The following is a 40,614-nucleotide window of genomic DNA, read 5'->3' as shown; positions in this document are numbered from 1 at the left end:
TCGGGGAGGTTTGGGTTAAATTGGTAGACGGGCATGGCATCCACAAAAAAAGCGGAACCGCTAAAGTTGGTAGGCATGCCCTGCTGGCCCCATGACTGGGAGCGCAGGCTGTTTGGGTTTAGGCTTCCATTGGTGCCAATAAACTGGTTGCCCATGGTTGCCCTCAGGTCCCATTTGTCGGCAATGTCCCTGCTGTAATCAAAGGTAAATACCGGCAGGAGTCGAAAGTCTAGGTTCCGGTATCCCATTTCGTTATCCATATATACAAACGATGGCCCCACGCCAAACGCTACATGGTCACGGATGTGCTGGGCTTGCAGGGAAAGGCTTAAAAATAAGCCGAGGAGGAACACTAAAAGTGATTTTTTCATAAAAGTGATGATTAATCAATCTATAAAGTAATGTCCTTTTAGTTTAAGAAGCAAATCGGTTTAGGAGGTTATGTCCCGACGCTGCGCGAATCGGGACGGTTTAGGGGTTTAGTTATTGAAGGCCTGCCGGGGGGGATCTTTATGTTTTCTCTTGCGCTCATACCTTAACGCTTCAGGCAGTTGTAGCGGGCATTGCAGCGCGCTGAGCCCTGTGCACTGAGCACTGAGAGGGGATTCCGCAGTTGATGAGGTGTATACTTCAAAGGTGCAATCCTGCCATCTTCCCGTTAGCTACCTTCATCCCGCTCAGCGCTCCGTGCCCAGTGCTCAGCGCTCCGTGCCCCGCGCTCGCCATCAATACCTACCGATATACCTTCTGACCACCACCTGAAACTGCAGTAACATATCTGGTCGGATTCTTTTATTTTTAACATTGTTTCCATCTATATTGGTATTGGTGGTGACCATGGTGGTGCCTTCGAAGGCTACGTCCCATTCTTGTTCGAGGTTGGTGCTGATGCCAAATCTAAGCGGGACATATAATGAAGTAGCGTTGTTATTTTCCTCGACCAACATACCTTCCCCTTCATTTGAGGGGCTATCAACCAAAAATTCATCCTGTCTTGCAGTATGGATTATCCCCAGGCCGGCACCCATGTAATAGTTTACCACATTGCCCACTCGTCCCCGGACGTTGGGATTGAGCTGGAACACGGGCATAAGGTCGGCATAAATAGCTGTGCCGTTGAAGTTAATTGCCTGGTCATTTTCTGCCCAGGCTCTTACTCTTCTACTGGTCAGTGGATCAAATTCCCCGCTGGAAATCCATTGGTTACCCACCGTGGCTCTCAGGTCCCATCGGTTTGAGAGTTCGTAATTATATCCAAAGGAAATATTGGGCAGCACTTTAAACTTGAAATCACTATATATGCCCGCATTATCGGCGTACATCATTGCTGGTCCGGCGCCGATGAAGAAATGGTCGCGGATGGTGCTTTGGGCTAAACTTGTAAAAGAAAACAATAATAAAAACGCAAAGCTGAAATAGTACTTTTTAATCATGTTAACATTATAAAATTCACCGGTTTAGGTGATGGTTTAGAACTAAAAGAATTGATGGGATGAATTAATGAAAACTTGGATGGATTTCCTAATAATTTCTGGAAATATGGTATTGGTGAGTTTAATGGTTTAACGGATGAAGGGATTAACGACTGTTGCAGGGTTTAAGGATTAAAGTTTAAAGGTTAAGAATGGGTGGCTCTGGCTCTACCTTCATCCCATGGGCAGCCATCAGCTGTCAATCCACGGGCCACGGGCGAAGCTCCTTAATCCGTTAATCCTATACCATTAAACTCCATCTTGTTTAAAAGTTGAACGGATGAAGGGATTAACAACAGCTACAAACCCCTGGCGTAGCTCCTTAATCCATTAATCCTTTCAACCCTGTCTGCCGCGAGGCAGGCCCTAAACCAACCATAGTAAAGGCGGGTAGAAACTAAGAAGAACGCTGAGTATGCAGTAGCGTAAAGAACCCCAAACCCCGACTCTTCACGTCACCAACTTCGTACTTCCCTTTATATTCTTTTTCTGATAAAAAACTGCCTTTTCTATACATTTATATGATATATACACGAAAATAAATGAAAAAATACCGTGATCGCGGTATATGAATTGCCAAAAGTAAGCCTCATCTTTGTGGTCGCTTAGTTAAAACCACTCACTCAAAGTACAATAATTACTTCTTCTGGGATTGCAGGAGTAACGCTAGGGGCCTTCAAAGGTCCTGACGGGAAATGTTTATTTCTCAGCATTTCTGTACTCCCCAATCCATCTGCCTGCTAAGTTCATTGGGACTGACCGGGCGAAGCTGTGGAAGGCGCGTAGCGCCGGTTAAGGTTTATGGTTTAAAGGTTATGGGTAACACCTACTACGTAAATTAAAACACCTACTACGTAAATTAAACTGTCATCCTTAAACTTTAAACTTCTCAAAAACTTATGAAATCGTTAAAAGACACTAAAATCGCCATCATCGGCCTCGGCTACGTAGGACTTCCATTAGCAGTGGAATTCGGAAAGAAATTCCGCACGGTAGGATTTGACATAGATCCCAAGCGGGTCAAGGAACTCAATGAGGGGCATGACCGGACAAGGGAAGTGGAGGATGAGGAGCTGAGGAGTGTTTTGGTGGACGGGTGCATGGCGCTGGACAGGGAAAACCTGGGGCTTTGTGTGACTGATGCGGTGACGGCGATACAGAGCTGCAATGTGTATATCGTGACGGTGCCGACACCGACGGACAAACACAACCGCCCGGTGCTGACGCCGATGCTGAAGGCTTCGGAGATGATTGCCAAGGTGATGAAGAAGGGTGATACCGTGATCTATGAATCCACTGTGTATCCGGGTGTGACGGAAGAGGAGTGTGTGCCGGTGCTGGAGAAGGTGTCGGGCATGAAGTTCAACGAGGATTTCTTTGTGGGCTACTCCCCAGAGCGGATCAATCCGGGGGACAAGGAGCATACGGTGACCAAGATCCTGAAGGTGACTTCGGGTTCTACTACGGAGACTGCCGATTTTGTGGACGAACTATATAAAACCATCATCGTGGCCGGAACCCATAAGGCTTCCAGCATCAAGGTGGCCGAAGCCGCCAAGGTTATCGAAAATTCCCAGCGGGACATCAACATCGCCTTTGTCAACGAACTTTCCAAGATCTTCAACCTACTGGATATAGATACCCAGGAAGTACTGGAAGCTGCGGGCACCAAATGGAACTTCCTTCCCTTCAAACCGGGACTTGTGGGCGGACACTGCATCAGTGTGGATCCCTTCTACCTGGCCCAAAAAGCCCAGGAAGTAGGCTACCATCCGGAGATCATCCTGGCAGGAAGAAGAGTTAATGACAGCATGGGCAAGCATGTAGCTACCCAGACCATCAAGAAGATGATGCAGAAAAACCTGCCTGTCCTTCATGCCAAGGTTTTGATCCTGGGCTTTACCTTTAAGGAGGACTGTCCTGATGTGAGAAATACCAGGGTGATTGATATCTATAACGAACTACGTGCCTTTGATATGAACGTGGATGTATACGATCCTTGGGCAGATCCTGCAGAGGTGAAGCATGAATATGGAATTACCATCAATAAATCAAAGAGCGAAAATGTGCTGGTGGGAGCTGATGGGGAGATGTCCTTTGAAGATAATACCGAAGAAACCCAAACCCCTGATTTGAGCCAATATGCTGCTATTATTTTGGCGGTGGGGCATAAGGAGTTTAGAACGTTGGATTTGGTGAAGTCGGATGCGCAGGTGATTTATGATGTAAAGGGAATTTTAGATAAAGATACAGTAGATGCAAGACTTTAAAGCTAACGATCAATTTCGAACACTGGAATCCAAAAAAGTATTGGTAACCGGTGGCGCCGGATTTATCGGGTCCAATTTATGTGAAGCCCTTTTGGGATTAGGTGCTGAGGTGATTTGCTTGGATAATTTTGCAACTGGGCATAAGCATAATATTGAGCCATTTTTTGAAAATCAAAACTTCACATTTATAGAAGGTGATATTAGAAATCTTGAAACCTGTAACGCAGCTTGCGAAGGGGTGGATTTCGTATTACACCAAGCAGCATTGGGTTCTGTACCAAGATCTATTAATGATCCTATAACCTCAAATGAGGTTAATGTATCTGGATTCCTAAATATGCTGGTTGCGGCAAGAGACAATGGCGTGAAGAGGTTCATCTATGCAGCCAGCTCTTCCACCTATGGCGATTCTGAGAAACTCCCAAAAGTAGAGCATGAAATCGGAAAACCCTTATCTCCATATGCCATCACCAAGTATGTGAATGAATTATATGCCGATATTTTCCATAAATCATATGGTTTAGACACTATAGGTTTAAGGTATTTTAATGTATTTGGTAGGAGACAGGATCCTAATGGGGCTTATGCAGCAGTTATCCCTCTATTTGTGAAGAAATTCATGAACCACGAAAGTCCGGTCATTAATGGGAATGGTAACTACTCCCGCGACTTTACTTATATAGATAATGTTATCCAAATGAATTTGCTAGCCTTAGTGACCGAAAATAAGGAAGCCGTAAACCAGGTTTATAACACTGCGGTTGGGGACAGGACAAATTTGTTGGAATTAACTACTTTGTTAAAACAATACATGACCGAGTACGATGTATCAATAGGGGAAGTGGAGATAAAGCACGGTCCAAATCGGGCGGGAGATATCCCGCATTCTTTGGCATCTATTCAAAAAGCGAAAGAAAAATTAAATTATCAGCCAAAATTTAAAATTAACGCTGGCTTAAAAGAAGCTGTGGTGTGGTATTGGAGGAATTTGAAGTGATTGTAATTTTTATAAAATAAAATTATATAAGTTTTATAGAATTAATTAAAAAAAAACTATTTACACGTTAGTTTGTCCGATAAGACAAACTTTTGCTATTCCCAAACTTTTACTATATAATATCCTCTATTGAGTTTTGATTTAGCAAACAAGTTTATACAGTTTCCCATATTTTGATGGTAAATTACTAAATAACCTTGTATAACCTCTAGCAACTCATATCTGTTTCAGCTTAATTGTTTTTTGCCCAAGTGATTTCTCAGCTACCTAGACTACTACGTAATTTTCAAATAGTAAGCCAGCTATTACACTTCTTAAAACAAAAGCTTTTTAATCCATGAAATCTTTGATTAAAGATTTTATCCCCTGTGTTAAGTTTTCGTTTTCTATTAAAAAGCTTAATATTGTTATTTATAAAATTCTTTATTAATGTCAGTAACCAAAAGGATAACATTAAATACTGTTGCGATATACAGTCGATCAATATTATCGGCGGGGCTTACCTTGTTTAGTAGTAGATGGGTTTTAGAAGCATTAGGAGTATCTGATTTTGGACTTTTTTCTCTAGTTGGATCAATAATTATGGCTATAATATTTTTTAATGCTATTATGTCAACTAGTGCAAGCAGGCATTTTTCTTTTTCTATTGGTAAGGAGATCGAAAATGAAACTAATAAATGGTTTAATACGGCTCTAAGTATTCATATAATTATCCCTCTTATTCTAATTATACTTGGCTATCCAATTGGAATATATTTAATTGAGAATATATTCAAAGTTCCCTTGGAAAAAGTTGGTAATTCTATTTTAATTTTTCAAATATCTTTGATTGCTGCTTACATAAGTATGATATCTGTTCCTTTTGTAGCAATGTATATCGCCAAACAAAGATTTGTCGAACTTGCAGTAATTGGTTTTATACAATCGGTACTTATTTTTTTTGCTGCATATTCTTTGCTAATTCTCCCAGGGGATAAGCTTATTTTACATGCTACATTAACCGCTAGCATTCAAATTACAATTTTCAGTATTCAAATTTGGAGAGCGAAAGTTTCGTTTCCTGAATGTAGAATACAGTTTTCAGAATGGTTTAATAAACAAAGGTCATTTGAGTTAATTTCTTTTGCTTTTTGGAATCTTATTGGGAATTTCGGGCACTTAGTTCGTTCTCAAGGGCTTGTGTTTGTAACTAACATGTTTTTTGGAACAAAAGGGAATGCCGCTTTTGGTATATCACATCAATTATCAAATCAGACTAGTTCCCTTACAAACTCTCTGTCCTCCTCAATAACACCAGAAATTATTAGAAATGAGGGAATGGGAAATAGGGTAAATGCTATAAAATTAGCCTTTCAGGCTACAAAATTAGGTATATATCTAATATTAATTCTTACAATTCCCTTACTCATAGAAACCTCTTATGTACTTAATTTATGGCTTACATCTGTTCCGGAACATTCAGTAATACTATGTCAGCTTATGATAGTTGTTTTTTTATTAGAAAAAACAACTATGTCCCATATGGCTTTATTACAAGCTGCTAATAAAATAGCTAAACCTCAATTATCATTAGGGATTATTTTTTCTTTAACAATTGTTGTTGCCATTATTATGATAAAAATGAATATTGGCATTGAGAGTATTGGATGGTCGGTTGTTATCTCAATGGGGATAAGTCGGGTTTTTTTAGTATATTGGACAAAAATTTTTTTAGATGTTTCAGTCCTTATATGGCTAAAAGAAATTTTACTACCCTATGTTATTATTGTATTTGTATTACTGGGGATTTCCTTTTCATTGTCTATAATAACACATCCCAGTTTCGGTAGATTTGTTAGTAATATTTTCATTAATTTTATTATAACAACAATATTATGCTGGGTAATGATGTTTTCGAAAGCGGAAAAATCTTTTATAAAGAAATGGATACAAAAATAAAATGAATAGCATAAGTACAATTTTAAGGTTTTCGGTTTTTACATCGACATATAATAGAGCTTCTTTTTTAACAAAGGTATATGAGAGTTTATTAAGGCAAACTTACCAAAATTTCGAATGGGTTATTATTGATGACGGATCTACAGATAATACAGATTCACTTATTCAAAATTTTATTGATAAAGGAAAGTTAAAAATTAGGTATATAAAAAAAGAAAATGGTGGTAAACATACGGCGTGGCGAATAGCAACAGAAATGTTTAGGGGAAAGTATGTGCTTTCAATTGATAGCGATGATTCATTAACTCCACAAGCCCTAGAAATTTTCAATAAACATTGGAATGAATTAGAAAACTCGAATGTGTATGATGAATTTTGGGAAGTAAAAGCGAGGAATATGTATGAAAATGGTAGAATCGTTGGTAACGCATTACCAAAGGATATCTTTGATACTTATGCTCATATACTAACCTATAAATTCAAAGTTACTGGAGATTTACACGGTTGTAGGAAAACAAGTGTTCTGCGTAATGAAGCAAAAGTACCAGATAATTTTATGTTTGAAGATAAATGTAGCAACTTTCAAGAAAGTATTAGATGGTTTAGAGCTGGGAAAAAATACAAAACCAGGTATGTTGAAGAAGTAACTTCAATTGTGTCATTAGCTGCTGAAGATCGATTATCATCGTCGGATAATAAAAAAATAAAGAAAAATTTTTATAATTCATTAGTTAATGTTATTTATAAACTTCACGAAAGTCGAGAAGACATTCTAAGATGGGATAAAAGAACCTATTTTGAATTGATTGCCAAAACATTATATGTTTCTTTTCGTCTCAGAAAAAATCCGTTTAAACTACCTTTTGAAAAATTCTATATTCTTGATCATTTTTTTTTAATTTTAGGTTTTTTTCCTATATATATCCTTTATAAAATTAGAGGTTAAACAAACTATGAAAATTGCAATACATAATAGAGAAGAAAGTTTTTCTGATCGGTGGATTGAATATTGTAAATCAATCAACATTGATTATAAAACAGTTAATGCTTATGATACAGACATTATTGACCAGATAAAAGATTGCGATGCTTTCCTGTGGCATCATCACCACGCAAACATTAAGGATGTATTAGCCGCTAAACCACTCTTATTTGCTTTAGAACACGCTGGGATAAAAGTTTTTCCCAATTTTAAAACCGCTTGGCATTTTGATGATAAAGTTGCCCAAAAATATTTGTTAGAGGCTATTGGTGTTCCGCTTGTACCAAGTTTTGTTTTTTATGATAAACATATAGCATTGGACTGGGCAAATAAGACGACATACCCTAAGGTTTTTAAACTGAAAGGAGGTGCTGGTGCTGCCAATGTTAGGCTTGTTCATAATAAAATGGAATGTACAAATCTTATTAATACTGCTTTTGGGAAAGGGTTTCAACAATTTGATGGTAGAAGATATTTTTTAGATACTTTTAAAAAATTTAAAACTAATACAAAGTCCTTCCCAGAAGTAGTAAAAGCATTTGGCAGAATGCTGATCTCAACCCAGTATTCAAAACAAGTTGCGACTGAAAGAGGATATATTTATTTCCAGGAATTCATCCCCAATAATGATTCAGATATTCGCATAATTATAATTAAAGATAAAGCATTCGGAATTAAAAGAATGGTACGAAAAAATGATTTTAGAGCATCCGGAAGTGGAAAAATAAAGTATGATAGTGCTTATATTAATAAAAGCACACTCGTACTTGCATTTGAAACCGCTCGGAAATTAAATGCCCAAGCATGTGCAATTGACTTTATTTATAAAAATTCGCAACCTTACATAATTGAGGTAAGTTATGGTTTTACCCAAAATGTTTATGAAGATTGCGAAGGTTATTGGGATGAGGATTTGACATTTCATGAAGGAAAATTTAATTCCCAGTATTGGATGATTGAAAATCTTATTAATATCTTGAAAAATCAATGAATATTTTAAGTATCATAAGAAATTTATTATTATCTCTATTTTTAGTATATTATTCTCAAGGATCTTTTTATCCTAGCGGATCAATAATTTCTCAAGGGGCATTAGTATTAATATTATGCATTTCTGGAATTTTTTTTTTTAAGACATTGTTATTAAACCATCCTAAGTCTTTATTTTTTAAAACTTGGACTTTTCTCTTGATTTTAAATGTTATTGGGTTCGTATTTACTGGAGATCACTCTAATCCGCATCATTTTAGTATGTTTAAAGGTATATTAGTATGTTCATTAACTTTTTACCCTTTTTATCATCTCAGCAAAAAAGGAATTTTTAGAACTGAGCATTTAAAATGGTTTTTCATTATACTATTACCTATTACTATTATTCAATATTTCTTTACTTCTACCCAAATTCTTTCCGAACAGTTAAATGATAATACTGATGTGGTTAATAATTTGTCCTACTCATTCGTTTCGCTTATTCCTTTTGTTTTTCTTTTCAACAGAAATAAAATTATTTCATCATTATTGATGCTTATTTTAATCTTTTTTATAATTCAAGGAGCGAAGAGAGGAGCTTTTATTGCTGGTATTATAGGATTACTTTTATTTATTTATTATCAACTAAGAACTGTAGCGTATAAAAATAAATTAAATGGATATATAATTTTAATCATTAGTATTTCAGGGCTCACTTATTTTGGTTATGAGTTTATAATAAGTAATGAGTTCTTAACTTATCGGATTCTCAAATTATTTAATAGCGATGGATCTAGTGGCCGGAATATAATATATGCCAATATTTTTGAAAGTTGGTACGACAGTCATAATTTCTATAATATCCTATTTGGGTTTGGATTTGCTGCATCCCTAAGACTTAGTGGCACTGGAAATTTTGCTCATAATGATTGGTTGGAATTACTTTCAAATTTTGGTTTATTAGGAGTCTTCGTTTACTCAGTATTAATATTTTCAGTTTTAAGATATCTGTTTAAAAATTATTTGTATGTTGATAGTAAATTATTATTGATAACAATACTATTGATTTGGTTGTTGACTTCAGCTGTTTCAATGTTTTATACCTCAATGAGTGGATATTTAACCTCTATTTTTTTAGCTTATCTATTTGGAGCCAAAGAAAAATTATTGGGTTTTAAGCTTTAATTATTATTGATTAAATGAAAATTCTCTGTGTTATTGATAGTCTTGGTTCTGGTGGGGCACAAAGACAAATGGTAGAATTGGCCATAGGTTTTAAAAAGAAAGGTAATGAAGTTTCTTTCCTGATTTATCATGCAATTAACTTTTTCGAATCAGATCTATGCAAATATAATATTCCTGTTCAAATAGTTAATGAAAGTAAATATATTGTTCGCTTTTCTAAGCTTAGAAGAGCAATAAGACAGGAAAAACCTGATGCAGTATTGTCTTTTCTTGAAGGTCCTAACCTCATATGTGAGATGGCGGGATTACCTTCAAAGAATTGGAAATTAGTTGTTGGTGAGAGGAGTGCTAATCCGCGTATATTAAATTCTTTGAAAGGAAGGATTTTTCGATGGTTTCATTTTTTTGCTGATAAAATTGTTTCAAATTCTCATGAAAATCTCAGAATGGTTAAAAAGGCAAATCCCTTGCTTGCTACAAAAAATATTCATGTAATTTATAATATTATTGATCGGACTAAGTGGAATCCGTTTAGTAATGTCAATAGAAATGCTTTAGAAGAAGACAGGTTTCACTTAATCGTTGTTGGAAGTTTACGGGAGGTAAAAAACCCTTTAAAAATGATTGAAGCGATTTATCTTTTAAGTGAACAAGAAAAAAGAAGGCTTACTGTTGATTGGTATGGATCAGTTCATTCACAGGATTATAGGGATTCTGTTAAAGAATTAATCTCTAAATATGACCTAGAAGAAATTATTAATTTTCACCCTCCTGTGAAAGATATTCATATTAAAATAGCTGCAAGTGATGCCCTGGGACTGTTCAGTATATTGGAAGGACTTCCAAATACTATATGTGAAGCAATGATGATGGGGAAGCCCGTAATAGCATCGTCTGTTTCTGATATCCCCATTCTCCTAAATAATCAAAGAGAGTTTCTTTTTAACCCCAATGATGTAGTTGACATAAAAGAAAAAATTTCTTATTTGCTTTCTTTATCCTCTGAAGAAATTTTTTCGATAGGCAATGGTAATTATAATCATGCTCAAACTCTATTAGATGAAAATTTCGCAGTTGAGTCTTATTTAAATCTTTTTTCTGGAAAAATGTAAACTTAAATTTATCAAAATCCTTACAATGAAAATTTTTTAGTTTAATTTTTTATACACTTTTAAATAAATTTATTTTAAGTATGAAAAGGAAAAGAGTTCTATTTGTAGGATCATTTAAAGATACCTCTAAAAAAGGAGGTGTTGGGGGACAAATGTTTGCTAGTAAAACAATAGTTAAAGCATTGTCCACTGAAGTTGAATGGACACTTATAGACACTACAGCTGAAAGTAATTTAAAACGAAGATTTATTGCACGATTATTTAATGCAATGAAACGTCTACTAACTTTCTCATATTATTTGATATTTTATAAGTTTGATAATATTTTGATTTTTGTGGCAGATGGTTGGAGTTTTTGGGAAAAGGGCTTGATGAGCCTAATGGCTAAAATTTTTACAAAATCAAAGGTGATTTTAGCACCCCGTTCTGGCTTTATAATTAACGACATAAAGAAAATAGGCTTCCTTTCTAGATTCATACGCTATACCTTAACAAAAGTTGATAATGTAGTATGCCAAAGTCAGGTATGGAAAAATCTTTTCCTCGGGATTTCAAATGGTGACCCTAAAAGATTTGTTATTATCGAAAATTTTCTTGATTTCGATGAATATTCCTTGATTAGCTCTTTTAAAAAGAATCAAAATGAACCAGTAAATATTTTATTCCTGGCCTGGGTTACTCGGTCCAAGGGAATATTTGAACTTTTAGAAGCGTCACGTTTACTGGCACAAGGAAATTTGGAATTCAAAGTTACTATAGCGGGGAATGGTGATGATTTTGAGGAAGCAAAACAATACATCGAAAAGTTCGATATTAAAAAATATATTAAAATGGAAGGTTGGGTCCTAGGGGACCAAAAAATGAACCTGTTAGCAGAATCAGATATTTTTGTTTTACCGACTCATTTTGAAGGTTATCCCAACTCTCTTGTTGAGGCTATGGCGACAGGTAAAGCTTGTATAGCAACAAACGTAGGTTCAATCCCTGATATTATTCAAGATAATGAAAACGGGTTTCTAGTAGAAGCCAAAGACTCTCATCAGTTATACGAAAAATTAAATATCTTGATTTCAAATCCGTTAATAAGAAAGAAATTTTCTGAGAATGCTATGGTTCAAATTGAAAAAAATAATTCCATAAACGCAGGGTTAGGGAAATTTAAACATTTATTAAATATAAAATAATTAAAATGTTAAAAAACAAAACTCTCCTAATCACCGGTGGCACAGGTTCCTTCGGAAATGCAGTTCTAAACCGTTTTCTCCATACTGATCATTTTAATGAGATTCGAATCTTTTCTCGTGATGAAAAGAAACAGGATGATATGCGTAACCAACTTAAGAATGCAAAACTTAGGTTCTATATTGGAGATGTAAGAGACTATAGTAGTGTAGAAACAGCCATGCGTGGTGTCGATTATGTTTTTCATGCTGCTGCTCTAAAACAAGTTCCGTCCTGTGAATTTTTTCCTATGCAAGCAGTTCAAACCAATGTTCATGGAACCCAGAACGTCATTGATGCGGCAGCTCATAATGAGGTGCAAAAAGTAATTTGCTTAAGCACTGATAAAGCGGCTTATCCTATTAACGCCATGGGTATTTCCAAAGCCATGATGGAAAAGGTTGCAATCGCTGCGTCAAGGGACTTAAGGAAAACTACCGTTTGTCTGACCAGGTATGGAAATGTAATGGCATCCAGAGGTTCTGTCATTCCATTATTTCTAAACCAGATGAAAAACAATCAACCCATATCAGTCACCGATCCTAAAATGACCCGGTTTCTAATGTCTCTAGAAGATGCGGTGGAACTTGTGCTATTTGCCTTTGAAAATGGAAACCCTGGTGATTTATTTGTAAATAAAGCTCCGGCAGCTACAATTGGTGATCTTGCAAAAGCGATTAAAGAAATGTCCAATGCTGAGAATGAAGTCAAAATTATTGGGACAAGACATGGAGAAAAACTGTACGAGACCCTTTGTACAAGAGAAGAAATGCTGAAAGCGGAAGATATGGGAGAATTTTTCCGAATCCCTGCAGATAATAGGGATCTAAATTACAGCAAATATTTTTCTGAAGGAGAGGGGCATATTTCCGAGATTGAAGATTATAACTCGCATAACACGGAACAGCTTGATGTTGAAGGAGTAAAAAAATTACTCCTGCAGTTGCCATTAGTACAGGAACATATTAAAAATTATTCTTCAAATCTTGAAACCACAACTCATTAAAGGAGACTGCTTTAAAGATGATCGAGGGACGTTAACTTATAACAATGCCTTTGATATTTCTGAAGGAAAAAGAATTTATACTATAACCAACAAAGAGTTAGGATATAAAAGAGGCTGGCAGGGACATCAAATTGAACATCGTTGGTTTTCTGCCATGACAGGTTCGTTTCTAATTCAAACGGTCACGCCGAATAATTGGGAGCAGCCCTCCAAAGATTTGGAAATATTAGACTTTATAGTTTGTTCTGAGAAATTGGATGTCTTACATGTGCCTGCTGGAAATATTACCCTTATAACAGCACTGGAAACCAATTCGAAACTCTTGGTCATGGCTGATCATCTTCTTGGAGAAGTGAAGGACGAATACCGCTATAATAGTGACTACTTCTCCTCATAATTAAAAATAATCAATCTATTTATGAAAAAAATAGGAATTACAGGCCAATCCGGGTTTGTAGGTACCCATCTTTTTAACAGCTTAAGTTTACTTGATAATGAATTTCAATTAGTTCCGTTTGAAAAGGAATATTTTCAGGATCAGGAAAAATTGGTACATTTTGTAAGCAGCTGTGATGTTATTGTTCATCTGGCTGCTTTAAACAGACATAATGATCCTGAAATAATCTATCAAACCAATGTTGGTCTGGTGAAAAAATTAATTGCCGCATTGGAGCAGAGAGGAAGCACAGCACATATTATCATGTCTTCTTCGTCCCAAGAAGAAAGGGATAATTTGTATGGGAAGTCAAAGAAAGAAGGGAGAGAGTTATTCTCAGAGTGGGCAATTAACTCTGGAGGAACCTTTTCCGGACTTATAATTCCGAATGTTTACGGGCCTTTTGGTCATCCTTATTATAATTCAGTTGTTGCGACTTTCTCACATCAAATTGCCAATGGAGAAACCCCTGTTATAAAAGAGGACGGTACTCTTAAACTCATATATGTGGGGGAGTTAGTTGAGGAAATTATTGATAAAATCAGAACCAAGGCTAACGAACATTATTTTAATGTTCCTCATACCGCAGAGGCTAAAGTCTCTGAAATCCTGAAACTACTTCAAGACTATCGAAAATTATATCAGGACGCCGGGGAAATTCCTGTATTAAATAATTCCTTTGAAACGAACCTATTTAACACATATAGGTGCTATATAGACGTAAGGAATTATTTTCCAGTAAAGTTTCAAAAACACACTGATGCACGCGGCTCCTTTGTAGAGGTAATAAGACTGGGAATAGGAGGGCAGGTGTCTTTTTCTACTACGGTGCCGGGTATTACAAGAGGGAATCATTTTCATACCAGAAAAATAGAGCGTTTTGCAGTGATTAAAGGAAAGGCTTTAATTCAATTGCGTAGGATGGGAACTGATGAAGTTTTGGATTTTTACCTGGACGGCGATGAACCTGCTTATGTGGATATGCCCATTTGGTACACGCATAATATCAAAAATATAGGTGATGAAGTTCTATATACCAACTTTTGGATCAATGAGCCATACAACCAGGAGGACCCAGATACCTATTTCGTTGAAGTTTAGATTTTAAATAATGAAAAAATTAAAAGTATTGACCGTAGTCGGAACCCGGCCGGAAATCATCAGGCTTTCTAGAGTTATATTAAAACTAGATGCAACTGAAAGTATTGAACACATTCTTGTGCATACTGGGCAAAATTACGATTACGAGTTAAATGAAGTCTTTTTCGAGGATCTGGGACTAAGAAAGCCTGATTATTTTTTGAATGCTGCCGGAGGAAATGCTACAACAACTGCAGGACAAATATTAATAAATATAGATCCTATTTTGGAATCTGTTAATCCTGATGCTTTTTTGGTTTTAGGCGATACCAATTCTTGTCTATGTGCTATTGCTGCTAAGAAAAGGAAGATTCCAATTTTTCATATGGAAGCCGGAAACCGTTGTTTTGATCAACGTGTTCCAGAAGAAACCAATAGGAAAATTGTGGATCATATAAGTGATATAAACCTCACCTATAGTGATATCGCAAGGGAATATTTGTTGCGGGAAGGGCTGCCAGCTGACAGAGTTATAAAAACAGGTTCTCCTATTTATGAGGTGGTGAATGCAAATAGAATACAGATAGATTCTTCTGATGTTTTATCAAATTTAAAATTGCAAAAGGAAAGGTATTTTGTGGTCTCAGCACATCGGGAAGAAAATATCAATTCTGATAACTTTTTAAAATTGGTTGAAAGTCTGAACGCTATTGCAGAAACTTACGGACTGCCAATCATTGTCTCAACCCATCCCCGAACAAGGAATAAAATTGATCAAACTGGGGTGACGTTCAATAAACTCATTCAAATAATGAAGCCAATGGGGTTTCATGATTACAACCATTTACAAAAGAATGCAAAAGCAGTTTTGTCTGATAGTGGTACCATTTCAGAAGAATCCTCCATTATGAATTTTCCGGCCTTAAATATTCGGGAAGCACATGAGCGTCCGGAAGCAATGGAAGAGGCATCCGTCATGATGGTAGGATTGAATCCTGAACGTATTATGCAGGCTTTGGAAATATTAAATACCCAGAATAGATATGAAGATAGAACTTTGCGCCAGGTGGCAGATTATTCAATGCCAAATGTTAGTGATAAGGTTGTGAGGATTATTTTGAGTTATACTGATTATATCAATAGGGTTGTTTGGAGTAAATTTTAAATTCTTTATACTTTGAATTGGATCGTTACGGAATTGTTTTATCCGGATGAAGTATCTACAGCTCAAATCTTGACTGATATAGCTTTAAAAAAAGTTGTTGATAATCAGGTGAGTATTATATGTGGGCCTTCAGGATATGAAAAATCATATTACCACCAAAATAAATCCTTAGACAGCAGGTTATGCATTTATCGGATTGGAATGCCGAATCTGAACAAAAATAAAATTTTTCAAAGAATTCTTAGACTAATGCTTTTGACTCTTAAAATGAGTTGGGCAATCTGCTTCAAGGTAAAGAAGGGTGAAAATGTTTTTATTACTACAAATCCTACCTTCCTGATTATTACGATTTCTTTGCTAAAAAGAATCAGAAAATTTAATTTAGAAATTTTGGTTCATGATGTCTTTCCTGAAAATTTAGTACCTGCTGGATTGATTAAACAAAATAGTTTTAAGTATAATGCTTTTAGTAAAATATATAATTATTCTTATCAAAATGCAGATCGGTTAATAGTTTTAGGGGAGGATATGAAGAAGCTAATGATAAAGAAGATATCCCCCAAAAATGTTCAAATAGATATTATACCAAATTGGGCCGATAAGGAAATATATCCTCTAGATGATTTTAATATCTCGGATTATTTAGGTATTGATGTAAAGGATAAAATTGTATTTGGCTTTGCTGGAAATTTAGGTCGTGTCCAAGGTGTTTTAGAGTTTATTGAATTATTTAATCAATCTCAGAACCAAGAAATTGTATTGATTATCATTGGTGATGGGGCTTTAAGGCCGGATATCGAGAAAAAAATTAAAAATGAAAATATTCAAAATATTTACTATTTGGGTTCAAGATCCAGAAGTGAGCAGAATTTGTTTTTAAATGCATGCCACATTGGGTTAATAACTTTAATAAATGGCATGAAAGGATTAGGTGTTCCTTCAAAATCCTACAATCTAATGGCTGCGGGTAAACCTCTTTTTTATATTGGTGATTATAATTCTGAAATTGATGTTTATGTGAAAAAATATAACTGCGGATGGTCATTTTCTTGGGTAAATGAAGCTGAAATTCTAACTTTTTTAAAGAATGCTTCTTCCCAACTTTTACCTGAAATTATGGAAAAAGGCTCTAATTCCAAATGTGCTGCAGAATCGAATTACAGTAAAGAAAGTGTACTTAAGCTCTTTTAGCCGCATGTGAGTTGTTTATCATGTGCAATGAAGTTTTTAGGTAAATCTATAGCCCATGAAATGACTAAAGGTAAAACACTTCAACTAGATCCATTCTATAAAAGAAATGGGAAGTACTTCCTAGATAGCTCCGAAAAAATTATTTGTCTCAGAAAATGCTTAAAATTTTAAACCAGTCCATGAAAAAGGATAATTGCTTGATTACAGGTGCGAACGGGTTTTTTGGAAAAATTATTTCTAATTCTCTTGAAGTACAAAACTCTTATAATATTACAGGTCTAAGTAGAACTGAAACTTTAGGGGTAAAGGCGGACTTGGCAAAACCCTTTACTTTCCCAACCACTACGCAAGTAGACATACTCATTCATGCAGCAGGAAAAGCCCACGTAGTACCAAAAACTCCGAAGGAGGTTAAAGAATTTTTGGATATAAATTTAATGGGAACCCAGAATCTCTGTAACTCTCTTGAAAGTTTATCTGAGTTACCCAAATCAATGGTTTTCATCAGTACTGTAGCGGTTTACGGTGTAACTGATGGGGAGTTGATTCCAGAGTCTCATCCGCTAAATGGAGATAACCCTTATGCTGTATCAAAAATTTTGGCTGAGGAATGGTTAAAAGATTGGGCAAAAAAGAATAATGTTACTTTGGGTATCCTTAGAATGCCATTAATAGCAGGTCCTTCTGCCCCTGGAAATTTGGGTGCCATGATAAATGGCATTCAAAAGGGGAGGTATTTCGGAATAGGTGATTCTTCGGCGAGGAAAAGCGTTGTATGGGCGGCAGATGTCGCTGATATAATTCCTAAGCTTTCAGACATTGGTGGGGTTTATAACCTTACTGACAATTACCATCCTAGCTTCTATGAATTACAGGAGGTTATAGCAGAAGCATTGATGAAAAAATCACCCAAAAACCTACCATTACCCATTGCAAAAACTATTGCAAAAATAGGCGATTATTTGGGAAATAGAGCCCCAGTTAATACCTCTAAGCTTGATAAAATGCTTGCAACTTTAACTTTCGATGATTCTAAAGCTTTTACAGAATTAAACTGGAGGCCTTCTCGTGTCTTGGATAAGTTACCTACTGTATTATGATTTATCTTTTTCTTATCATTTTATTTTTCTTGTTCTCATACTTTTACTTAAATCTTGCGGAACGTTTAAATATAATTGACAAACCCAATGAAAGAAGCTCCCATAAAACCGTAACCCTTCGGGGTGGAGGGATCTTGTTTCCGCTGGCTATGTTGTGTTATGCTGTCATTTTCAGTCCCTCCTCATATTTTCTTGTAGGGGCTTTATTATTGATTGGGATGATCAGTTTTTGGGATGATGTACAGAACCTTCCAAACAGGGTGAGGTTGTTGGTTCATTTGCTTTCGGTTACTATGTTGCTCTATGCATTTGAAGCATTTCATATTTGGCCTGTTTGGTTGATCCCAATCGGCTATTTTTTCATCATCGGAACCATCAATGGCTATAATTTCATGGATGGGATAAATGGGATGACGGGGTTATATAGTCTGATAGGGCTTTGTTCTTTGTTATTTGTAAATGTTTATATAGAACCTTTTACTGACAATGCCTTTATCATCTGCCCTATCTTGGCAAGTATGGTTTTTCTCTTTTTTAACTTTAGGAAGAAGGCTAAATGTTTTGCAGGTGATGTGGGAAGTGTGAGTATGGGGTTTTGGATGATAGCATTGATCCTGATGGCCATTATCGAAACGGGTTCTATTAAGTATATACTTTTCTTGTCTGTCTATGGTGTTGATACTGCATTGACGGTGGGGCATAGGTTATTGCTCAAGCAAAATATCTTTGAAGCACACAGGCTTCACTTTTATCAGATTCTTGCAAATGATAAGAAGGTAAATCATTTGGTAGTGGCTTCTATTTATGGGGGATTGCAGTTGGGGATTAATTGGTTTTTGATTTCTGTGGAGATGGGAATTGTTCCTTTGGTAGGGTTGAGTACGCTACCGTTGGTAGTGGTATATGTGGGGTTGAAACCGAAGCTGATGAAGAAGGAAAAAAAGGTTTATGCGTAAAGGTTTCAAGCTAAAAGGTTTCACGCAAAGCAATATAAGAATCGCAGAGAACGCAAAGGCTCCTTCGCGGTAGAATAAAACCTCAGCGCCACTTACGTGAAATCTGCACGGTTTTTCACGCAAAGCAATATGAGGACCGCAGAGGACGCAAAGAAAAATTTTTTTCTGCGGACTTTGCGCAACCTTTGCGGTCTTTGCGTGAAATCTCCAAGTCTTTCACGCAAAGCAATATAAGGATCGCAGAGTACGCAAAGAAAAAAAATCACTTTGCGCTCTTTGCGCAACCTTAGCGTCCTTTGCGTGAAACCTCACTTATAGCTGATTAACCACTCTATGGATCCCCTCTTTCATCAACTTCGTATTGAAGTTCATTAAGAGCCCCAATTTTATTTGAGATAGCCGGAGATATGTAAGCAACTGGGCATAATGTACGGGAGCTAAATTCTCAATGGACTTTACTTCTATAATTATTTTATTTTCAACCAATAAGTCCATTCTATACCCACACTCGAGCTTTATTTCCTTGTAAATGAAGGGCATGGGTACTTGTTGTCTCACTTCATAACCTGCTTTTATTAACTCATAAGCCAATGCATTTTCATAGGCAGATTCCAGTAATCCTGGTCCGACATTCCGATGAATATCCACAGCTAGGCCTATGATTTTGTAGGATAGATCATTTTCTGTCATAAAAAATATTATTAAAAGGTGTGAAAAAATCATACCTAAAATACGATAAAAGTTCAGGCAAAACAAAAGTTTCACGCAAAGCAAAGTTTCACGCAAAGCAATATAAGAACCGCGAAGGACGCTAAGACCTCTGCGCGGCAGCAAAAAAACTCTGCGCTCTTTGCGAAACCTTAGCGGCCTTTGCGTGAAACAAAAGGATTTCACGCAAAGCAATATAAGGACCGCAGAGGACGCGAAGAAAAAAATCTCTGTGGTCTTTGCGAAACCTTAGCGCTCTTTGCGTGAAACAAATCCGCTCCCTCTTTTTTTTCTTCTTTCCTAAATTCTTATTTATGAAATTTTCCCTTATTAAATCGAATCTTTTTGATTTTGTGCAGAAGTGCAGTATTAAGTTTCAGTTTGCCCGGGTGGGATATCTGCCTAGGTGGATTGTGGTATTGTTGGATGGGTTTCTTTTGCTGACGGCTATGTTTGTCACCAGTCTAACCCTAGATTCAATAGGCATTGACCTGTTCCCGGAGGTAAAACGGTTTTATTATGTGGGGATAGTGTTGACTGTCAATTTATGGTTTTTTCTGGTGTTTAAGACTTACACGGGGGTAATCAGACACTCCTCCTTTAAAGATATTATTAAGCTAGGATTTTCCTCCACAGGTACGATCATCTGTCTGGCAATCCTCCATTTTATTTATTTCCAGTTTACCGGCAGGAAACTGCTTTTAATGCCGGCAATAGTTCTTTATACCGGCCTATCCTTTACTTTTCTCCTTATTTTCAGAGTTGCGGTTAAGCAGTTTTATGCCAGTTATAAACAGAACCAGGGGAAAAACAAAAAGCGGGTGGTGATCTGGGGTGTCGATGAGCAGGCCATATCCTTAGCTAGAGCCATTACCTCACAAAGCAGCATACCATTTCATTTGGAAGGATTTCTATCTGATAAAAAATCGAATACTCATATTGAATTGGAGGGTAAGCCAACCTATACTATACAAGGATCTTTATCATCAACTTTATCGGGGCTAATGGTTGATGGGCTTTTGATAACGGGGCAGGAACTTAGCGTGGCTGCTAAAAATGAAATCGTAAATGAATGCCTAAAGGCTAAAGTACAGGTTTATAATGCTCCGCTGGTAGAAGAATGGAGACCTGATAAGGAAGTGGTGCAACACATCAAAGCCGTAGAAATCGAGGATCTTTTGGAGAGGGAACCTATTCATCTGGATAATGATGATATAAGTAAAGACCTGTATGGAAAAAAGGTATTAGTCACGGGAGCGGCGGGTTCCATAGGTAGCGAACTTGTCCGTCAGATTGCTGGATATAATCCTAGTCTATTGGTATTGGTAGATCAGGCAGAGTCTCCACTTCATGAGTTGGAGGTTGAACTGAATAAATCATTTCCTGAGCTAAACTTCAAAAGTGTACTGACCAGTATCAGCAGCCATAGCAGGATGGAGGCCTTATTTAATGAATATGGTTTTGCAGTTGTTTATCATGCGGCAGCCTATAAGCATGTGCCTATGATAGAAAAGAATCCTAGAGAGGCTGTGGCTGTGAATGTGCGTGGAACGATTAATTTGGCCCAGCTTTCCAGTATTTTTGGGGTCAAGAAGTTTGTGATGGTGTCCACTGATAAAGCAGTAAATCCAACCAACGTGATGGGTGCGTCCAAACGTGCTGCCGAGATGTATGTGCAATCACTTCAACAGGTAGGCAGCAATGAAACCCAGTTTATCACTACTCGCTTTGGGAATGTGCTAGGCTCAAACGGGTCGGTGATACCCCACTTCAGAAAACAGATAGCCCAGGGAGGTCCCGTGTCCGTGACCCACCCTGATATCATCCGATACTTTATGACCATCCCGGAAGCCTGCCAACTGGTATTACAAGCAGGTACTATGGGCAATGGCGGTGAAATATTTGTCTTTGACATGGGAGAACCGGTGAAGATCCTGGACCTTGCCAAAAGGATGATCAAGCTTTCCGGTTTGAGGCCGTACGACGATATTGATATTGAGTTTGTGGGCTTGCGTCCAGGTGAAAAACTCTATGAAGAGTTGCTTAACAACAGCAGCACCACTCTTCCAACCCACAATGAGAAGATCATGATTGCCAAGGACGAGCCTGTTTCGTTCCGTGAAGTCAAATACAAAACCGATCAGTTGATTGATGGTGTATTGAATGGAATAGGAAACATGGAGCTTGTTAGGTTATTGAAAAACTTGGTCCCGGAATTTAAGAGTAAAAACTCGGAGTTTGAGGCGTTGGATGGGGCGGTGAGCGCTGAGCACTGGGCGCGGAGCACTGAGCACGGCGCACGGAGCACTGGGCGGTGAGTGCTGAGCACGGAGCACTGAGCACTGAGCGAGGGTTGTTTATATGGATTCACCGCTTGGCATCTTCCACCGAACCTCTCAGTGTTCAGCGTTTAGACCTCAGTGCTTCGCTAGAAACTAACCGAATTACCGATTGAGGTACTCTGCTGGGACGATAGGAGGATGACGTTAAGACCCCAGCAATTGACCTTAACGCCAATACCGCTCAGTGCACAGCGCACAGTGCTCAGCGCTCCCCCTGTATCCATCGAATAACATAGAAAAAACGAAAATAAATAACTAAGTTTGCCCCGCTAAGGCATCCCCTGGGGCTGATTTATAGAATTTTACAATGAAATTATTAAAGAATATCCTTTTAGTTATCCTGATGGCCGCGGCGGCGGCGTGTGTGCAGAACAAAAAACTCATTTATCTTCAGAATTTTGACCAGGATCCGGAATTGGCGGATGGGGCATTGATCAGCTATGAGATGCCGGATTATAGGCTGCAATACAACGACATCATTGATGTGAAGGTGCAGACCAGGGATGAGCAGGTGAATAAGGAGTTTGCAGGAACTACTCAGGCTTCCAATCCGATGATGGCGGGCCAATTAGCTCAAGGTGGGGGAGATATATACTATATGACTGGTTACTCAGTTAATAAAGCAGGTGAAATACGTTTGCCTATCCTGGGTTCTATAAATGTGCAGGATAAGACTTTAGAGGAAGTGAGGCTGTTGGTTGAGGAAGAACTGAAAAGTTATGCCAAGAACGATGTATTTGTGAAGGTGAAGTTGGGTGGGATACGATATTCTGCTTTGGGAGAGTTTAGGAGACCGGGGAAGTTTGTGGTCCTGCAGGACAGGATGACCATCCTGGAGGCGATCGCCAATGCAGGTGACCTGACCACGGTGGCCCAGCGGGATGAGGTGGTACTTATCAGGCAGTATCCGGATGGCACCCGCGTGCATAGGCTTAACCTTAATGACAGGAACCTGATCCGCTCGCCGTTTTATTTCATACAGCCGAATGACCAGATCTATGTGGAGCCGATGAAGGTGAGGGAGTTTGGAACTGGGGAGAACGCGGCGCAGTCGTTGTCGATATTTATTACGTCGCTGACGGCGGTAGCGTTAGTGTTGAATTTGATTACGAATTGAGCACTGGGTGCGGAGCGCTGAGCACGGAGCACGGAGCGCTGAGCACGGGGCGCTGAGCACGGGGCGCGGAGCACGGGGCGCTTCATCTCGCACAGTGCACAGGGCCCAGAGCTCAGTGCTTCACCAGTACTCCCACTAAATAAACATGGAGAAGTTCAAGAGTTATAAAGATTTAAACGTTTATCAAAAGGCCTTTGAGGCTGCGATGCGGATTTTTGAGCTAAGTAAGTTTTTTCCAAAGGAGGAGACCTACTCTTTAACAGATCAGATAAGAAGATCCTCCAGGTCAGTGTGTGCCAATGTTGCTGAGGGCTTTAGAAGGAGAAAGTATATTCAGTCTTTCTGCAACTGCATAAGCATTTCGGAAGGGGAAGCCTCCGAAACTCAGAATTGGCTAGATTTCGCTTTTAGGTGCGGTTATATATCGGATGAGGTATATGAAGAGCTTATGAATGAATATGAGCATATTATTGGTATGCTGGTGAATATGCAGAAATATTCGGATAAGTGGAAGATTTGAGCGGGGCGGTGAGCGCTGGGCGGTGAGCGCTGGGCGGTGAGCGCTGAGCGCTGAGCACGGGGCGCTGGGCACTGAGCGGTGAGCACAGTGCTCTACTCTTAGTACAACCAACATACAAAAAAAAAATAATACGTTGCGTTCGTTGCGATCTTCGCTGCGGTCGTGGCGAGAAATCTTACTAGTATATGCAACAAGGTAATTACCCCAATCCACCGTATCAGGTGATGGAAGAGGAGGATACGATCGATGTGAAGAAATTGCTCTTCAAGTATTTGAGGTTTTGGCCGTGGATCGTGGCCTCGGCGGGGCTGGGGGTGATCCTGGCGGTGTTCTTCACCCGGATCGCCACCCCTATCTATAAGGTGGAAGGAACCGTGCTCATTCAAGATGGCAGCCCTTCGCTGGGCGCTGATCTGTTTGACGGGGCTGGGGGGATGTTTGGCGGAAAGAACAACATCGAAAACGAAGTCGGGATCCTCAAATCCTACACCCTTGCCGAGGAAGCGGTGAGGAAGATGAACCTCAATGTTTCCTACTTCAAAGACGGGATCTTCTCCAAACCACAGCTTTATGGCAATGTGCCCATTCATGCCCAGCTGGACTGGAAGCATCCGCAGATTACCGGGGGACTTTGGAAGATCAAGGTGCTGAACACGGAAGAGTATGAATTGAGTATTGAGGAGGATAATTTCTCTGTTTTCAATCCTGCAGATCCTTTCTACAAGACCAAACTTGAAAATGTACAGGTTCAGGAAGGTCGGTATAAGTTTGGGGAGACCATAGAAGGGGATCATTTTAAGTTTTCCTTGGAGAACACTTCGGCTTTGGCGGAAGAGGTGCTGTTTGTGAAGTTTATGGATACGCCTACTTTGGCCCAGGGGTATAGGGAAAAAGTGCAGGTGGCTCCCACCAATAAGCAAGCCTCCCTATTGAACATCACCCTGGAAACTCCGGTAAGGAGATTGGGTGAGGACTACCTCAACCACCTGATGGAGGCCTATCTGGACCGTGAGTTAAAGATTAAGAACCAGGCCAGTGAGAATACGGTACGTTTTATAGACCGACAGCTGAGCGGGATCACCGACTCTTTGACGTTTTTTGAGGACAGGTTGCAGCAATATAGAAGTGATAACAAGATATTTAACCTGAGCCAGGAAGGTTCCATTGTGTTTGAGCGATTGGAAAATCTGGAAAAGGAGAAAAGCGAAGCTGAGCTTAGAACCAAATATTACACGACTTTAAGGGAATACTTGGGCAATGAGCAATTGGACGAGTTGGTAGCCCCTTCCGTGATCGGGATACAGGATCCTTTACTGAATGCCTTGGTTATCAATTTGGCTGAGTTGCAGTCGGAGCGTGTAAGGTTGAGCGCCAACTTCTCCGATCAGACCCCTGCAGTGGTGGAGATCAAGAGCAAGATTCAGAACACCCGAAATACTTTGCTGGAAAACGTGCGCAGTGCCCTGAACAATACCGAGAACCTTTTGGCAGAACTTAACCAAAAGGTGAAGATGGTGGAGCGGGACATCAATGCTTTGCCGGAGACGGAGCGAAACCTCCTGGGCATACAACGCCAGTTTTCCATCAATGAAAACATCTACGTGTACCTGCTTCAGAAGCGTGCTGAATCGGAGATCACCAAGGCCTCCAATATGCCAAACAACAGCATTCTGGATTTTGCCCGGGCGGGAACAGCCGCAGTAGCGCCTAAAAAATCTTTAAATTTATTAATAGGATTGATTTTGGGATTGATGTTGCCAATTGGCGTGATCACGGTGCGTGATTTCCTGAAGACCAAGATCGAAGATGCGGATCAGTTGCAGCATGACCTTAAGGTGCCCTTGCTTAGCCAGATTGGGAAATCCAAAGCTGCTGATAAGCGGGTGGTGTTTTCCAAGCCAAGATCCATGGTGACCGAGTCCTTCCGTAACCTGCGTGCGGATATGGCTTACCTGGTGCCCCATGACCAGGATACCTTGACCTTATCGTTTACCTCTACGATATCTGGGGAAGGGAAGACCTTTGTAGCCTATAATACGGCGGCGGTTTACTCCTTAATCGGCAAGAAAACCCTCATCATGGGTCTTGACCTTAGGAAGCCGAGGATTGCAGAAGATTTTGATATTAATTACAGTAAGGGAATCAGCAATGTATTGAGCAGCAATATGGACTGGAGAGAAGCGGTGGTAAGTTCGGGTTTCCCAGACTGCGACGTGTTGCTTGCGGGTCCCACCCCTCCAAACCCGGCCGAGTTGCTGATGACGGAGAAGTTTGCCAGGATGATGGAAGAGGTGAAGGAGGAGTATGACGTGATCATCATGGACTGTCCGCCGGTTGGTCTGGTGTCTGAGACCAAGGACCTGTTCAAGTATGCCGACATCAACCTGTTCGTCTTCCGCCAGAACTACTCCCACCAGGACGCGATCCAGTTTGTGAACGAACTCAAGGCCAAGGGCGACGTCAAGAATCTCTACGCCATCTTCAACGCCGTGGAGGGCAGTTCCGGGACCTATGGCTACGGTTACGGCTACGGCAGCAAATCCTATGGCTACCATGAGGAGGAGGAGAAGAAGAAGTGGTATTCGTTGAAGTAGGAAGGTTTTTTGGTACCAAGTACCAGGTACAAAGTACCTGGTAGATTTATATAGGTAGGAGCCCGCTGATGCGGGCTTTTGCTGTTTGTGGGTTGTCATGGTTGTCCGATGTCGGATGTCGGATGACCGATGTCGGATGTCGGATGTGGAGTCCGCGCCCAGCAGGAAGTAACTTACGGCAATTACCTGTGGCAGTGCGAAGTCGGAGACATTCGCACAACGGTACTTGCGTAGGTACGTTACGACATCCCCCCTGCCCCCTCCCGATTCGCCTCCCCCGGGAGGTAAACTCTGCTCTCGGGACTGACGCTTCTAAGGGGGAATTGACTTCGTGTTCGCCTCCCCCGGGAGGTAAACTCTACTCACCGGGGCTGGTTGTCCCTTCCGCTTCGCGGAATCAGTTGTCATGGTTGTCCTTGTTCTACTTAATGTCAGTCACGTTTACTTAATGAGAGTTTCTTTAACGGGAACATGTAGGTGAGTCTTTTCAATGCTGCGCCTTGAAAAGGATCTTCGGCAGGGGTTGAAGGTTGCTTACGTAGGTCGTAAGTTACTGCCGAACATGTTGTCGTTAAGCGGCTTTCGGTAGGTAACGTGGCTGGCCTGACTCGGAACTATGACAACCACGTTGTACTTACGGGGATGTCGGGTGTCGGATGACCGATGTCGGATGTCGGATGTCGGATGTCGGGTGTCGGATGTCGGGTGTCGGATGTCGGATGTCGGATGTCGGATGTAGGGTCCGCGCCCAGCAGGAGGTAACTTACGGCAATTACCTGTGGCAGTGCGAAGTCGGAGACATTCGCACAACGGTTCACGTCATTGCGAGCCCGATCACAACGGTACTTCCAGGGATCAGATCGGGAGAAGCAATCTATACTTGTAATAAGAGCTAAGTCCAGATTGCTTCAGTCGTTCTTCCTTCGCAATGACGGATGTTTTCGAAAGTGGAACTAATTTGCGTTATTTGCCCTTCAATATTGAGTTTAGCTAACATCCCCCAAAATAATGTTGAATTACTATAGGCTTTTTCTAAGTTTATCCCTATTACTGTGCGTTTCCTTCCATTCCGTAGCCCAGATGATCAGTCCGCCCACGTGGTCGGTGGAACTGGAGCAGGCCAACCCGACCGCAGGGGAGGAGACCAGGATTATCTTCAAGGCTGACATCCCCGAAAACTGGTACATCTATTCCAACGAATTTGAGGACTTTGGGCCCATACAGATCGAGTTGGGCCTGGAGGGTTCCAGCGGGATCGAGCGCATCGGCGAACTGAAGGCCGTAGACCCCAAAACCAAGTATGATGATGTTTGGGAAGGGGAAGTGAATTATTTTGATGGTAAGGGTGAATTCCGCCAGGCCATCAGGATTACGGACGAAAATGCTTCCATCAAAGGACTGCTGGAATATCAGATGTGTTCAGAGGTTACGGGGCAGTGTATATTGTTTGATGAGGAGTTTGAGATAAACCTGGGTGAAGGTGTTGCTGTGGTTGCTGAAAGTGCAGGAGACGCCGTGGATACCAAAGAGGCGGAGGATCTTCCTTCTAAGGCGCGGCCTTCCCATGTGGAAACAGGGGAGGGAAAGGGTAGCCTGATCACCTTTATGGTGGTGGCCTTTTTGGCCGGTTTGGCCGCTTTGCTGACGCCCTGTGTGTTTCCGATGATCCCCATGACGGTGACCTTTTTTACCGGCAGGTCCAAAAACAGATCACAGGGAATTCGGAATGCTTTTATCTACGGGTTTTCCATCATTGCCATTTATACCATTGCCGGTACCCTGGTGGCGGCCATTCAGGGTCCCGAGTTCGCCAACTGGCTTTCCACGCATTGGGTTCCCAATGTGTTTTTCTTTTTGGTATTCATCTTCTTCGGACTGGCCTTCTTGGGCATGTTCGAACTCACCCTGCCCAGCGGACTTGTCAATGCCGTGGATTCCAAGGCTGATAAGGGCGGCTTGACGGGCTTGTTTTTCATGGCCTTCACCTTGGTGTTGGTTTCCTTTTCCTGTACGGGTCCGATTGTGGGTTCCATCCTGATCGAGTCGGCCGGGGGACAGTTGGCCAAGCCGATTCTGGGCATGTTTGCCTTCTCGCTGGCCTTTGCGATACCTTTTACCCTATTTGCGATCTTCCCCGAATGGTTGAATACTTTGCCTAAGTCGGGTGGCTGGCTGAATTCGGTGAAGGTGGTATTGGGTTTCCTTGAGCTTGCCCTGGCATTTAAGTTCCTCAGCATCGCCGACCAGGTTTACCATTGGGGGCTTTTGGACAGGGACGTTTACATTGGCATCTGGATCGTGATTTTCTTTCTGTTGGGGATGTATTTGCTTGGCAAAATCCGGTTGCCGCACGATTCCCCGGTTGAGGTGATCAGCGTTCCCAGGCTGCTTTTGGCCATGGTGACCTTCATCTTTGTGGTGTATATGATCCCCGGACTGTGGGGAGCGCCGTTGAAAACGCTCAGCGGTTACCTGCCTCCTATGTCCACGCATGATTTCAACCTGATCAAGGTGATCCGTGAAGACGGTGGGGGATCGGGTAGGATGTCTACTTTGGACGATACGCCGAAGTTTTCCGAGTTCCTGCATTTGCCGCATGGCATTGAGGGCTATTTCGATTACGAGCAGGCGCTGGCTGCCGCCAAAAGGGCTGATAAACCCCTGTTTATCGATTTCACGGGCCATGGCTGTGTAAACTGTCGTGAGATGGAGGCCAAGGTGTGGGTGGAGTCGCCAGTGCTCAAGAGGCTGAAAGAGGATTTTGTGGTGGTGGCGCTTTATATTGATGAGCGCTATGAGCTGCCGGAGTCGGACTGGTACACGTCTGAGTATGACGGCAAGGTAAAGAAAACCATAGGCAAGCAAAATGCCGATTTCCAGATCACCCGATTCAACAACAATGCGCAGCCGTATTACGTGATTCTCGACCATGAGGAGGAGCTTCTCATTACGCCGAAGGGGTATGACAGCAATGTAGCGAGGTTTGTGCAGTTTTTGGACGAGGCGAAGGAGGAGTTTGAGAGGAGGAGGTAGGTGTGGGATGTCAGGATGTCGGATGTCGGATGTCCGATGTCGGATGTAGAGTCCGCGCCCAGCAGGAGGTTACGTTCGTAAGTAGTGACGTGCCCGCCTGCCTACGTTCGGCAGGGTTGTCCGTCCCGATCGGTGAAGTTTACCTCCCGCGGGAGGTAAACTTCACCGATCGGGACTGGTTGTCTCTTCCGCTTTGCGGAATCAGTTGTCATGGTTGTCATTGTTCTACATTTGGTCAGTCACGTTTACTTAATGAGTGTTCCTTTAACGGGAACATGCACGTGAGTCTTTTCAAGGCGTAGCCTTGAAAAGGATCTTTGGCAGGGGATGAAAGTTGCTTACGTAGGTCCGTCCAGAGGCGAAGCCGAGAGACGATGACCGTAAATCTACCCAAAGTCCCTGCCGCAACGCAACTGTTGTCGTTAAGCGGCTCTCATCCCGCCCGTGGCTGTAATTATGTAGAACAATGACAACTTAGCCAGGGAGGCGGAGCCGACCAATGGCGGGACAACAGCCCCGGGGAGCCGAAGGCGACCCACGGGGCGGACAACAATGACAACCACGTCGCTAGTTACGGATCTTTGATTACGTTACGACATCCCCCCTGCCCCTCCCGAACCGCTCCGCTTATCGGGACAGGCTTTCAAAGGGGGAGTTGAGTACGTCCCCCTGCCCAATTCGTCCACGATAGTTATCGGGACTGCTCGGGGCTGTCGCTTCTAAGGGGGAGTTGCTATAATATCACTTAACCCATAATAAATTTACTCCCATTAATGGGTGTTATATCATAATTCCAATAAAAAATGCAACGGGGGCGGGACTGGTAAAAAATGACCAAATTTTATTTTTAAAACTAGGGAAAATGGGGGTTTTGGGCAAGTGGTTTTCACCTGCTTGGAGGCACTGGGAATTATACAAAAAACGTTTAAATCAACAGCTTACGCGTTCCTGAATTTTGCAAGCATTATTTTTCCACATTTATCAACACTTATCCACACACCCTCTTTAGTGATGTGTAAATTAATGTGAATCAATGGTTTAAGGGTGTTTCCTTCAAATGAGATTTTGTGGATAAACTGAAGCCTGAGGGATATGAGATGTATTGGCTGTGCAAAAGGAAGGTGGATAAGTGGGCAATCAGAATAAAATTTTATGGGCTTAATCTTGGTTTTGTCTAATTAATCTTTTCCTGTAGGCATTGAAGATACGGGACTTGGAGATAAAACCCAGATACCTTCCATTATCTACCACTGGCAGGTTCCAAGCACCAGTCCTCTCAAAACGGTTCATTGCCTCCTGCATGCTTTCATTTGGACCGATATGGTCGGGCGGGCTGTGCATGAGTTGGCGGATTGCCAGGTCCTGTTTTTCACTATCAAACATGATCTCCCGAATGTCATCCAAAGTGACAATCCCACTCAAATTTCCATCCTCATCCACAACGGGAAAGATGTTCCTTTTTGAAAGCTTGACCAGATTACAAAGGTCTGCCAAGGTAGAGTCCGGATGAATAGGCAAAAGATCCCTCTCCATTATCCTCCTGATGTCTATCAAACCCAACACTTCCTCATCCTTAGTCTCCGGCAAATGCCTGCCTTGATCATGCAACTGCTTGATGTAGATGGAATATTTGTCAAAATAGGTGGTGGTCAGGAAGGATATCGCGGAAACCAGCATCAGGGGAACAAACAGTTCGTAGCCCCCCGTAATTTCCGCAATGAGGAATATGGCCGAAAGCGGCGCGTGTTGTACCCCACTCATCACCCCGCACATGGCAACCAAAGTGAAATGGGCCACGGGAAGGGGAATGTGTCCCAATAGGTTGTTGCTGTAGGCAAAAAGAAATCCGGTGATGCCACCCACAAATAGGGAAGGGGCGAAGATTCCCCCGCTGCCCCCGCTGCTGATGGTGAGGGCGGCGGCAACGGGTTTGAGTACTATAATCATCACCAAAAAGGCCAGGATGAAATAGGGGTTGTTGATCTCGGAGAAGAAGGGGCTGCTGTTGAGGAGCTGCTGGGGATCGCCTTCGATAAGGGTGTTGAGCACCCCGTAGCCTTCCCCGTAAATGGGCGGGAAGAAGAAGATGATGAAGCCCAAGAGCGCTCCCCCGTAAAGGACTTTCATCCAGGGATCCTCGAATTTGCCGATGAGGTTTTCCACTTTCAGCACCGAGCGGCTGAAATACAGGGATACCACCCCGGTGAGTATGCCCAGGATCAGGTAATAGGGGGTGTGGCCTGCGGCAAATTTCTCCGTAATGTTAAAGGAGAAGAGGGCGTCTTCCCCCAGGAGCACCATGGAGGTGAGTGAACCCGTGACGGAGGCGATCAGCAGGGGGATGAAACTTCCCACGCTGATTTCGACCAGGATAACCTCGATGGCAAAGATCACCCCGCCAATGGGTGCGCCGAAGATGGCCGAAATGGCCCCCGCGGCACCGCAGCCGATTAGCAGAGTACGTTTTTTGGCCGTGAGGTGCATCCACTGGCCGGCATTGGAACCGATAGCCGATCCCGTCACTACGATGGGTGCTTCCAGTCCGACCGAGCCCCCGAAACCTACCGTGATGGCCGAGGAGATGACCCGGCTGAAGGTTTTGATGCGGGGGATAATGCTGTTGTTTTTGGAAATGGCATACAGCAGATCGGGAATCCCGTGTCCGCCGTGGTCCTTGAGCAGGTATTTGGCTACCAGGAAGGTCAGGGTAATACCGATGACGGGGTAGAGGATGTAATAGAAGTTTGCGTCCTGCACATCGAAGCCTTGTGTGAGGAAGTCCTGTATAGTATGCACCAGTGTCTTGAGGATCACCGCCGCCAATCCCGCCAACACCCCAATGATCCCACTGAGGATGAGGACAAAGTTTTTGGTGCTGAGGTTTTTGAGCCTCCAGATGAGGAATTGGTTTAGCATGGTTTTGTTGTACTAGGTACTATGTACTAGGTACTAAGTTTTGTTTTCGTTTTTGTTTTCGCGCCCAGCAGGATGCTACTTACGTGTTTTGTGTACGTGGTTGACCGCCCGAATGCGCTGCGCTGTATGGGCTGTTGTCCCGGCCGGCTGCGCCGACCTAGGTTGTCGGGGGTTGTCATTGTTCTATTCTCGCGCCCAGCAGGAGATTGTCTCCGTGCTTTTTTACCGAGGGTCCTTTCAAAGGCTTTGCCTTTGAAAGGTAGCCGAAAGCCCCAGCATCAATTGCTTAATTGAAAAGGACCGAGCGGAGCCGAGGGCCTTTCCTTACTGCTACCTCGATCTCGGTGGCCGAGGCCAGTTGTAAGCCGCTTAACGGGAACATATACGTGAATCTTTTCAAGGCGAAGCCTTGAAAAGAACCTTCGTGTCTAACTAAAGTAGCTTACGTAGGTCCGTCCCGAGGCGGAGCCGAGAGACGATGGCCGTAAACCTACCCGTTGTTCCAACCGCAACTGTTGTCGTTACGTGACTTTCATCCCGCCCGTGGCTGTAAATATGTAGAACCATGACAACTATGACAACAGTCCCGGAGAGCCGGAGGCGACCCACGGGGCGGACAACAATGACAACCACGTTGCTAAATACGTTAGTCAACCTTCCAGGTCTGATCAATGTCACGAGACCTGGAAGGTTTTTGCCTTCGTTCATTTCGTACTTCTAATTTCGTACTTACAACGTTGCCACATCCCCCTGCCCCCTTCAAAGGGGGAATTGACTTCGTGAGTCCCGATTAGCGGAGCGGTTCGGGAGGGCGGAGGGGGAAAAACCGAGATTTACTCCCCCTCCTTTGCTTTGTTCCAGTACACATCCATCTCTGCGAGGGTCATGTCGGTGATGGATTTGCCGTCTTGTTTGGCGGCTTGCTCGAGGTATTGGAAACGCTTGATGAACTTCAGATTGGTGCGCTCTAAGGCTTCTTCGGGGTTGATGTCGATGAAGCGGGCGTAGTTGATCAGGGAGAAAAGCAGGTCGCCGAATTCTGCGGTGGCTTTTTCCTTGTTGATCTCCTCGGTGGAGGCGGCGTTGAATTCGGTTTTGAATTCCTGCATTTCCTCTTCCACCTTTTCCCAGACCTGCTCTTTTTCTTCCCAGTCAAAACCCACGCCGCGGGCTTTTTCCTGGATGCGCATGGCTTTGATCAGGGCAGGCAAACTCCTCGGTACGCCGCCCAGTACGCTTTTGTTTCCTTTTTCCTTGAGCTTGATTTTCTCCCAGTTGGCCTTCACGGCATCCTCATCCTTGGCTTCGGTGTCGCCGTAGATGTGGGGGTGGCGGCGGATCAGCTTCTCGTTGAGGGAGGTGATCACGTTGCCAATGTCGAAGGACTCCTTTTCGGCGCCTATTTTGGCATAAAATACAATGTGCAGCAGGATGTCCCCGAGTTCCTTTTTGATCTCCTGGAGGTCGTTGTCCAGGATGGCGTCGCTGAGCTCAAAAGTTTCCTCTATAGTAAGGTGCCTGAGGCTCTCCAAGGTCTGTTTCCGGTCCCAAGGGCACTGCTCCCTGAGCTCCTCCATGATGGTCAGGAGTTTATCAAAGGCTTCGAGTTGTGCTTTTCGGTTGGATAGTTGTGACATAATGGGGGGAAACTATTAGGATCGTGTGGACGTTTTGAAAGTATTCCGTAAATTTGTGCAAATTAATTTGATATGGCAACTCTGTATTTGACTTTAGGTTTCTTGGCATTGTTTTTCCTGATGATGTCCGTAAGGCTGATTTTCCTGAAAAACGGGCAGTTTAAGGGGACCTGTGCATCCCAAAATCCTTACTTGAACAAAACCGGCGAAGCGTGCGGTTTGTGTGGCAAGAAAATGGAGGAGGGAGAAAACTGCGGCAACCCCGACAACGAGGTGGACAAGGTCTTGGCCAAATTCAAATAAGATTGCCAATCCCTGGTGGCTCCAAAGTCCAGGGACTTTTTTTGATCTTACACATATAAACTATTTCTAAGTGGCATTAATAAAATCGATTTCCGGTATAAGAGGGACGATCGGGGGCAAAGTGGGCGAAGGCCTGACTCCGGTGGATGTAGTGAAATTTACCGCGGCCTATGGGGCCTGGGTGCTGGAAAAAACCAATAATCCCACCATTGTCATCGGCAGGGACGCCAGGATTTCCGGCGAAATGGTCAGCAAACTGGTTACGGCCACCTTGCAGGGATTGGGCATCGATGTGATAGACCTTGGTCTGAGCACCACCCCAACTGTGGAGTTGGCTGTACCTTTGGAAAAAGCCGGCGGGGGGATCATCCTTACGGCCAGCCATAATCCGGTACAGTGGAATGCGCTCAAGCTTTTGAATGACAAGGGTGAGTTTATCAATGACGAGGAAGGCAAGACCGTTTTGGAAAAAGCCGAAAATGATGACTTTACCTTCGCTGAGGTGAGAAAACTAGGCGACTATACTTATATAGAAGATTACCTGGACAGGCATGTGCAGCATGTGCTTGACCTTAAATTAGTAGACCGCGAGGCCATTGCCGCCAAAAACTTCAAGGTGGTGATCGACTGTGTAAACTCCACAGGTGGACTTGCCCTTCCCAAATTGCTAAGAGCGCTGGGCGTGGAGGTGATCGAGGAGCTGTACTGTGAGCCTAACGGTGATTTCCCGCACAACCCTGAACCGCTTCCTGAGCACTTGAGGGATATTTCCAATAAATTGAAAAACGGGCAGTTTGACTTGGGTATCGTGGTGGATCCGGATGTGGACCGACTTGCTTTCCTAAGCGAGGATGGGGTTCCATTTGGTGAAGAGTATACTTTGGTTGCCGTGGCTGACTACGTGCTATCCAACACTCCTGGCAATACCGTTTCCAATCTGAGTTCTACCCGCGCCCTTCGTGATGTAACTGAAAAGCACAATGGAGAATACCATGCTGCGGCCGTAGGTGAGGTAAATGTGGTGAACAAGATGAAGGAAACCAATGCCGTGATTGGCGGTGAGGGTAACGGTGGCGTGATCTATCCAGAATCCCACTATGGCCGTGATGCTTTGGTTGGAATCGGTTTGTTCCTGACACATCTGGCCAAGTTTGGCAAGCCCATGACCCGCTTGAGAGCCAGCTATCCCAATTACCACATTTCCAAAAACAAGATCGAATTAACCAATGAAATCAATGTGGATGAGGTGTTGGAGGAGATCAAGACCAAATACCAAAAGCAGCCGATCAACACCATTGATGGGGTGAAGGTGGAGTTTGAAAAGGAGTGGGTTCACTTGAGAAAATCAAACACCGAGCCGATCATCAGGATCTACGCCGAGTCTGAAACCCAGTCTACCGCTGAGCACCTGGCCCATAAGATTATGTATGATATTAAGGAGGTGATAACTTCTAAATAATTTAGAAATTATGAATGGGGAATTAATAATTGGGATGGAAATATCATTCTTAATTCTCAATTCATAATTTTTTTAATTCAAAATTTATAAGATGCGAGTATATTTAGACAATGCGGCGACTACCGCGATGGATGAGAGAGTAATTGAGGCTATGCTGCCTTTTATGAGGGAGCATTATGGCAATCCTTCTTCGGTGCATTCGCACGGGAGAGAGGTGAGAACGGCCATTGAAAGATCCAGAAAGAAGGTCGCCGAATTGTTGAATGCTACTCCTGCAGAGATTTTTTTCACCTCCGGTGGAACGGAGGCGGATAATACCGCTTTGGTGTGTGCCCTGCAAACGCATGGCATCAAGCACGCCATCACCTCCCCAGTCGAGCATCACGCTGTATTGGCCACTTTGCAGAACTGCGCCAAAAAGAACCTGGCCGAGTTGAGTCTTTTGAACGTGAGCGGGAAAGGTGAGCTTGACCTGGATCAGCTAAAGGAGCTTCTCGAAAAGCAGCCCAATTCCCTCGTTTCCATCATGCATGCCAACAACGAGATTGGCAATCTTAATGATATTGAAAGAATAGGCGCCTTGGCCAAGGAGTACGGGGCATTTTTCCACTCTGACACGGTGCAGACCATGGGGCACTATATCCATGATGTCAAAAAGATGGATATCGATTCTTTGGTGGGTTCGGCCCACAAATTCCATGGACCTAAGGGCTCAGGGTTTGCCTTTGTGAGAAAAGACAAGAAGATTTCCCCTTTCATCTATGGCGGTGGACAGGAAAGAAACATGCGTGGGGGTACGGAAAATGTGTGCGGCATTGTAGGTATCGCCAAGGCTTTGGAGTTGGCCTATGAAGATATGTCGGGCCACCAAAAGCACATCGAAACCCTCAAATCCCGCATGATCGATCAGCTAAAAGAGGCGATTCCTGGTGTGGAGTTCAATGGACTGTCGGCTAATATGGACAAAAGTCTTTACACTGTTTTAAATGTAAGTTTGCCACCTTCGGAGGAAAACAGCGGCATGTTGCTTTTCAACCTTGATTTAAATGGCATCTCCGCTTCGGGCGGGAGTGCCTGTAGCAGCGGTGCGACAGTAGGTTCCCATGTGCTTAGAGCGTTGAATGCGACTCCGGGCAGGGATTCGGTTAGGTTCTCGTTTAGCAGGTATAATACCGTGGAGGAGATTGATTATACAGTAGGGAAGTTGAAGGAGATGTATTCGCAAGTGATTAGTGCCTAGTGCGTGGTACCAAGTACCCGGGCGGTTAGGGCGTGCGTCATTGCGAAGGAGGCACGACTGAAGCAATCTGGCCCGCACAAAACCTTCCAGGGTTCGTTCTGCCCCCCCCCGTCCCTCCCGATTCGCCTCCCCCGGGAGGTAAACTCAGCTCTCGGGACATACTGTAAAGGGGGGCTATACTTTCAGTAGTATTTACGGACCCTTACTTAGGGCGACTTCTTTTTAACATTCCCGATACGCACACGATTGTCCCGATGGCTATCGGGAGGGCTCCTCGGGATCTTTCCTTCTTCAGTCTCCGGTATTCCGTTTCAATAATTTAACATCCCCTTAATTTGTTCTTAGGAATTTTTTGAATAGCTTAGGGGATCTTTGTAGCCAAACCGCTAACGATGAACAGATTGATTCCCATATGGATAGATGGTGAGAAATTTATCCAGCTGTCCCAGTTGACCCTTGAACAGGCCGACAAGCTCCGCAAGCTTCTGCCGGCCGGGAGCATCAAAAAGTTATTTTTCCAAGGCATCGAACTTCCTGATTGCATCCTTTTCGAAACGTATGAATACTGGTTTAACCATTACTCCCCAGGTCCGGCGGAGTCGTTTAACGAGTTTTAGTAGGTACGTGGTTGTCCAGCCAAAATCCCCTCCCCCGGGAGGTATACTTCGCTCTTCGGGCTGTTGTCCCGGCCGGCTGCGCCGACCTGGGTTGTCATTGTAGTCATGGTTCTATCTATTTGCAGTCACGGGCGGAGATGAGAGCTGCTTAACTCCCGATACGCTCCGCTCTCGGGACAGGCGCAATGACGGGGGGGCGTAGACTACATCATGCCAAACGTCCGCCTTTTTTCCTCGAAATACTGGCCTAGCTGTGGATAGATGAGGCTTTGGGCTTCGGGGATGCCGGAGAGGGTGAGCTGGATGTTTCCCTCCTGAGAAGCAGTGGTGTTCTCCATTGTCTCAATTAGAAAAATGAATTCCTGGAGATTTAGGGGCTGCCTCGACTTTTTAGGGGTAACCTTAAAATCATTGCCGTAAAAATCCACTACTTCAAAAAATATTTCCCCGTCTAAAGGAGCCGCATAAATGCTGATCTCTTCTCCCCATTGACTCTCGGGATAGCTCAATTTGGCCAATAGGGCCGATGGGCCTGTTCCGTCAAAGTATGCTTCTGGTCTATATTCAAAATCAATCATTCCCAAAATTAGTCAATATTAGGATAAATACTGAATTAGGGTAATCTAATATTTTTTTAAGGATACCAAATAAATTATTTTTGTAATACCGTTAAAAAATATTCGATATACCTATATGAAGCGTTTTGTGTTTGCAGTCAGCTTTTTGATGATTTTTGCCAATGGGTTTGCCATGGATTTGGGGAGGCTTTCAGGAAGGGTGATCGATGGGGAAACTTCCTCTCCCTTGCCTGGGGTGACCGTTTATTTGCCGGAGTTAAACCGGGGGACGGTGACGGATGGCAAGGGGCATTTTGAGATTGAGGATATTCCTGCCAAAACCTTGACCCTGCAGCTTTCCTTTATGGGCTATGAAACCAAGATTTTGAAGGTTGACACCAAGGAGGTCAAATCATTTGACTTTTCACTAGTTCCATCGGCTACTACAATTGATGAGGTGGTGGTGTCGGGGGCACATATATTAAGTAGGGAGAAATCCCCGGTAGTTATTTCGAAGGTTGACCGGGCCGAGATCCTCAGGAACCCATCCCCGAGTTTGATGTCTACATTGGCTAGGACACCAGGGGTGAGCGAAGTGAGCATGGGGCCTGGGATCAGCAAGCCCGTGATCAGGGGGATGTCTTTTAGCAGGGTGCTTACCGTGTATCAAGGAGGGAGGTTTGAAAACCAACAATGGGGTGCCGACCATGGACTGGGTCTATCGGAAACAGGTATTGAAAGTGTGGAGTTGGTGAAGGGCCCCGCATCCCTGATCTACGGTTCGGGGGCTATGGCCGGAGTGGTCAACTTAATTGAGGAAAGAGATGCTGAGAGGGGCACTGTATCTGGAGATGTAAACCTTCGTGGCTACAGCAATTCTCTGGGTGGCAGGTTGGATGCAGGTGTAAGGGGGGCCAGCCAAAACGGGTTCGTTTGGTCCTTACGGGCTGCGGAGGAAAACCATGCGGATTATCTTGCCGGAAGTGGGGAAACCGTTGGCAACACCAGGTTCAATACGCGGAATGTGAAAGCCGGAGTCGGGTGGAGTGGCAAATGGGGGGATACGCGTGTGCGATATACCTATCTTAAGCAGAATCTTGGCATTCTGGAAGAGGATGAGCGGGAGGAGTTGGTCACTTTCCGAAATGACCGGGCCATGCAGCTTCCTTTTCAGGATGTGACCGACCATTTTTTGAGTTCAGAGACCAACCTGTATATAGGCCAAGACCGGCTGAAGCTGACCTTTGGCTATCACTTGAATTTCCGTGAGGAAATTGAAGATGGGTTTGATGAGGTGGACCTTGGGCTGAGGCAGCAGAACTTTATGTATGATGCCAAATACTTCAAGGGACTTGGTAAAGATTTGGAATTAATCGTGGGGGTACAGGGCTTTTACCTGCAAAATCAGAATTATGATCATGCCGAGGAGATCCTGATTCCTGATGCCACCAAAGATGACCGGTCCTTATATGCGCTTTTGAATTACGCCAGGGAAAAATGGGTGCTGCAGGGTGGGGCACGATATGACTATAGGAGAGTGATGGCTGATGCCCGGGACGAGAAATTTTTGGATTACGGGTTTGAGCTTCCGGGTTCGCCAAATAACAGGATAATTGAGCGCGATTTCGGTGGTATGACTGCCAGTGGAGGGGCTACTTTTATGCCTGATGAGCGCTGGAGGTTCCGTGCAAATTTGGCAAGCGGGTTTAGGGCCCCTGATCTGGCTGAACTGTTTTCCAATGGTCCCCATCCGGGAACATCCAGATTTGAATTGGGGAATTCCACTTTTGAACGGGAGCAGAACGTTCAGGCTGATTTGGGGATTAGATATAAATTATCGGAGCTGAGCATGGGGGCAGAGTTTTTCTACAACCATGTGGATAACTTCATCTTTTTTACCCCTACGGATGGGCGCCAAGGAGACCTCACCGTCTGGGAGTTTGAGCAGGATAACGCCCGCCTTTATGGAGGGGAGTTTTATCTAGACTATCATCCGACTGTCTTGAAAGGCCTCAGCATACAAAATAACTACAGCATGGTGATTGGGCAAAGAAGGTCGAGCGGGGAATACCTTCCTTACATTCCTGCTTTCCGATGGCAGCAGGAGCTTACTTATAATTCGAGTTTATCTGCGGGCCATTTTTCCCGGCCTTTTGCCTCTCTTCGGGGAAACTGGGTGATGAACCAAAACAGGGAGGCCCCTTTGGAGCAAAGCACACCTGGCTATTATTTATTGGGCTTAAGCTTGGGTAGCCAGGTGAATGCGTTTGGGCAGACTTTCGATCTTTACGTGAATGGTACTAATCTTCTTAACCTTCACTATTTGGATCATATGTCACTTTATAGGCCTTTTGGCATTCCGCAGATGGGGAGAAATGTGTCTGTGCATTTGAGGTTTAAGTTTTGATGAGGCTGCGCACTGCGCACTGGGCACTGCGCACTGGGCACTACGCCACCTGCAACTCGCTGAATGGGGATGGCGCTGAGCAGA

At 42.8% G+C, this 40,614-nt stretch carries 30 protein-coding genes and 1 pseudogene; 25 read left to right on the top strand and 6 right to left on the bottom strand.

Translation table 11 applies throughout. The features are described 5' to 3' along the window. Together KIH41_RS16700 and KIH41_RS16695 are read right to left on the bottom strand one after the other, a co-directional pair. Positions 1-371 (bottom strand): annotated as a pseudogene (locus tag KIH41_RS16700) (hypothetical protein); the annotation flags it as partial. Positions 372-725: 354 nt separating this feature from the next. Next, on the bottom strand, positions 726-1,433 hold the full coding sequence (locus KIH41_RS16695) for an outer membrane beta-barrel protein (RefSeq protein ID WP_214163134.1): 708 nt from the start codon (positions 1,431-1,433) through the stop codon (positions 726-728). A gap of 938 nt (positions 1,434-2,371) precedes the next feature. Here KIH41_RS16695 and KIH41_RS16690 point away from each other — a divergent pair. From KIH41_RS16690 to KIH41_RS16620, 15 genes are all read left to right on the top strand, one after another. Further along, positions 2,372-3,742, top strand: a complete 1,371-nt coding sequence (locus tag KIH41_RS16690; RefSeq protein WP_214163133.1) for a nucleotide sugar dehydrogenase — start codon at positions 2,372-2,374, stop codon at positions 3,740-3,742. Further along, the gene (locus KIH41_RS16685; protein ID WP_214163132.1) at positions 3,729-4,739 is read left to right on the top strand and encodes an SDR family oxidoreductase; all 1,011 of its coding nucleotides are present in this window, start codon (positions 3,729-3,731) and stop codon (positions 4,737-4,739) included. Before KIH41_RS16690 ends, KIH41_RS16685 begins: the two co-directional genes overlap by 14 nt. A 429-nt stretch (positions 4,740-5,168) precedes the next feature. Further along, positions 5,169-6,677, top strand: coding sequence for an MATE family efflux transporter (locus KIH41_RS16680; RefSeq protein WP_214163131.1), 1,509 nt, complete (start codon positions 5,169-5,171; stop codon positions 6,675-6,677). Position 6,678: 1 nt separating this feature from the next. Further along, a complete protein-coding gene (locus tag KIH41_RS16675; protein WP_214163130.1) occupies positions 6,679-7,623 on the top strand; it encodes a glycosyltransferase family 2 protein in 945 nt (314 codons plus the stop codon). Between the two features lie 7 nt (positions 7,624-7,630). Further along, positions 7,631-8,650, top strand: coding sequence for an ATP-binding protein (locus tag KIH41_RS16670; protein ID WP_214163129.1), 1,020 nt, complete (start codon positions 7,631-7,633; stop codon positions 8,648-8,650). Continuing rightward, positions 8,647-9,813, top strand: a complete 1,167-nt coding sequence (locus KIH41_RS16665) for an O-antigen ligase family protein (protein WP_214163128.1) — start codon at positions 8,647-8,649, stop codon at positions 9,811-9,813. Before KIH41_RS16670 ends, KIH41_RS16665 begins: the two co-directional genes overlap by 4 nt. 14 nt (positions 9,814-9,827) lie before the next feature. After that, on the top strand, positions 9,828-10,925 hold the full coding sequence (locus KIH41_RS16660) for a glycosyltransferase (RefSeq protein WP_214163127.1): 1,098 nt from the start codon (positions 9,828-9,830) through the stop codon (positions 10,923-10,925). Positions 10,926-11,005: 80 nt separating this feature from the next. After that, positions 11,006-12,109 carry a glycosyltransferase family 4 protein gene (locus KIH41_RS16655; RefSeq protein WP_214163126.1) on the top strand — a complete coding sequence of 368 codons (1,104 nt, stop codon included), beginning with the start codon at positions 11,006-11,008 and terminating at the stop codon, positions 12,107-12,109. 5 nt (positions 12,110-12,114) lie between these two features. Next, entirely contained in the window at positions 12,115-13,152 is a 1,038-nt protein-coding gene (locus tag KIH41_RS16650; protein WP_214163125.1) for a polysaccharide biosynthesis protein, read from the top strand. Beyond that, positions 13,133-13,549, top strand: a complete 417-nt coding sequence (locus tag KIH41_RS16645) for a WxcM-like domain-containing protein (protein WP_214163124.1) — start codon at positions 13,133-13,135, stop codon at positions 13,547-13,549. Before KIH41_RS16650 ends, KIH41_RS16645 begins: the two co-directional genes overlap by 20 nt. A 21-nt stretch (positions 13,550-13,570) precedes the next feature. Then, a complete protein-coding gene (locus tag KIH41_RS16640) occupies positions 13,571-14,689 on the top strand; it encodes a polysaccharide biosynthesis C-terminal domain-containing protein (RefSeq protein ID WP_214163123.1) in 1,119 nt (372 codons plus the stop codon). 10 nt (positions 14,690-14,699) lie between these two features. Further along, positions 14,700-15,833, top strand: a complete 1,134-nt coding sequence (wecB, locus tag KIH41_RS16635; RefSeq protein ID WP_214163122.1) for a non-hydrolyzing UDP-N-acetylglucosamine 2-epimerase — start codon at positions 14,700-14,702, stop codon at positions 15,831-15,833. A 12-nt stretch (positions 15,834-15,845) separates the two neighbouring features. Then, positions 15,846-17,024: a glycosyltransferase family 4 protein gene (locus KIH41_RS16630; RefSeq protein WP_214163121.1), complete on the top strand. Its 1,179-nt coding sequence runs from the start codon at positions 15,846-15,848 to the stop codon at positions 17,022-17,024. A gap of 179 nt (positions 17,025-17,203) precedes the next feature. Next, positions 17,204-18,124: an NAD-dependent epimerase/dehydratase family protein gene (locus KIH41_RS16625; RefSeq protein ID WP_214163120.1), complete on the top strand. Its 921-nt coding sequence runs from the start codon at positions 17,204-17,206 to the stop codon at positions 18,122-18,124. After that, the gene (locus tag KIH41_RS16620) at positions 18,121-19,080 is read left to right on the top strand and encodes an MraY family glycosyltransferase (protein ID WP_317194968.1); all 960 of its coding nucleotides are present in this window, start codon (positions 18,121-18,123) and stop codon (positions 19,078-19,080) included. The genes KIH41_RS16625 and KIH41_RS16620 overlap by 4 nt, the downstream gene beginning before the upstream one ends. 312 nt (positions 19,081-19,392) lie before the next feature. Here KIH41_RS16620 and KIH41_RS16615 read toward each other — a convergent pair whose 3' ends face one another. After that, positions 19,393-19,770, bottom strand: coding sequence for a GxxExxY protein (locus KIH41_RS16615; RefSeq protein ID WP_214163118.1), 378 nt, complete (start codon positions 19,768-19,770; stop codon positions 19,393-19,395). Positions 19,771-20,102: 332 nt separating this feature from the next. On the opposite strand from KIH41_RS16615, the gene KIH41_RS16610 reads away from it, so the two are divergent. The 5 genes from KIH41_RS16610 (at position 20,103) to KIH41_RS16590 (ending at position 29,394) form a co-directional block, all read left to right on the top strand. Next, positions 20,103-22,106 carry a polysaccharide biosynthesis protein gene (locus KIH41_RS16610; protein ID WP_214163117.1) on the top strand — a complete coding sequence of 668 codons (2,004 nt, stop codon included), beginning with the start codon at positions 20,103-20,105 and terminating at the stop codon, positions 22,104-22,106. Between the two features lie 331 nt (positions 22,107-22,437). Beyond that, positions 22,438-23,247 carry a polysaccharide biosynthesis/export family protein gene (locus KIH41_RS16605; protein WP_214163116.1) on the top strand — a complete coding sequence of 270 codons (810 nt, stop codon included), beginning with the start codon at positions 22,438-22,440 and terminating at the stop codon, positions 23,245-23,247. Between the two features lie 145 nt (positions 23,248-23,392). Beyond that, on the top strand, positions 23,393-23,767 hold the full coding sequence (locus KIH41_RS16600; RefSeq protein ID WP_214163115.1) for a four helix bundle protein: 375 nt from the start codon (positions 23,393-23,395) through the stop codon (positions 23,765-23,767). 185 nt (positions 23,768-23,952) lie between these two features. Continuing rightward, positions 23,953-26,361: a GumC family protein gene (locus KIH41_RS16595; RefSeq protein WP_214163114.1), complete on the top strand. Its 2,409-nt coding sequence runs from the start codon at positions 23,953-23,955 to the stop codon at positions 26,359-26,361. A 1,008-nt stretch (positions 26,362-27,369) separates the two neighbouring features. Further along, positions 27,370-29,394 carry a protein-disulfide reductase DsbD family protein gene (locus KIH41_RS16590; protein WP_214163113.1) on the top strand — a complete coding sequence of 675 codons (2,025 nt, stop codon included), beginning with the start codon at positions 27,370-27,372 and terminating at the stop codon, positions 29,392-29,394. Positions 29,395-30,552: 1,158 nt separating this feature from the next. Here KIH41_RS16590 and KIH41_RS16585 read toward each other — a convergent pair. Both KIH41_RS16585 and mazG read right to left on the bottom strand, forming a co-directional pair. After that, positions 30,553-32,310 (bottom strand): chloride channel protein, encoded by a 1,758-nt coding sequence (locus tag KIH41_RS16585; RefSeq protein ID WP_214163112.1) that lies wholly within the window; start codon positions 32,308-32,310, stop codon positions 30,553-30,555. A gap of 833 nt (positions 32,311-33,143) precedes the next feature. Continuing rightward, positions 33,144-33,947, bottom strand: a complete 804-nt coding sequence (gene mazG, locus KIH41_RS16580; protein WP_214163111.1) for a nucleoside triphosphate pyrophosphohydrolase — start codon at positions 33,945-33,947, stop codon at positions 33,144-33,146. A gap of 72 nt (positions 33,948-34,019) precedes the next feature. On the opposite strand from mazG, the gene KIH41_RS16575 reads away from it, so the two are divergent. The 4 genes from KIH41_RS16575 to KIH41_RS16560 all read left to right on the top strand — a co-directional run bounded on the left by KIH41_RS16575 (position 34,020) and on the right by KIH41_RS16560 (position 37,566). After that, positions 34,020-34,250 (top strand): hypothetical protein, encoded by a 231-nt coding sequence (locus KIH41_RS16575; RefSeq protein WP_213946369.1) that lies wholly within the window; start codon positions 34,020-34,022, stop codon positions 34,248-34,250. Between the two features lie 70 nt (positions 34,251-34,320). Then, positions 34,321-35,709, top strand: coding sequence for a phosphoglucosamine mutase (gene glmM, locus KIH41_RS16570; RefSeq protein ID WP_213946368.1), 1,389 nt, complete (start codon positions 34,321-34,323; stop codon positions 35,707-35,709). Positions 35,710-35,800: 91 nt separating this feature from the next. Further along, positions 35,801-36,949: a cysteine desulfurase family protein gene (locus KIH41_RS16565; protein ID WP_214163110.1), complete on the top strand. Its 1,149-nt coding sequence runs from the start codon at positions 35,801-35,803 to the stop codon at positions 36,947-36,949. 392 nt (positions 36,950-37,341) lie between these two features. Further along, positions 37,342-37,566 carry a hypothetical protein gene (locus tag KIH41_RS16560; RefSeq protein WP_214163109.1) on the top strand — a complete coding sequence of 75 codons (225 nt, stop codon included), beginning with the start codon at positions 37,342-37,344 and terminating at the stop codon, positions 37,564-37,566. A gap of 203 nt (positions 37,567-37,769) precedes the next feature. Here the strand turns inward: KIH41_RS16560 and KIH41_RS16555 are convergent, their stop codons facing one another. Then, positions 37,770-38,144, bottom strand: a complete 375-nt coding sequence (locus KIH41_RS16555; protein ID WP_213946365.1) for a UDP-glucuronosyltransferase — start codon at positions 38,142-38,144, stop codon at positions 37,770-37,772. A 115-nt stretch (positions 38,145-38,259) separates the two neighbouring features. Between KIH41_RS16555 and KIH41_RS16550 the strand changes: the two genes are divergently transcribed. Further along, the gene (locus tag KIH41_RS16550) at positions 38,260-40,530 is read left to right on the top strand and encodes a TonB-dependent receptor (RefSeq protein ID WP_246539199.1); all 2,271 of its coding nucleotides are present in this window, start codon (positions 38,260-38,262) and stop codon (positions 40,528-40,530) included. Positions 40,531-40,614: the final 84 nt, after the last annotated feature.

This window comes from Litoribacter ruber (genome assembly GCF_018500185.1).
GTDB lineage: Bacteria > Bacteroidota > Bacteroidia > Cytophagales > Cyclobacteriaceae > Litoribacter > Litoribacter ruber.
The sequence above is the reverse complement of the archived record's forward strand: the minus strand, read 5'-3'. Positions and strand labels throughout refer to the sequence as shown.

Excerpts from the sequence above, each read along its gene's own strand:
- KIH41_RS16610 (WP_214163117.1), top strand. The coding sequence starts at position 20,103 with ATGAAATTTTCCCTTATTAAATCGAATCTTTTTGATTTTGTGCAGAAG.
- KIH41_RS16575 (WP_213946369.1), top strand. The coding sequence starts at position 34,020 with ATGGCAACTCTGTATTTGACTTTAGGTTTCTTGGCATTGTTTTTCCTG.
- mazG (WP_214163111.1), bottom strand. The coding sequence starts at position 33,947 with ATGTCACAACTATCCAACCGAAAAGCACAACTCGAAGCCTTTGATAAA.
- KIH41_RS16655 (WP_214163126.1), top strand. The coding sequence starts at position 11,006 with ATGAAAAGGAAAAGAGTTCTATTTGTAGGATCATTTAAAGATACCTCT.
- KIH41_RS16650 (WP_214163125.1), top strand. The coding sequence starts at position 12,115 with ATGTTAAAAAACAAAACTCTCCTAATCACCGGTGGCACAGGTTCCTTC.
- KIH41_RS16605 (WP_214163116.1), top strand. The coding sequence starts at position 22,438 with ATGAAATTATTAAAGAATATCCTTTTAGTTATCCTGATGGCCGCGGCG.
- KIH41_RS16560 (WP_214163109.1), top strand. The coding sequence starts at position 37,342 with ATGAACAGATTGATTCCCATATGGATAGATGGTGAGAAATTTATCCAG.
- KIH41_RS16675 (WP_214163130.1), top strand. The coding sequence starts at position 6,679 with ATGAATAGCATAAGTACAATTTTAAGGTTTTCGGTTTTTACATCGACA.
- KIH41_RS16550 (WP_246539199.1), top strand. The coding sequence starts at position 38,260 with ATGAAGCGTTTTGTGTTTGCAGTCAGCTTTTTGATGATTTTTGCCAAT.
- KIH41_RS16625 (WP_214163120.1), top strand. The coding sequence starts at position 17,204 with ATGAAAAAGGATAATTGCTTGATTACAGGTGCGAACGGGTTTTTTGGA.
- KIH41_RS16670 (WP_214163129.1), top strand. The coding sequence starts at position 7,631 with ATGAAAATTGCAATACATAATAGAGAAGAAAGTTTTTCTGATCGGTGG.
- KIH41_RS16695 (WP_214163134.1), bottom strand. The coding sequence starts at position 1,433 with ATGATTAAAAAGTACTATTTCAGCTTTGCGTTTTTATTATTGTTTTCT.
- KIH41_RS16565 (WP_214163110.1), top strand. The coding sequence starts at position 35,801 with ATGCGAGTATATTTAGACAATGCGGCGACTACCGCGATGGATGAGAGA.
- KIH41_RS16615 (WP_214163118.1), bottom strand. The coding sequence starts at position 19,770 with ATGACAGAAAATGATCTATCCTACAAAATCATAGGCCTAGCTGTGGAT.
- KIH41_RS16555 (WP_213946365.1), bottom strand. The coding sequence starts at position 38,144 with ATGATTGATTTTGAATATAGACCAGAAGCATACTTTGACGGAACAGGC.
- KIH41_RS16600 (WP_214163115.1), top strand. The coding sequence starts at position 23,393 with ATGGAGAAGTTCAAGAGTTATAAAGATTTAAACGTTTATCAAAAGGCC.
- KIH41_RS16590 (WP_214163113.1), top strand. The coding sequence starts at position 27,370 with ATGTTGAATTACTATAGGCTTTTTCTAAGTTTATCCCTATTACTGTGC.
- KIH41_RS16690 (WP_214163133.1), top strand. The coding sequence starts at position 2,372 with ATGAAATCGTTAAAAGACACTAAAATCGCCATCATCGGCCTCGGCTAC.
- KIH41_RS16685 (WP_214163132.1), top strand. The coding sequence starts at position 3,729 with ATGCAAGACTTTAAAGCTAACGATCAATTTCGAACACTGGAATCCAAA.
- KIH41_RS16585 (WP_214163112.1), bottom strand. The coding sequence starts at position 32,310 with ATGCTAAACCAATTCCTCATCTGGAGGCTCAAAAACCTCAGCACCAAA.
- KIH41_RS16620 (WP_317194968.1), top strand. The coding sequence starts at position 18,121 with ATGATTTATCTTTTTCTTATCATTTTATTTTTCTTGTTCTCATACTTT.
- KIH41_RS16660 (WP_214163127.1), top strand. The coding sequence starts at position 9,828 with ATGAAAATTCTCTGTGTTATTGATAGTCTTGGTTCTGGTGGGGCACAA.
- KIH41_RS16595 (WP_214163114.1), top strand. The coding sequence starts at position 23,953 with ATGCAACAAGGTAATTACCCCAATCCACCGTATCAGGTGATGGAAGAG.
- KIH41_RS16665 (WP_214163128.1), top strand. The coding sequence starts at position 8,647 with ATGAATATTTTAAGTATCATAAGAAATTTATTATTATCTCTATTTTTA.
- KIH41_RS16680 (WP_214163131.1), top strand. The coding sequence starts at position 5,169 with ATGTCAGTAACCAAAAGGATAACATTAAATACTGTTGCGATATACAGT.
- wecB (WP_214163122.1), top strand. The coding sequence starts at position 14,700 with ATGAAAAAATTAAAAGTATTGACCGTAGTCGGAACCCGGCCGGAAATC.
- KIH41_RS16640 (WP_214163123.1), top strand. The coding sequence starts at position 13,571 with ATGAAAAAAATAGGAATTACAGGCCAATCCGGGTTTGTAGGTACCCAT.